We start from the raw sequence: 45,233 nt of genomic DNA, 5'->3' as shown, positions 1-45,233 counted from the left end.
AGCAAAAGAGGCGCCGTCGGGGTAGCTCCCCGGCGGCGCCTCACCTTGCCCTCTTGACAAACTTCTCTACATATCAGGTGTACCGGGTCATGAGGTTGGTAGCAGGCGTGTTGGCTTGATGTGGGGAGAACCTCCGGGTGAGGTGTGGCTTGTCTAGGTCCACCACCGTCCGGAGGTTCTCGTGTCCCACCGTAATGCCCGTACGACGTTCCATGGCCGACTGCTGATCGTGCAGCGGTTTCAGGCCGGCTGGGCTAAAGCCCATATTGCCAAGGCGATGGGAGTGTCGCGGAAGTGCGTACACACCTGGATCGATCGCTACGAAACCGAGGGCGAGGCGGGCCTGCTTGATCGATCCTCGCGTCCGCACACGACGCCCACCCGGATCGCCGGCAGCTTGGAGAATCAGATCGTGGCCTGGCGGCGGCGTCACCGCTGCGGACCTGACGAGATCAGCGCGAAGCTGGGGGTATGTGCCCGCACGGTGTCGCGGGTGCTGCGTAGACGCGGCGTGCCCTATCTGCGTGACTGCGACCCGATGACCGGTCAGCTGATCCGCTCGTCCAAAGCCACTGCTGTCCGTTACGAACGATCCCGGCCCGGAGAACTAGTGCATATGGATGTTAAGAAGCTGGGCCGGATCCCCGACGGAGGCGGTTGGCGCGCGCACGGCCGGGGGAACACCGGCTTAGACGTCAACCGGCGCAATGGGTTCGACTACATCCACTCACTCGTCGACGACTACAGCCGACTGGCCTACAGCGAGATCCTCGCCGATGAGAAAGGCTCCAGCTGCGCAGGATTCCTACGCCGCGCCGCAGCCTACTTCGACGCCCACGGCATCCCCGCCATCGAAGAAATCATGACCGACAATGCCTGGGCCTACCGATACTCACTCCGCGACGTCAGCGCCGAACTCGGCGCCCGCCAGATCTTCATCAAACCGCACTGCCCCTGGCAGAACGGCAAGGTCGAACGCCTCAACCGCACGCTGCAAACCGAATGGGCCTACAAACGCGTCTTCACCTCCAATAGCCAGCGCGCCGCAGCCCTTGCCCCCTGGCTCCACTACTACAACACTCAACGACGTCACAGCGCACTCGGCGGCCTCCCACCGATAAGCCGACTGACACCAACCTCATGACCCGGTACAGCTAGGCTCCGTCGCCCGCAAGCCGAGCGCGAGCACCAGCCGGTCGTCTGGATCGTTCAGCGACGTCGACAACAACTTCTCGATGCGACGGATGCGGTAGCGCACCGTGTTCGGATGCACGTGTAACCGCTGAGCGACCGCGGTGATGTCGCCGAACGCGTCAAGATAGGCCCCGAGCGTTTCTGCGAGCACCGGATCCTGTTCTCGCAGTTGACGTATCCGCGGGTCGACGAGCCGCTGACCGACCCGCGACACGATCTCATCGAGCAGCACGGTGGTACGCGCGTCGTCGAGCGACGCGACGTGGCCGATCGCGCCGGGGTGACGCTGTGCGCTGTCGAAGACCCGGTCCACCTCGGCGCGGGCGTTCGCGGCGGCGGCAAGCCCGGCGAGCGGGGCGGCGACGACCGCGCGCAGCGAGAGTCCCAGTTCCCGGTCGAGCGTCGCGACCACACCGCGCGCCCAGGACATCACCGCTGACGGCCCGCCGATCTTCGGCAGCAGCACATAGACCCGCCCACTGCTCGAGGCGATCTGCGCATCGGGTCGAAAGGCACTGGCGCTCAGAGCGATAACGCTCGCCGGTGTGGTGCCGTCGGCGTCGACGAACCCGACGAGTGCACCTCGACCCCCGACTTGGATACCGAGTTCCCGTCCGACGGCGTCGACGTCGACCACGTCACCGGACAGCCCGAGCAGCTCTCGCACCTGGCTGGTGTGTGTGGACGGCGAGGCCGACAGCCGCGACAGAATTCGTGCCGCAAGGACAGCGCCGCCGCGCAGCACCTCCTCGACATCGTCGGCCAGCGGTGCCGAACCCTGTTGCAGCCAAATGGTTCCGGCGAACCGGCCGGCTTTCGCATCGGGAACGTGGATGCCGACCGCCAGGCGCGGTCGCAGCCCCAACTCCGGTCGTTCGGCGACGCGCACAACGTCGGTGCTCGAACGCAGGGCGTCGAAGATGCCCCACCGCGCGAGCCAGGCCAGGTGCTCGGGCGGGCCGGCGCGGCCGAGGATGGTCAGCCGACGTAGCTCGTCGGCCTCGTCGCTGGACGCCGAATACGCCAGCACGTGGGAATTCTCGTCCTCGATGCTGATCATGCCGCGAGTGCGATCGGCCATCGACTGGGCCAAGCCGAACAGGTCGGTGCCCGGATCGTGGTGCGGATCGCCATGGTCGCCGTGATGTTCGAACGCGTGGTTCACCAGTTTGTACAGCGACTCCCAGCGGGCCCGCGGTTCGACGGCCACCACCGCAGTGCCCAGCGCGACGGCCTGCTCGACCGCGACAGGAGACGGTTCCTTGACGAAGATCGCCGCGGGCACGCGGCCGGTGCCTGCGAACTGCCGCTCGAGCCAGCGCACCGCGTCCACGTCGTCGACACCGAGCAGAAAGAACAGGTCCGCCGAGCCGGATCCGACGGCCAGACCCAGCCGGACATCGTCGGCGTCGACCAGGGCGACCGATGCGACCGGCATGTCCAGGCCGCGCGGCGCTTCGACCAGCGTCACCATGGTCCGGTCCAACGCCAGCAGCAGTCGGCCGAGGCCGAGACCGGCGGTTGGTGGCTCCATCACACGCCCCTTTGTCTGATCCGACTATAGATCGTCGGTGGCGTTGTCGGATCGACCATCGGATCGGGTGTCGTGGCCGAGCATCATTTCGTCATGGATGCCATCACCGACGTTCCCCCTCCGGCGAACGAGCCGGTCCACGATTACGCGCCGGGCTCGGGTGAACGCGCCCGGCTCATCGAGGCGCTGACCTCCGTCGCCGCCCACCCCGTCGACCTGCCGCACGTCATCGGCGGCCAACACCGGATGGGCGACGGCGACCGCATCGACGTGGTGCAGCCACACCGTCACACCGACCCTTCCGGACGGCTGGGCACCCTCACCAACGCCACTCACTCCGACGCGGCCGCGGCCATCGAGGCCGCGATGGCCGCCAAAGCGCAATGGGAGGCCACTCCGTTCGACAACCGGGCCGCGGTGTTTCTGCGGGCGGCCGACCTCCTCGCCGGCCCGTGGCGCGAAATGCTCTGCGCCGCCACCATGCTCGGGCAGTCCAAGTCGGCGTATCAAGCCGAGATCGACGCGGCCTGTGAGCTCATCGACTTCTGGCGGTTCAACGTCTCGTTCGCCCGAAAGATCCTCGAGCAACAACCGATCAGCGTGCGCGGGATCTGGAACCGCACCGACTACCGACCGCTCGACGGATTCATCTACGCGATCACGCCGTTCAACTTCACCGCGATCGCGGGCAACCTGCCCACCGCGCCTGCGCTGATGGGCAACACCGTGATCTGGAAGCCCTCGCCCACCCAGACATTTGCCGCCTATCTCACGATGCAGTTGCTGGAGCAGGCCGGTCTGCCGCCCGGCGTCATCAACCTGCTCACCGGGGACGGCGTGGAGGTTTCCGAGGTGGCGCTGTCCGATCCGCGGCTGGCAGGCATCCACTTCACCGGGTCGACCACGACGTTCCAGCATCTGTGGCGCGAGGTGGGCAACAACATCGACCGCTACCACGGCTACCCGCGCCTGGTGGGCGAGACGGGCGGCAAGGACTTCGTCGTCGCCCATGCCAGCGCGCAGCCCGACGTGCTGCGCACGGCGCTGATCCGCGGCGCGTTCGACTATCAGGGCCAGAAGTGCTCGGCGGCGTCGCGGGCGTTCATCGCGCGCTCGGTGTGGCAGCAGATGGGCGACGACTTCCTCTCGGCGACAGAGGAACTGCGCTACGGCGACGTGACCGACCTGACCAACTTCGGCGGTGCGCTGATCGACGCACGGGCGTTCGCCAAGAACGTCAAGGCGATCGAGCGCGCGAAGACCGCCCATGTGACCATCGCCGTCGGCGGCGAATACGACGACACAGAAGGCTATTTCGTCCGACCGACCGTGCTGTTGTCCGACGACCCGACCGACGAATCGTTTAAAACCGAGTATTTCGGGCCGATCCTGGCGGTTCACGTCTACCCCGACGACGGATACGACCGCATCCTCGACGTCGTCGACACCGGGGCGAAGTACGCACTGACCGGTGCGGTGATCGCCGACGACCGCTCGGCGGTGCTGGAGGCCGAACGGCGATTGCGCCACGCCGCAGGCAACTTCTACATCAACGACAAGCCGACCGGTGCAGTCGTCGGACAACAACCCTTCGGCGGGTCGCGGGCATCGGGTACCAACGACAAGGCGGGTTCGGCGCTGAACCTGCTGCGGTGGACATCGGCGCGCTCGATCAAGGAGACCCTCGTCCCGCCGACCGACCACAACTATCCGCACATGGAGCAGTGATGGGATTCTTCCAACGCGTTGCGCGGCCGGCGATCATGGCCGCCGGCCGACGGGACTCCCTGCGAAGAACCGCCGAGCGGCTTCCGGTGACACGCGATGTCGTGCACCGATTCGTGCCGGGGGAGACGGTGGACGATGCGCTCGACGCCGTTGTCCAATTGCGTGATTCGGGTCGCCTCGTGTCGATCGACCACCTCGGCGAGGACGTGACCGACGCGGACACCGCGACCGAGAACGTGCACGCGTACCTGACGCTGCTGGACGGACTCGCGCGGCGTGAAGAGGGACCGGCCGAAGTGCGGCCACTCGAGGTCTCGTTGAAGCTGTCGGCGTTGGGGCAGGCATTGGCACGCGACGGTGAGAAGATCGCGCTGGAGAACGCCCACACCATCTGCGAACGGGCGCAGCGCATCGGGGTGTGGGTGACGGTGGACGCCGAGGACCACACCACCACCGATTCGACCCTGTCGATCGTGCGCGATCTGCGCACCGAGTTCGGCTGGCTGGGAACGGCTCTGCAGGCGTATCTCAAGCGCACCCATGCCGACTGCCGGGATTTCGCCGCCCCTGCATTCTCTTCGCGCAAGCGCTCATCGGCCGCTGCGCGAATCCGGTTGTGCAAGGGTGCCTACGACGAACCGTCGTCGGTGGCCTACCGTGACCGCGACGACATCACCGACTCCTACCTGCGCTGCCTTCGGGTGCTGATGGCGGGAAACGCTTACCCGATGGTGGCCTCGCACGACCCGACCGTCATCGCGACGGCACCCGCGCTGGCCGCCGAGAACAACCGGGGCCGAGACGATTTCGAGTACCAGATGCTATACGGCATCCGCGATGCCGAGCAGCGCAGGCTGGCCGATGCGGGCAACCATGTGCGGGTGTACGTGCCGTTCGGCGCCCAGTGGTACGGGTACTTCGTGCGCAGGCTCGCGGAGCGGCCCGCCAACCTGATGTTCTTCCTGCGGGCGCTGGCCGAACGCCGCGGCGCTTAGAGTGCCACGCCGACGGGGATACCGGGCGAGCTGACGGGGCGGGCGGCGACAGGCATCACGACCGTCCCGCGGCATGCTCCGCCCAGGATTTCGGTCTGCCAGGTACCGAACAGCTGTCCGTCGATGTCGGGGGCGTAGAACACGCGCGACCGCGCCGGTGCGTACTCGCTGGGAACCCCGTCGCCGCGGAAGCACTCCCACTGCCAGTTGTAGGCGTACTGCCAGCGCGCCCCGTCCCAGGTGTAGCGGACCGGTTGCGGGATGGTGGGATTGCTCGGCGCGGGACCCGACACGACGGTGGCGACACACAGCCCCGCCGAGCAGTCGGTCGCCAGCACGTACTGCGCGCTGAAATCGGGTTCGGGTTGAGCGGCGGCGATGCTGGTGCCCATCTTGTCCGACGCGTAGGTGACGATCTCGTAGCGCCCGTTCCACACCGGATTCGCTGCGGCGGCCGTCGGCAGCAGCGAAACACTCGTGGCCACAGCACATGTCAGCCCCAACAGCGCACTGGTCAGGGCACGGGCGGACATATCGTGAACACTACTGAGCCGACTTCCGCCAACCCTTCGCGACACGGTTTGCCGAAGGCTACGACACCGTCACGGATTGGTCTCGATGTGCCGGTGGTCGCGGGGTCTCGCCGCAGCCGGCGGAGGACACGAGGAAGTATCCGGCGCCGCCGAACACCAGCGGCATCATCGCCATCATCCCGTAGATCGCGGTCATCGTGTCACCTCCTCCGATCGCTCTTACTTGGTATACGAAGCAGGGCGGCTCGCGGTTCGAAGCGGTCGGCGACGGGCCGGTTACGGTCGAGGCGAGAAGATGCGGAACGTGTTGTCCTCGGGATCGCGGAAGACGACCCAATACAGACCGTCCTCCTGGCGATCACTGACGCGCACCGCGCCCAACGATTCGACCCGGTCGGCGTGCTCCGACCACGCGGGTCCGCCGTTGAAGTCGATCATCAGCCGATTTTGTCCCGAGGGCAGGTCCGCGGCCGGGCGGCCCTGGAACATCCAGGTCACCCCGCCGTCGTCGAGGCCGACGGTCGCGAACTCCGCGGTCGCGTGCTCGTCGACCGGCCGGTTGAGCACCCTGGACCAGAAGCGCGCCAGCGCGGCGGCGTCGCGGCAGTCGAACGAATACATGCCGATCGGCATGGTGTCTGAAGTCGCCATGTCAGTCTCCTGTGGTCGCCTTTCTGCGTCACTGTGAAGACTCGGCACCGCGACCAAACTCATCGCATCCGTCAGCGCCCCGACAGCACCAGCAGGGCCCACGCCGCGATCGACTGCGCGTCGGTGATCACCCCGGCGCGCATCATCTGCTCGATTTCGGCACGGGTGAACCATTCGCTGTGCATGTCCTGTTCCTCGTGCTCGCGGTCGTGCTCGCCCTCGGTGATGCCGGTGGCCAGGAACACCCAGCCGCGCTGGCTGCTCATTCCGGGCGCCACGTCGAGCAGTCCCAGGCACACCAGCTCCGACGCACGCAGACCCGTCTCCTCACGCAGTTCGCGCGCCGCGAGGTCGGCGGGCGCCAGGTCCTTCTGGTCCGGCGCGGTGCCCTGCGGAAACTCCCAGCGCCGCAGACCCAGCGGATAGCGGAACTGCTCGACCAGCCGGAACCGGTCGCCATCGCGCGCGATCACCAACGCATAGGTCGGCTTGTCCACGACCGCGTAGATGCCGTCGCTGCCGTCTGGTCGGCGGATGTCGTCCTCGCGCAGCACCATCCAGTTGTTCCGGTAGACCTCGCGCGATGCCAGCCGCTCAATGTGAGTCACGCGCCCAGTATCGCCGAGCCGATATGGGTAACCTCGCTGCTTATGCTGCTGGCTTCGCTCAACCCCGCCGCGGTCGCGGGTGGCGCTGACATCGGGGACGCGGTCCGTATCGGCGGGGCGCAGTTGTCGCGCAGTGATCTGGTGGGGGCCGCGACGTCGGTGGCCGAACGCGTCGCGGGTGCGCAGCGGGTCGCGGTGCTGGCCACCCCGACCGTGGAGACCGTTTTGGCGGTGACCGGCTGCCTGATCGCCGGTGTGCCCGTCGTCCCGGTGCCCGCCGACGTCGGCGCTGCCGAGCGCAGACACATCCTGGGCGACTCGGCCGCGCAGGCGTGGTTGGGGGAGAAGCCTGCGGAGACCGAGGGTCTGCAGCACGTGCCGGTGCGGCTGCACGCCCGCTCGTGGCACCGTTACGCCGAACCGCCCGCCGAGACGCCCGCGCTGATCGTGTACACCTCCGGCACGACCGGCCCGCCCAAGGGTGTCGTCGTCAGCCGCCGCGCGATCGCCGCCGACATCGACGCGCTCGCCGAAGCGTGGCAGTGGACGCCCGACGACATCCTGGTGCACGGCTTGCCGCTGTATCACGTGCACGGGTTGATCCTCGGGCTGCTCGGATCGCTGCGAATCGGAAACCGGTTCGTGCACACCGGAAAACCGAGTCCGCAGAACTATGCGGCGGCAGGTGGGACGTTGTACTTCGGGGTGCCGACGGTATGGTCGCGGGTGGCCGACGACGCGGACGCGGCAGCGGCTCTGGCGTCGGCGCGGCTGCTGGTATCGGGCAGCGCCCCGCTGCCGGTGCCGGTGTTCGACAAGTTGGTCGAAAGGACAGGGCACCGGCCCGTCGAACGCTACGGATCGACGGAGTCGTTGATCACGATCAGCACCCGCGCCGACGGTGAGCGCAGACCCGGCTGGGTGGGCCTGCCGCTGACCGGTATCGAGACCCGCCTGGTCGACGAGCACGGTGGCGCGGCGCCACACGACGGGGAAACCCTTGGGCAGCTTCATGTTCGGGGCGCGACGTTGTTCGACGGCTACCTCAACCGCCCCGATGCGACCGCCGAGGTGCTCGACGCCGACGGCTGGTATCGCACGGGCGACGTCGCGGTGATCGACGCCGACGGTATGCACAGGATCGTCGGACGCGAATCCGTCGACCTGATCAAGACCGGAGGTTTCCGCGTGGGCGCCGGCGAGATCGAGGCTGCACTGCTCGGACATCCCGGTGTGCAGGAAGTGGCGGTCGTCGGTGTGCCCGACGAGGACCTCGGCCAGCGCATCGTCGCGTTCGTCGTCGGTGAGGCCACGCCCGACGACCTGATCGAGTATGTGGCCCAACAGCTCTCGATACACAAGCGACCTCGTGAGGTGCGGCTGGTGGACTCGCTGCCGCGCAATGCGATGGGCAAAGTGCTCAAGAAGGAGCTGGCACGGTGACGCTGAAGTTCGACGAGATCTGCATCGACGCCCACGACGCCTCGGCGTTGGGCCGGTGGTGGTCGCAGGTGCTGGGCTGGCCCCACGACGTCGACGACGACGGTGACGTCGTGCTGCACGCACCGCCCGGCGCCGGCCCCGACTGGCTCTTTCTCGCGGTGCCCGACGACAAGGTCGTCAAGAATCGCATCCACTTCGACTTCCGGCCCGACGATCAGCAGGCCGAAGTCGAGCGGGTGGTCGACCTCGGCGCGCGCCGGGTTGACATCGGGCAGGGCGATGAAAGCTGGGTTGTGCTGGCCGATCCGGAGGGCAACGAATTCTGCATCCTGGCCGCCGAAGATTGACCGCCCCGTCCCTATTGGCGCGAGCGTGCGGGTCTGTATACGACACGCCGCGAAATCTCAGCATCTTGCGCACGCTCGCGGCGGCTTCAGTGTGCGCAATCGCCGCATGTGGCACACCTCCGCCGCCGTCGTCCCCGGCGCCCGTTGTCGGCCAGGAGCCGTTGCGTATCGGACCTGCCGCGCAGGACACCGTCGGCGGGTGGCTGCCCGACGGCCGGACGGTCAGCCCGTTCAACGCCGAGCACCCGATCGTGAAGTGGCTCGACCCCGCGCTTCGCGAGGCGGTGCAGAAAGCGGCGCGTAGCGCCGAAGACGACGGCATAAAGATGCGCATCACATCCGGCTGGCGATCGAAGGGGTTTCAGGAGCGGCTCTTCGACGACGGCGTCGTCCGGTACGGAAGTGTCCAAGCGGCACGAGAATTCGTCGCCTCACCGGAGAAGTCGAAGCACGTGACCGGCGAAGCCGTCGACATCGGGCCTGTCGAGGCGGACAAGTGGCTCATCACCAACGGCCGCCGCTTCGGTCTGTGTCAGATCTACGCCAACGAGATCTGGCACTTCGAGTGGGCCGTCGTCGACGGGCGCTGTCCGCCGCTCAAGCCGAACGCCGCAGCGGAATGACGGCTCACCGCGACATCGAGGGGCGCTCGTCACGCCGCGAGCGACCGCGAAATGACCGTCCACGCCGGCGTGTTGCGGTACGAACACGGACGCTCGCACAACATGAAAAGAGGGCGGTGCTCAACCTCAGTTCTGGTGGAGCGCTTCGTTCAGCGTGATACCGGTGCCGTCGCGGTTGACCACCTCGACGGCGCCTGAGAGCGAATTACGCCGGAACAGCAGGTTGTCGGCGCCGGACAGTTCGCGCGCCTTGACGGTCTGACCGTCGGCGGTCTGCACCTTCGTGCCCGCCGTGACGTACAGACCGGCCTCGACCACGCAGTCGTCGCCCAGCGAGATCCCGATACCGGCATTGGCGCCCAACAGACACCGCTTGCCCACCGAGATCACTTCCTTGCCGCCGCCCGACAGCGTCCCCATGATCGACGCGCCGCCGCCGAGATCCGTCCCGTCGTCGATGACGACACCGGCCGAGATGCGGCCCTCGACCATCGAACTGCCCAGCGTGCCCGCGTTGAAGTTGACGAAACCCTCATGCATGACGGTCGTGCCCTCGGCCAGGTGCGCACCGAGTCGGACTCGATCCGCGTCGGCGATACGCACGCCGGTCGGCAGCACGTAGTCGACCATTCGGGGGAACTTGTCGACGCCGTAGACCGCCACCGGCCCGCGCGCACGCAGGCGCGCCCGCACCGTCTCGAAACCGGCGACCGCGCACGGGCCGTGATTGGTCCACACGACGTTGGTCAGCACACCGAACAATCCGTCGGCGTTCAGGCCGTGCGGCGCGACGAGCCGGTGCGAGAGCAGGTGCAACCGTAGATAGCCGTCATAGGCGTCGGCGGCCTTGTCCTCCAGCGACGAGATGACCGTCCGCACTGCCACGATGTCGACGCCGCGATCCTCATCGCGACCGGTCAGCGCGCCCAACTCTTCGGGCACCTCGGCCACCGACAGGCGCACCGTGCCCGACGGGCCGTCGGCTCCGAGTTCGGGTGCCGGGAACCATGTGTCGAGGACCGATCCGTCGGCGGCGATCGTCGCCAGCCCGATACCTGCAGCAGAAGTCACGCGGGTAAGACTAACGTCAGCCGTGTGAGCCTGGACTTGCACGGTGATCCGATCGCGCTGACCGCCGCGCTGGTGGACATTCCCAGCGAGTCGCGCCACGAGCGGCGCATCGCCGACGAAGTCGAGACCGCGCTCCGCGAACAGACCTCGATGGAGGTGATCCGCAACGCCGACGCCGTGCTGGCCCGCACGAACCTGGGGCTACCGTCGCGGGTGCTGCTCGCCGGCCACCTCGACACCGTGCCCGTCGCCGACAACCTGCCCAGCCGGCTGGTCGACGGGGAACTGCACGGCTGCGGCACGTCGGATATGAAATCGGGCGACGCGGTATTCCTGCACCTGGCCGCCACCGTTGCCGAGCCAACGCACGACATCACGCTGGTCATGTACGACTGCGAGGAGATCGAGGCGTCGGCCAACGGACTGAACCGCATCCAATCCGAGCTGCCCGACTGGCTGCGGGCCGACGTCGCGATCCTCGGTGAACCCTCCGACGGGTATATCGAGGCCGGCTGCCAGGGCACGCTGCGCGTCGTCATCAGCGCGAGCGGTACCCGCGCCCACTCTGCCCGGTCGTGGTTGGGCGACAACGCGATTCACAAACTCGGCCCCGTGCTCGACCGGCTGTCGTCGTACCGGGCCCGCAACGTGGAGATCGACGGCTGCACCTACCGCGAAGGCCTGTCCGCGGTGCGCATCGACGGCGGTATCGCCGGCAACGTCATCCCCGATGCGGCCTCGGTGTCGGTGAACTTCCGGTTCGCTCCCGACCGCAGCACCGACGAGGCGCTGCACCACGTGCGCGACGTGTTCGACGGCCTCGACGTCGAGATCGAACTCACCGACTCGGCGGCCGGTGCGCTGCCCGGGCTGACCAAGCCGGCCGCGGCCGCGCTGGTACAGGCCGCAGGCGGACAGGTCCGGGCCAAGTACGGATGGACCGACGTGTCGCGATTCGCCGCGCTCGGGGTTCCCGCGGTCAACTACGGCCCCGGTGATCCGAACCTCGCCCACCGTGTCGACGAGCGCGTCGAGGTCGCGAAGATCACCGCCGCGACCGACGTGTTGCGCCGGTATTTAACCGCTTGACCGCGCACCTACGCTGAATGCATGTGAGTTGACGACGTCTCCGGGTGCCGCCCGGATCCGACCGTCCCCCATTTCCGTGCGAGACACGAAGCGATCACTCACATGTCTTCCATCGTCTGTTCTGAGTTGTCATTTGTATGGCCCGACGACACACCGCTGTTCGACGAGCTGTCCTTTTCCGTCGGCGACGGCCGGACCGGTCTGGTCGCCCCGAACGGCGCCGGAAAGAGCGCGCTGCTCAAGCTGATCGCCGGTGAGCTGTCGCCGACGTCGGGTTCGGTCACCGTCGACGGCACGCTCGGGTACCTGCCGCAGACGCTGCCCTACATCGCACATCACACCGTCGCAGAACTGCTCGGCGTCGCGCCCGTCATCGCAGCGCTCGACGCGCTGGCCGACGGGAACCCCGGTGCCGACGTCTTCACCACGATCGGCGACGACTGGGACGTCGAGGAGCGCACGCGGGCACAGCTGGATCGGCTTGAACTGAGCCACATCGCGCTCGACCGTCGACTCGACACGCTGTCGGGCGGCGAGATCATCAGCATCGGCATCGCCGGTCAGCTGCTGAATCGGCCCGACGTGTTGCTGCTAGACGAACCGACGAACAACCTCGACGTCGACGCCCGCCACCGACTCTACGACGCGCTCGACGACTTCACGGGCTGCCTGCTGGTTGTCAGCCACGATCGGCTGCTGCTCGACCGCATGGATCGGATCGCTGAACTGCACCAGGGTGAAATCCGCTCCTACGGTGGCAATTTCACGCTGTACACGGAGGCGGTGAGCCACGAGCAGCGCGTCGCCGAGAACAATGTCCGCAGCGCTCACCAGCTGCTCAAGCGCGAGAAGCGCGAGATGCAGCAGGCGCGTGAGCGTGCGGCGCGGCGGGCGGGCACGGCGACACGCAACCTCAACGACGCCGGGTTACCGAAAATCGTTGCAGGAGCCCGGAAGCGGCGAGCCCAGGAGTCCGCGGGCCGCATCGACGGCGTGCACGCCGCGCGGGTCGACGATGCCAGGGCTCGCCTGGACGACGCCGAGCGGGCGGTCAGGGACGACGACGCGCTCGTACTGGACCTACCCGGCACCGACGTACCCGCCGGCCGGGATGTGCTCACCGCCAAGGGGTTGCGCTTCTCGGCCGGTGAGCTGCTGCTTCTCGACGACGTCGACCTGTCGGTGCGCGGGCCCGAGCGTATCGCGCTGACCGGGCGCAACGGGGTGGGCAAGTCGACGTTGCTGCGCATCGTCGGCGGGGACCTGGCACCGGACTCCGGTTCGGTACAGCGCAGCGGTGCCCGCGTGGCGTATCTGTCGCAGCGGCTCGACCTGCTCGATCCGCGCCTCACCGTCGCCGAGAGCCTCGCCGCGTATGCACCGAGCCTTTCTCACACCCGTCGCATGCACCTTCTGGCGCAGTTCCTCTTCCGAGGCGACCGGATCCATCTGCCGGTGGGCGCGATGTCCGGCGGTGAGCGGTTGCGCGCGACACTCGCGTGCGTGTTGTTCGCCGAACCGGCACCCGAGTTGCTCCTGCTCGACGAGCCCACCAACAACCTCGACCTCGTCAGTGTCGGGCAGCTTCAGGCCGCGCTGAACGCGTACCGGGGCGCATTCGTCGTCGTCAGCCACGACGAGCCCTTCCTCGCCGACATCGGCGTGCAGCGGTGGCTTCGGCTATCCGGCGGCCGTCTCGAGGAGCAGTGGATGCCCTGATCGGGCGTCGCGCCGCATGAAATCGGCGCACGGCCAGCTATCCGGGGCACGGTAAGTTTGAGACCCGTAGCGTGTCGTCAAGGGGGTCGCGCCATGGGCATCGCGCCCGATTCCAGCCCGTACGGCGGTCAGACCGTGACCGGCCCGGGCTGGCCGAACGTCGACGAGGAGACGTTGGCCGCAGCGGCGGCGTCGTACGAGGCGTTGGCGTCCAAGATCAGTGGCAACGTCGTGCCCGAACAGCAGGGTCAGCTGATGCAGCTGTCCGATTCATGGGAGGGCGCGGGCGCGCTCGCCGCCGCGGGGGAGGCCACCAGCATCATCGGCGGGCACGAGGCCAACGCGGCGCAGGCGGCCGCGATCGCGGCGAAATTGCGGGCGATGGAGGCCACGGTCGTGAAGACGAAGATGCTGGCGAACACGATCGCCCAAGAGGTCCAGCATGAGTGTGAAGCCCTCTCGGCGATGCCGTTCAGCAACGCCCAGGAGCTGGTGCAGAGCCGGATCAAGATGGGGCTGTCGCAGAACATCGCCAACATCACCGCCAGCACCACCGAACTCGCGAACACCCTCGGCGTACCGCCGAGCATCCCGCTTTTCGGCGTCCCACCCGTGCCCGGAGCCAAGGAGGCGCAGGACAGCGGGGAGGAAGCCGCGAAGCAGGCCGGTGACGGTTCACAGCAGGCGATGCAGATGGTCGGCCAGATGGGAGCCATGGCCGCGCAGCTGCCGATGCAGATCGGCCAGACGCTGATGCAGGTGCCACAGCAGCTGGGCCAGCAGCTCTCGCAGCCGCTGCAACAGCTGACGTCGATGTTCGGCCAGGGCGGGAAGGCCGACTCCCTCGGCGCCGCGGGGCTGCCCTTCTCGTCGTTCTCCAACCATCCGCTCGCCGGCGGCTCGGGCGCCGGTGGCGGTTCCGGCATGGTCCGGGCGGCGTCGCTGCCGGGCTCCGGCGGTGCGCCACTGCAAACCCCGCAGATGGCCAACCTCGTCGGCAGCAAGGCGGTCAGCACCGCACCCGCGCCCGACGGCGCGACCGCGGGGGCCGCCGCGGTCGGCGGGGCGGCCCCGATGGCCGCGGGCGGCGGTATGGGCGGGATGGCCCCGATGATGGGTCAGCGCGGCGTCAGCGGGGGCACCGCACCAGGATTGGCCGTGCCCGCGCCGCTGGAGCACGATCTCGACGACGACGACGATGACGACTGGTGACGAGGAGCGCACATGGGTAGCCCACTGAGAAAGCCCGACGGCATCAGCTGGAACGCGGCGGCGGTCGAACTGCCCGAGATACCGATGATCCCGGCGGGACAAGACGCGATGAGCGCCACCATTTCGGCGGTACTGCCGACGCTGGCCGCCCAGCTGACTACCAACGTCGCCGCGCTGTCGGCCAAGGAGAACACGTTCTCGGGCAAGGTGGGCGTCGCGCAAGCCGCCTACGAGAACTCCGACGACGCGGGCTCTCAGTCGGTTGGCCAGATCGTCGGGATGCTCGGCCAGGTGGGGCAGCAGGCCGGTCAGATGGGGCAGATGGCGGGGGCGCCTGCTCAGACCCTCGGTGGGCAGACCGGAATGTTCGGCTCCCTCATGCAGCAGGCCATGCAGGGTGCCCAGTCGCCGGGCGGCTCGTCGGCCACCGGTGGGGGTGCGCCACCGAGCGGTGCCGCACCGACAGCCGCGGCGGGAGCGCAGAGCCCGGGTGCGGGCGCACCGGCGCAGCAGCCTCGCGACGACGCCGGGCTGCAGACCGGTGAATCCGACGATCGTGAGGACCACCGGCCGTTGAACCGCGGCGATGACCGCCCGTGGGACGGCGCCGCCGGACCACAGGGCAGTGAATCGGGTGCGGGCGCTGCCCCCGTCACCCCTCCGAAGTCTGGGGACGACGACGTCGCCCGCAACCTGTAGCGGTTACCCCACCTGGGGACGCGTCTGCGCGGGTCGCGGGCCCTCCGCGGCGACCGGCGCCTCCGGTGGGCGACCCACTACTGCCGAATCACTAGGTGCGGCTTGGTATTCCGGTTCGGCACGGCGCGTCGGCTCGGATGGTTTTTCGGCTGGGTCCTCGTCGGAGCGTGCGCCGGTGCCGTCATCGTTGACGCGACTGTCGTCGCGCTCGGGTGTCTCCTCGCCTCGCGCGGCCTGCTGTACACCTTGCGCGATCATCTGCGGAACCTGTTGCAGCCCTTGCGCAAGACCCAGCAGCGGCGCCGCCATCGACCCGACCAGCTGTCCGACCTGCTGTCCGACCTGACCGAGCATCTGGCCGACCATCTGATCGCCACCGGGCGGGCCCACGCCGTTCGCGGGGGAGCCTGGGACGCCCCCTGTTGTCGATGTGCTTTCGCTCACTTCCGTATCCCGTTGACCGTCAAGCGCGTCGGCGGCCGCGCGCAACTTCTCGGCTCCTTCGTGGTCGCCCTGCTCGTACATCTGGGCGGCCTTTTGCAGCAGGTCAGAGATCGTCGCACCCGCGTCGGCGGTGGAGTGCACGGTGCCAAGCCGAGCGTCGAGCGCGCTCGACAACGCGGCGCCCACTCCGGCCGCGATTTGGCCGTGGCTGTTCTGCACGCCGGTTGCCTCCGGTACGCCGGCGAGCACGTGCGACAGGTCCGTCACGACGCGGTCGTGGATCGAGGCGGAGGACCGCAACCCGTTTGTCTGCGCGAACAACTGACTCATGACAGTCAAGCCTAGGGCCGCGACAAGACCCGTCCTGACACGAATTTCAGCGGTGCGCTTCGCCTTGGGCTGCGGCGTCCGCGGCGGCGCCGTGCCACCCGCACGCCGCGTAACCCTGGGACACCTCGGCCAGCGCGGCGGCATCCCGCGCGATGAGTGCTCGGCTGTGAACCAGCGCCAACCGCCCAGTCGCGCAGTCACATTCGGTGCTCACCCGTTCGATCGCGTCCGCGGCCCGCATGTCGCCGAGCCGTACCGCGTCCACCAGCGAGCGCAGCGCGACGGCCGTCTGTCCTCCACGCTCGGCACTGCGCACCGCCTCACGGGCCGCGGCGACGGCGCCGTGCTCGTCGCGGCGCGCCCACATCGTCCATGCCCGTGCGAGTGCCAACTCTGGAGCGAACAGCATCGACTTCAATCCGTGCCGAGACTCGGCGCGCGCCAATGCCTTCCCCGCCTCGACACCCGCACCGAGCTGGCCGAGCGCCTGGGCCAGCAGCATCCACGCCAACGGACCCCACGAGTAGCCGGTGGGGGCCAGCGCCGCGGCCGCACGACGCAGCAGGCGTACCGCCTCCTCGAGCTCACCCTTGGCGATCAGCACGTCGGACACCAGCACCTCACCGATCGCGCGCCCTGGTTGTTGCAACTGTGCGAAGTCGGTGAGCCGCTGGGCAAGCTGCTGAGCCCGGTCCAGTTCACCTGCCATCAGCAACGCCGTCGTCTGCCCGAATCCGCTGGTGAACCGCAGAAGCCCCGGATGCCCGGCGGTCATCGCCCGCTCGGCCAACGCGTCGACATCGGCGAACCGGCCCGTCCGCGCCGAGCTCAACGCCGCTGCCGCCGCCGCCCAGCCGATCGCGGTGTCGTCGGCGTCCGGCGACGCCAACACGCCGGTGGCCACCTCCATCGCCCGCGACACGCTCCCGGCGTTCATCGCAAACGTCGCCGACAACGCGTCGAGGGTGATGCGTGCGGCCGGCGACGACACCCGGTTGCGTGTCGCACGCAGGAACGCCGTGGCGCGCTCGGGCTCGGACAGCATCCAGAACTGGTTGGCGGCCCGCGGCAGCGCCCACGCCATCAGCTCGGTCTCCGACAGCGCGGCACCGTTCACGCCGTCGAGCACCGCGTCCGCGTCGCGGCCTCGGCCCTGCCACGCCAGCGCGTACGCGAGCGTCAGCCGGGTGGGGAGGTCATCGGGTGCGCCCTGGAGCGCGGCGCGGCCGAGCCGTTCGCTGAGCACCAGATCGCCGAGGCGCAACGCCTCCGCGGCCGCCGAGGACTGCTCCGATGGCCCCTGCGGACTGTCGCTGTCGAGCGCCAGCACCGCGCGGCGCAACCTGTCGACGGCGCCGTGACCGGGCCGCCCGGCCAGCCGGTCGACGACTTCACCCCGCAGCCTGCGCAGCTCCGGGCCGCCCAACGCTTCGCGCACCGAGTCGGCGAACAGCGGATGCGCCGGGTGCACCCAACCGTCGTCGACCACGACGGCACCCGATGCCGCTGCGGCCTCGACCGACTCCGGGTCCACCAAGGCTTCGAGCTCGTCGAGCGCCAGCGGGTCGTCGACGGCCAGGTACTCCAGGACGCCATAGGCGGCGTCCGGAAGGGCGGCGACGAATTCGTCGACCGACGCGGCCACCCGACGGTCGTCCTGACCCGGCGGCTCGAGGTCAATGCGCTCGACGAGGCCGTCGTCCCACAACGCCGAGACACCGTCGGCCATCACCCCCGACGGCGCTACCGTCACGATCAGCGCGGCGGTGCCGCTGACCGCGAGCTGGTAGATCAGCGCCGCCGACAACGGATCCAGCAGATGAGCGTCGTCCACCACCAGCAGGCGCCCGTCGCCCAGAGTGTCGCGGGCGCTGCGCAGAACGTCTGTGGTCTTGCCGGTGTCGGCGACGTCGATGAGGCGGCTGACCGCCGCGAAAGGGACCGCGGCCATCGGCGCGGTGGCGGTGACCCAGTCGACGCGGTGGTAGGCCCCTGCGAGCCGCTCTGCGGCCGCTCGCGCCAGCGTCGTCTTACCCACGCCGGCGGGACCGATCAGGACGGCGCCGGAACGCTTCTGCAGACCGGCTTCGATCGAATCGAGTGCCGGTCCGGGCGGCGAGGTGACCCACTCAATCGGCACCGCCGGAGTCTATGGCTAAATCGATCGCCGCACTCCTCAACGCGGCCGGGGGCCGCTTGATCGTCGTGCGGCTGAATTCGATGGCCGCACTCCTCAACGCGGCCGGGGGCCGCTTGATCGTCGTGCGGCTAGGTTGTGCTCGTGTCCGCAGAACCCCACGCTCGCGAGTCCCGTCGTCAGTGGGCGGTGTGTGTCTACTGCGCGTCGGGTCCGATGCACCCCGAGCTCATCGGGCTGGCCGAGGAGGTCGGGGTGGCGATCGCCGAGCGGGGTTGGAGCCTGGTCTCCGGCGGCGGAAACGTTTCTGCGATGGGTGCGTTGGCGACGGCGGCCAGGTCCCGCGGGGGCCACACCGTCGGTGTCATCCCGAAGGCGCTGGTGCATCGCGAGGTCGCCGATGTCGACGCCGACGAACTCGTGGTCACCGACACGATGCGTCAACGCAAGGAGGTCATGGAGGGGCGGGCGGACGCGTTCATCGCGCTGCCCGGAGGCATCGGCACGCTCGAGGAGTTCTTCGAAGCCTGGACAGCGGGTTATTTGGGTATGCATGACAAACCGGTCGTGCTGCTCGACCCCATCGGGCACTACGACGGGCTGTTGGCTTGGCTGCACGATCTGCGCGACAGCGGGTACGTCGCGCAGGGGGCACTGGACCGATTGGTCGTCACCGTCGACGTCGAGTCGGCCATGACGGCGTGTGCGCCACAGCCATGAACACGGTCACTAGGGTGTGCGACAAACGAACAGGGAGGGACGAACGCGCATGACCGAGAAGTCGGGGATTCGCCGCAGCGTCGGTCTATTGGACATCGCCGCCCGCGCGCCGGGCCTGATCGCGGACCTGCCGACGATCCTGCGCGGCGTCGTCACCGGTTTCGGTGCCCGGCCCTCGGCCAAGACCTCGATCGGCAAGGTTTTCCAGGACCGCGCCGCACGCTACGGCGACAAGGTGTTCCTCCGGTTCGGTGACGAGCAGATCACCTATCGCGAGGCCAACGAGACCGTCAACCGCTACGCCGCGATCCTGGCTGCCCGCGGCGTGGGCCACGGCGATGTCGTCGCCATCATGCTGCGCAACTCCGCGGAGCCCGTGCTGCTGATGCTGGCGTCGGTCAAGTGCGGCGCGATCGCCGGCATGCTCAACTACAACCAGCGAGGCGATGTGCTCAAGCACAGCCTCGGGCTGCTGGAGGCCAAGGCCATTGTCGCCGATACCGACTTCGTCGAGCCGATCACCGAGTCCGGTGCCGACACCGACGGGCTGCTCACCATCGACGACCTCAAGCGCCTGGCCTCGTCTGCGCCCACCAGCAACCCCCCGACCACCGCGGCGGTGCTCGCCAAGGACAACGCGTTCTACATCTTCACCTCGGGCACCACCGGCATGCCGAAGGCCAGCGTGATGACGCATTACCGCTGGCTGCGGGCGCTGGCCGGGTTCGGCGGCCTCGGAATGCGGCTGACCAGCAAGGACACCCTCTACTGCTGTCTGCCGCTGTATCACAACAACGCGTTGACGGTCGCGCTGTCGTCGGTGCTGAACTCGGGCGCGACGCTGGCGATCGGCAAGCAGTTCTCGGCGTCGAAGTTCTGGGACGAGGTGATCCGCCACGACGCGACCGCGTTCGTCTACATCGGCGAGATCTGCTCGTATCTGCTCAGCCAGCCTCCCAAGGACACCGACCGCAAGCACAAGGTGCGGGTCATCTGTGGCAACGGGCTGCGCCCGGCGATCTGGAACGACTTCACCGAACGATTCGGCATCGACCGGGTGTGTGAGTTCTACGGCGCCAGCGAGGGCAACACCGCGTTCGTAAACGTGTTCAACATTCCGCAGTCCACCGGTATCTGCCCGTCGCCGGTGGCCTTCGTCGAGTACGACCCGGAGACCGGCGATCCGCTGCGCGACGACAAAGGCCGCGTCAAGAAGGTGTCCACCGGTGAGCCGGGCCTGTTGCTGTCCAAGGTCAGCAACTTCCAGCCCTTCGACGGCTACACCGATCGCGAAGAGACCGAAAAGAAGTTGGTGCGCAACGCTTTCCGCGATGGTGACGTGTGGTTCAACACCGGCGACCTCATGCGCTCGCAGGGGTTCGGGCACGCGTCGTTCACCGACCGGCTCGGCGACACCTTCCGGTGGAAGGGCGAGAACGTCGCCACCACCGAGGTGGAGACGGCCATCTCCGCCGCTCCGCAGGTCGAGGAGTGCACGGTCTTTGGCGTCGAGGTCGAGGGCGCAGGCGGACGCGCGGGCATGGCCGCGATCCAGCTCAATGAGGGCGAGAAGTTCGACGGCAAGGCGCTGGCCAAAGCCGCATACGACAAGTTGCCCAATTACGCGGTGCCGCTGTTCGTGCGGGTGGTCGAGGAGTTGGCGTACACGTCGACGTTCAAGAGCCAGAAGGTCGACCTTCGAAAGGAGGGCTTCAACGTAGAGGAGATCGACGATCCGATCTACGTGCTCTCCGGTCGCGACGAGGGTTACGTCGAGTTCTACGACGACTACCCCAAAGAGGTCGCCGACGGAAAGAAGCCCAAGAATTAGCGATCGTGAGTGGAAACGTTCGCCGCCGAACGAAATCACGCACAAATCGCGCCGCCGTAGCCTGGAAGGGTGAACACGCACTCGGGCCGCTTCCTGGGCCGGCCCGTCGCCGCCGATCGAGCGCTGATCATGGCGATCGTGAACCGGACTCCGGACTCGTTCTACGACCGCGGCGCCGCATTCACCGACGAGGCGGCCAAGACGGCCGCGCACCGGGTCATCGAGGACGGCGCCGACGTCGTCGACGTGGGCGGGGTCAAGGCGGGCCCGGGTAACACCGTCGACACCGACGAGGAGATCGCGCGCGTCGTTCCGTTCATCGAATGGCTGCGCAGCACCTATCCCGATCAGCTGATCAGCGTCGACACCTGGCGCTCGGCGGTCGCCAAACAGGCGTGCGCGGCCGGAGCCGACCTGATCAACGACACCTGGGCCGGCCACGATCCGGCGCTGCCGGAGGTGGCCGCGGAGTTCGGTGCAGGCCTGGTGTGCTCGCACACCGGCGGCGCACAACCGCGCACTAGGCCGGCCCGGGTCAACTACGGAATCACCGAACGCGGCGTCGTCGACGACGTGATCGCGGAGGTAACCGCGGCGGCCGAACGCGCGGTCGCGGCGGGGGTGGCGCGCGACGCCGTGCTGATCGACCCGACGCATGATTTCGGCAAGAACACTCATCACGGTCTTAGTTTGTTGCGCCATGTGAAAGAGCTTGTAAACACTGGATGGCCCGTCCTGATGGCGCTGAGCAACAAGGATTTCGTCGGGGAGACTCTGGGTGTGGGTTTGACCGAACGCCTGGAGGGCACCCTTGCAGCCACCGCCCTGGCGGCCGCAGACGGAGCCGCGATGTTCCGGGTGCACGAGGTCGGACCGACTCGGCGTGTACTGGAGATGGTCGCGTCGATCCAGGGCGGACGGCCGCCGACGCGCACGGTGAGGGGACTGGCATGACACTCACACCCGAACTTCCCGCTACTGACGTCGTCATCGCACGCTGGCTCAGCGACCACAGCTGGAGCCGGCCGACGTGGACGGTCTCAGAACTCGAAGCCGCCAAACGGGGCCGCACCATCTCGGTGGTGCTGCCCGCCCTCAACGAGGAAGAGACGGTCGGCAGCGTCGTCGAGACCATCACCCCGCTGCTCGGTGGGCTGGTCGACGAGCTGATCGTGCTGGATTCCGGCTCGACCGACGACACCGAGATCCGCGCCCTGGCCGCCGGTGCCCGGGTGATCAGCCGTGAGGCGGCGCTGCCGGAGGTGGCTCCGCAACCCGGCAAGGGCGAGGTGCTGTGGCGCTCGCTGGCCGCCACGACCGGTGACGTCGTGGTGTTCGTCGACTCGGACCTGATCGACCCCGACCCGATGTTCGTGCCCAAGCTGGTGGGTCCGCTGCTCACCACCGACGGTGTGCACCTAGTCAAGGGCTTCTACCGCAGGCCGCTGAAGGTCAGCGGCAGCGAGGACGCCAACGGCGGCGGGCGGGTGACCGAGCTGGTGGCCCGGCCGCTGCTGGCCTCCCTGCGGCCCGAGCTCAGCTGCATCCTGCAACCGCTGGGCGGTGAATACGCGGGCACCCGTGAGCTGTTGACGTCCGTACCGTTCGCGCCGGGCTACGGGGTCGAGATCGGTCTGCTGATCGACGCCTACGACCGGCTCGGCCTCGACGGGATCGCCCAGGTCAACCTCGGTGTTCGCACCCACCGCAACCGGCCGCTGACCGAGCTGGCCAGCATGAGCCGCCAGGTGATCGCGACGCTGCTGTCGCGCTGCGGGGTGCCGGACTCCGGTGTGGGGCTGACGCAGTTCTTCGCCGACGGTCAGGACTACACGCCGCGGACATCGTCGGTGTCGCTGGCCGACCGCCCCCCGATGGTGACCCTGCGCCCACGCTGAGTCATCTCGCCGCTTGATCGTCGTCCGCCGGGCTGAATTGGCGGACTCCTCAGCGCGGCTCGTCCCTCGCCGCTTGATCGTCGTCCGCCGGGTTGAATTGGCGGACTCCTCAGCGCGGCTCGTCCCTCGCCGCTTGATCGTCGTCCGCCGGATGTCGGCGCGCTGAGGCAGTATCGAAACCGTGAGCCTGGTTCTGCTGTATCTGGTCGTACTGGTCCTGATTGCCGTGGTGCTGTTCGCCGTCGGCAGCGTCGTGTTCGGGCGCGGTGAACCGCTGCCCCCGTTGCCGCGGGAGACCACCGCTACGGTGCTGCCCGCCTCCGGCGTGACGAGCGCCGACGTCGACGCCGTCAAGTTCGCCCAGACGCTGCGCGGCTACAAGACCAGCGAAGTCGACTGGGTGCTCGACCGGCTGGGCCAGGAACTCGACCTGCTGCACGGTCAGCTGGCCACCCTGCGGGCCACCCACGGCATCGAAGACGACGAGCCCATCGAGGGTGGCGCGCACGCATTGCAATCCGAGGAGGAGTCGTGACCGCAGCCACCCCGGAGACCTCCGAAGAACCCTCCTTCCAACCCGACGGCCGTGTCCGGTGCGCGTGGATCGACGAATCACGTTTGGCCCCAGCTGATTTCATTCTCTACCGCGACTATCACGACACCGAGTGGGGGCGGCCGCTGCGCGACTCGGTCGCCCTTTTCGAGCGGGTGAGCCTCGAAGCGTTCCAGAGCGGGCTTTCGTGGCTCGTGATCCTGCGCAAGCGGGAGAACTTCCGCCGAGCGTTCCACAATTTCGACATCGACCGGGTCGCGCGCTACACCGAGCGCGACATCACGCGGTTGATGGGCGATGCCGGGATCGTGCGCAACCGCGCGAAGATCGAGGCCACCATCGCCAACGCGCAAGCGGCGGCCGACCTGCGTGACGCGGGAACCGACCTGGCCGAGCTGTTGTGGTCGTTCGCACCGCCGCCCCGGCCGCGGCCCGCCAGCTTCGCCGAGGTTCCGGCCGTCACCCCAGAGTCGACCGCGATGGCCAAGGAATTGAAGCGCCGCGGCTTCCGCTTCGTGGGACCCACGACCGCCTACGCGTTGATGCAGGCGACCGGAATGGTCGACGATCACACCGCCGACTGCTCGGTACCGGCGACTTCAGCGGCACCCGGTAAGCGGCCTTAGCCGGGTCTTTGCACACCGAACGGCGCCGATAGGGAACAATAGAGGCGTTCAGTAGCAGTTTCAGTGCCGGGAATGTCAACGAGTGGGCAGTCTCGGCCCCGACCGAGCCCGCGGGCGGGCCGGCTCATCTGGAGGGAGCACTCGATGGCGGCGATGAAGCCCCGGACCGGCGACGGTCCACTGGAAGCAACCAAGGAGGGGCGCGGCATCGTGATGCGGGTACCACTGGAAGGCGGCGGGAGACTCGTCGTCGAGCTGACCCCTGATGAGGCCGCCGCGCTCGGGGACGAACTGAAGAACGTCACGAGCTGACGGTTCCGCTGTGACCGGCTACGCCGGATTGCCCACTTTCTGGTAGATCTCCAAGGTCTGCTCGGCGATGTGGGCCCAGGAGAACTCCTGAATGCAGCGCTGCCGCCCGGCCTCGCCGTATTGGCGCGCCCTCTCGGGGTCGGCGATCAGCTCGTTGACCGTCGCGGCCAACCGGCTCTCGTAAGCCGGCGCGTCCTGCGGGTCGTAGTGCACCAACCGCCCGGTGTGTCCGTCGGCCACCACCTCCGGAATGCCGCCGACGTCGGAGGCCACGACCGCCGTCGCGCATGCCATCGCCTCCAGGTTCACGATGCCCAGCGGCTCGTACACTGAGGGGCATACGAAAACAGTTGCAGCGGATAGAATTTCGCGAATCTTGACGATGGGGAGCATCTCGCGCACCCAGAAGATCCCGGTGCGGGCGTGCGACAGGTGCTGAACCGCCTCGGTCACTTCGGCGGCGATGTCGGGGGTGTCGGGCGCTCCTGCGCACAGCACCAGCTGCACATCGGGGGCGAAATCGTGGGCCGCGGCGATCAGATGGGCAACGCCCTTCTGCCGCGTGATCCGACCGACGAACGCCACCATGGGCCGCGACGGGTCGACGCCGAGTTCGGCCAACACCGATTCGCCCGGCTCCGGGTGAGCCGGATACCAGACCTCGGTGTCGATCCCGTTGCGCACCACGTGGACCCGATTCGGGTCCAACGCGGGATAGGTGCGCAGGACGTCCTCGCGCATACCGGAGCTGACCGCGATCACCGCGTCGGCGCCCTCCACCGCCGTCTTCTCCACCCACGACGAGACCCGGTAGCCGCCGCCGAGCTGTTCGGCCTTCCACGGGCGCATCGGCTCCAGCGAGTGTGCGGTCAGCACGTGCGGCACCCCGTAGAGCAGTGCGGCGAGGTGGCCGGCCAGGCCGGTGTACCAGGTGTGCGAGTGCACCACGTCCGCGTGTGCGGCGGCATTGACCATGTTGAGGTCGGCCGACAGCATCGACAGCGCGGCGTTGGCGCCGATCAGCGCGGGGTCGGGTTGCGCGACGATCGCGTCCGCACGCGGGGCGCCCATGCAGTGCACGTCGACCTCGCAGAGGCGGCGCAGCTGAGCGACCAACTCGGTGACGTGAACCCCCGCCCCGCCGTAGACCTCGGGTGGATATTCCCGAGTCATCATCGCCACCCGCATGAATTCGACCCTAGTTACGGGCGCAAGCCGCCGCTGGAGTGATCGTGTCGGAACCGCCGGATCTGCGTCGAAGACGTTGACTCGTCGTGGAATGGGTAGCCCAGGACAGAAGCGGCCGATAGGTTTGAAGCATGAGGGAACTGCCACACGTGCTGGGCATCGTCCTGGCCGGCGGGGAGGGCAAGCGGCTCTACCCGTTGACCGCGGATCGAGCCAAGCCCGCCGTTCCCTTCGGCGGCGCCTACCGCTTGATCGACTTCGTGCTGTCGAATCTGGTCAATGCGCGGTATCTCCGGATTTGCGTGCTGACGCAATACAAGTCGCACTCACTTGACCGTCACATCTCCCAGAACTGGCGATTGTCGGGCCTTGCGGGTGAGTACATCACGCCCGTCCCGGCCCAGCAGCGGCTCGGTCCACGGTGGTACACCGGTTCCGCGGACGCGATCTACCAGTCGCTGAACCTCATCTACGACGAAGATCCGGACTACATCGTCGTGTTCGGCGCCGACCACGTCTACCGCATGGACCCCGAACAGATGGTCCAGTTCCACATCGAAAGCGGCGCGGGTGCGACGGTCGCGGGTATCCGGGTACCGCGCCAGGAGGCCACCGCGTTCGGGGTCATCGACGCCGACGAGTCCGGCCGCATCCGCAGCTTCATCGAGAAGCCCCCCGACCCGCCGGGCACGCCGGACAATCCCGACGAGGCGTTCGTGTCGATGGGCAACTACATCTTCACCACCAAGGTGTTGATCGACGCGATCCGCGCCGACGCCGACGACGACCACTCCGACCACGACATGGGCGGCGACATCATCCCCCGTCTGGTCGACGACGGCATGGCGGCGGTGTACGACTTCAGCAACAACGAAGTGCCCGGTGCGACCGAACGCGATCACGGTTACTGGCGCGACGTGGGAACCCTCGATGCGTTCTACGACGCGCACATGGACCTGGTCTCGGTGCACCCGGTGTTCAACCTCTACAACAAGCGTTGGCCGATCCGCGGCGAGTCGGAGATGCTCGCGCCGGCGAAGTTCGTCAACGGCGGTTCGGCCCAAGAGTCGGTCGTCGGCGCCGGCAGCATCATCTCGGCTGCGTCCGTGCGGAATTCGGTGCTGTCGTCCAACGTCGTCGTCGACGACGGGGCGATCGTCGAGGGCAGCGTGATCATGCCCGGGGCCCGCATCGGGCGCGGGGCGGTGGTGCGCCACGCGATCTTGGACAAGAACGTGGTCGTCGGTCCGGGCGAGATGGTCGGGGTGGACCTCGACAAGGACCGCGAACGGTTCGCGATCAGCGCCGGAGGAGTGGTCGCGGTCGGCAAGGGCGTCTGGATCTAACCCCTAACCCCCTAACGCGGACCGTCCGCCAGACCCAGGGGCGCACTCGACGAGTTTCGGCATCGCCCTCCTTATGCGTTGTGCCCTGGTGTTTCACGCTGGCTCCTGTCAAACGGCCCGCGAGGCCACGAGCACAGGAGACAACGATGAAACGCAACACCATCACGGCCGCCGTCGCCGCCGGCGCGATCGCCGTCGGCGCCCTGATGACCACGACCGCGCCGGCCGCACACGCTGAGAAGCTCTCGGAGAAGACGATCAAAAGCGAATGCAAAGCCGCCGGCGGGACCTACACCAACAAGGGCTCGGTGTCGACCTGCGGCTACAAGGACATCAGCGGCAACAGGTACATCGACGTCTTATCCGGCGGCCATTACGTCACGACGCTGACGTGAGCGGGACCTGGAGTCAGCTCGCTGCGGCGTTGCGGCGCCGTCGCCTCAGAATCCAGACCGCCAGCCACGCCAGGACCACGACGGCCACCAACACGAGCACGGGCACCAGGATCGCGGCGAGGACCAGTCCGACACTGACCCCGTCCTCGACCGTGCTCAGCACCGGTGCGGCCACCCCGGCGGTGGCGACGTTGGCCGCCGGACGAACGGTCGACTTGGTCAGCGACACCACCAGCGCGACCACGACACCGATCACCACCGGAATCCACTGCCCGGACTGAGCGAACGCGCCGGGGTCGGTGACCGCCGACGTCTGCGCCGCGGTGCCGGAACCGAAAACGATGCCGCCCGCGGTCGGCCGGACGAACGTCTGGACGGCATCGTTGACGCTGTCGAGCGCCGGGACCTTGTCGGCCACGATCTCGACGACCAGAAGTGTCGCGACGATCGCCATCACCCAGCCGTTCTCTAGCCAGGCCCAGCCGGCGGGCAGGGCGACCAGGTTGGTGAACCGCGACAGCAGACCAAGCGCCAACAGGGGGATATAGGCGTTGAGCCCCGCCGCGGTCGCCAGGCCGAGGCCGGTCAGCAGTTCCATCTCCGCATTATGAGCCGCAAGCCGCGATCGCATCGCCGATAGAGTGGCGCACTGTGGGCGGCCGACGTCGATCCGTAAAGCTGCACAAGGGGCGACGAATACCTCAACATCCGCGCCGGCGAATACCGTGTCGGGACCGTGGGGTGCGCCGTCTGTATACGGCGAATCGTAGAGCCGTACCGGCTCCATGACACCGTTGGCAGCAGCCAGGACTGACAAGCGATGAACAACCCCGAATCAGGCAGCGTCGCGCCAGGCGATTTCGTCGGCGAAGGCGATTTCGACCTTGCTTGCCGGCGAGGGCGGCCGGCCGGGCAGCGGTGGCGCTTTAGATCGGTGGCGGGCACCGGTCGGCGTAGTGACCTCGGCGCTGTGGGTGCTCTCCCCGTCACGTCGGGTGGTGACCCGCCATCCCGGAGCTTCTTTGGCGTAATTGCAGGCTTCGCAGTTGCCGACGCCGTTGAGCTCGCTGGTCTCCCCGCCCACGCCGTGCGGAGTGGCATGGTCGGTATGCCGGATGGGGGCATCGCAGTATGGCGTGCGACATGTGTCATCTCGGAAGGCGATGAACTGCGCGAGGACTTTCGGGAACAAACGAGCTCGCGACTCCATGGCGACCAACGCGCCGGATGACGGATGACGGTACAGCCGACGCAGCGTGGCTTTCGAACGCTCGTCGGTGACGGCTCGGCTCGCCAATCGGCACGCGACCGAGGCAGGAATCGGTCCGTAACCCGGAACGCGTGCGGGAGTCGTGTCACCGCCGAGTAGCGTCTCGTCGGTGATGATTAGGTCGACGGCGACCGGCACCGAAACGTCTGCAGGCTGGCCGGTGATGCGTTCGAAGAGGGTGTCGGCCATGATCTGGCCCCGGCTGCGATCGTCGAAGGTGGTGTCGGCGGCGCGTTTGAGGGCCGCGTAGACGGACACACCCTGGGGCATGGGCAGCAGCGCGGTCACATAGGCCATGGTGTCGGGGGCTGGACGGATCGTCACAGTACGCTCGCGCACGGCGCGTACGGCGCGGTCGACGATCGCTTGTGGATCGAGTTCATAGGCAATGGCTTTGGCGTCGGCGGCGATGCGCTTGTCGCCTTTGCCTTCGAGTTCGGATTGATCCGCGCACATCCGGACATCGAGTTTTCCGCGGTCTTCCAGGGTTAAACAGGCGGATTCGCGGACGATCAGGGTGGCACGCCACTCGGAGAGCGCGCCGGCCTCCAGGGCGGCCAGCGTGTGGGGCATCTCATGCACCAAGGCTCGCGCGAAACCGAGATGACGGCCGCCGCGGTTAGGGGAATCGTTTCGGGCCAGCGCGATTTCGTTGGCCAAGCCGCGACCACGCTTGGCTGCGGGCACGCCCTCCGCGGCCTCGCGGGCGCGGCGCTTTTGGTCCAGTGCCGCGGTCAACCGGGCCTGTCTAGCAGCGGCGACAGACTTGAAGTGCTCGAGTTCGGCGATGCAGTCAACCAGCGTCGCCTCATCGCCATCGGTGTCGATGACTGCCAGTGGTTCGAACATATGTGCGAGTCTAGCTGATGCGGGGGACAAATCTCATCACCAGCTCATCTCCATCGGGATGTCGTCGATCATGTCCACAACGCGCGACAGCATGGCCAAGTTCGGGATGGTGGAGCAGGCATCCTTCACGTGCTCGGAGCACGTCGACCGTCACCGCCCAATCCGCGCAGGAACGGAAGCATCTTCTGGCCAACGCTGTCGAACATGATGGCCGTTCGCAGTCCTTGAGGTTCTTCCGGCGCAAGCCTGCTGATCGGCACCGAAGAGGATCACCTCATTGGGCCCGTCCACACGCCTCTTCTTCTCCGCCAACGTGTTGACGTCGTCGAGGCGCCCGATGAACAGCAGATAAGTCAGCTGCTCGATGACCTCGATCGGTGTGAAAAACCCCCACCAGAAGGCATCCCATACGCGGTGGACCTTGCTTTTCAGATCTCCGGTGATCACCAGTCAGTACTCATTGCGCGGACCGGAACCAACTTTATAAATTGAGGCACTGGCATTCCGTCACATCGCTGTCGTCGAGCGCTTCCCGAAGCTCAACGCGGGCTGCACAGCCAGACGGCTCGACCGGCGCATCCCATCCGCGCTTCTCTGCGACTAAGAACTTCCGCCGGATGCGATGGCTCGACAAAGGTTCCCGTCACCACACTCCAGGTATCAGCCGATACCGAACCTGGTCGAGGTATGCGCTGTAACCGGCCAATTGCTGCCGCAGCATCTTCTCCTCGTCGTCGATGCGCGCGACGAGCAGCAGCAGGACGGGCAGGATGGCGGCCAGTCCCCAGTACGAGTCCAGTGCGAGCGGGGTACCGAGCAACATGGTCAGCGTGCCGGCGTACATCGGGTGTCGCACGACGCCGTACAGTCCGGTCGAGACCAGCGACTGACCCGACTCCACGGTGATCGTGGCTGCGGCATAATCGTTTTGGATGATGACGAGCTGAGAAAGCGTCAGACCCGTCCACACCAGCACATTGCCGAGCACCACCACCGCCGTCGGCACTGTCGACCATCCAAAGCGATGGTCCAGTGCGCTGACCACCAGCACGACGACCACCATCAAGACGATCCCCGCGATGAGGACCCTCTGTACCGGTCGGGTTTCTGCGAACGGGCCCGCCCTCATACGCCTGCGCAACGCGTCGGGACGCTTGATGACGAGATAGATGGTTGGTCCCATCGTGCCGACGATGAACACCGCGATGAAAACCCAAGCGTGCCAATAGTCGAACGTCCCGGCCGGCCAGAACAGCGCCGCGGCGAAGAACGCGAATCCGAACGCGGCCGACGCTAATACCTGCAGAGCGGTCTTCATGTCTGCTCCTTTCAGACCACGTCGCGGTGCCGGTACAGCGCACCGGCCACCCACGTCAGGGCGGCGGCGAGTACCGCCAGAAGGACGAGCGTGGCCACCGAATAGTCGATCGGCGCGGTCGTGCGTCCGATCGGAGAGAGGTCGATCAGCCACTGCGGCAACCGCAACAACGGGCCGAGGTACAGCGCGGTGACGACGAACGCTACCGCCAGCCAACCCAGCACGGGCCGCTGCATCGCGACGGCCACCGCCGCCACGGACGCCATCACCCCCAGTGCGGGAACGAAGGCCAGGCCGGCGAGCGTCAGGCGCAGCACCGTGTTTGGTTCGCCGACCGTGAGTCCCGCGCCCAACCCGTTGCCGAGTCCGGCGGCGAACATCAGCACCACCGAACCGAGCACCGCCGATACGACGGCCGTCGTCAGCCAGCGCCATCGCGACACCGCTCCGGCCAGCACGGCTTCCCCCAGGCCGTTGCCCTCGTCGGTGTGAACCCGCAGCGCGGCGGCGACGACGTACGCGCTCGCCGCGGCCGCGAGGAACTGGGTCATCGTGGTGTACACGCCGTCGGTGCCCTGCTGGGCCATCATCAGCCGGATCACGTCGTTGGTCTCGGCCGCGTCGAGCAGGGATTTGGTCATCGACCCGAATGCCAGGCCGCCGAGGAACAATCCGATGGTCCAGCCGACGGTCTGACCTCGCTGCAGCGTCAGGTGCAGACCCAGCACACCCCTGATGGGGCGGGCGTCGGGATGCTCACCGGTGGACGGAATGACACCGGCGTCGTACTGGCGCCTGCCCTCCAGCGCCGCAGCCAGTGCGATGAGGGCGACGGTGAGCGCGATCAGCAGCGCCAACGGCCACCACCGCAGATCGACGAACGCGCGCATCTGTTGGGCCCACGCGATCGGGGAGAACCAACTCAGCGCACTGCCGGAATTGTCGATCACATCGCCGATTCCACGGACCACCGCAGCGACCGCCAGCACGGCCATGGCCGCGCCGGACGCCGTACGCGACTGGCGCCACAACTGCGCGGTCACCGCGGCCACGGAGCCGAAAAGCATGGCCACCCCGGTCACGCCGAGACACATCGCCGCAGTGTCGATGAGCGAGAAGCCGCTCGCGGCCATCGCCAGCGTCATCGTCACGGTGAGCATCACGTTGACCACGCCGACCAGGATCAGTGCCGCTGCGGTTCGCGCATAGCGGCCCACGACCGATGACAGCACCAACTCGGCTGCGCCGCTTTCCTCTTCGGCCCGGGTATGGCGAATCACCGTGAGGATCGCGAGAATCGACGTGGCGACGATCAGCGTCAGCATCATCTCGTTCGCGATCATCGCGCCGAGGTCGGTCTCGTTGCGCCCGAACATGGGTCCGCCCATCATCATTCCCGCGGGCGTCCTCAGCAGATCCACGCGCGTGAGCCGCTGCGCCTCTTCGGGATAGGCCAGCTCCATCGCGGCGGGCGCATAGGCCATCAGCATCGTCAGGACGGCGACCCAGACGCTGAGCCGGAGCCGGTCCCGGCGCAGAGCCAGGCGCAGCAGGTCTGCGGTGCCCGTCCAGGCGTTCGAACGGCCATGCCGTTGCGTGCGCGGCGCGGACACCGTCATCGTCGTCATCGCGCGACCCCCCGATACTCGCGCAGGAACATGTCTTCCAGAGACGCCGGTGTGACGGTCAGGTCGAGGATCCCGAGCTCGGTCAGAATGCCCATCGCGCGGTCAAGATCGTTGCGGTCGACCGAGAAGACGTAGTGCCCGTCGGTGACCGCGAAGTCGTGGACGAACGGCTCGCCCCGAAGGCGCTGGCCGTCGTTGCGGGTGCGTGCGGTCACGGTCGTGCGCATCAGGTGCCGCAGCTCCGCGAGGGTGCCGGCGCGCACGGTGCGACCGGCGCGGATGATCGTGACGCTGTCACACAGCTTTTCGACCTCGGCCAGGATGTGGCTCGACAACAGCACCGCAGCGCCGCGCTGGACGACTTCACCCACGCACTCCTGAAAAGCCTTCTCCATCAACGGATCCAGGCCAGACGTCGGCTCATCGAGGATGTAGAGCTCGGCGGCGGTGGAAAACGCGGCGATGATGGCGACCTTCTGCCGGTTGCCCTTGGAGTAGGTACGGGCCTTCTTGTGCGGGTCGAGTTCGAAGCGCTCGATCAGCTGATCCCGCCGGGCCGTGTCCACGCCGTTGCCGCGCAGCCGGGCCAGGAAGTCGATCGCCTGCAGCCCGGTTAAGTTGGGCCACAACGTCACATCGCCCGGCACATAGGCGATCCGGCGGTGCAGTGCCACCGCATCATGCCAGGGATCGCCGCCGAGCAGCCGCACCGTGCCGCTGTCCGCCCGCAACAGGCCGAGCAACACGCGGATTGTGGTCGACTTGCCCGCGCCGTTCGGGCCGAGAAAGCCGGTGATCTGTCCCGGCGCCACCGTCAAATCCAGTCCGTCGAGCGCCTTGGTCCGTCCGAAAGCCTTTGTCAGTCCGCGAACTTCGACGGCAGGTCCGTTGAAGTCAGCCTGCCGCCGATGGTGCGCTGTCTGAGCCGTCATCGCGATCTCCTTCTTCCCCGGTGGTGAACGGGATGCCTTTCTCGCGCTGGGCGAGGAACGCGTCGTACATGGTCGAGTCGGCCATCAGCCCTTCGGTGTAGAGCTCGAGGGCGGGCAACACCATGTCCTCGCTGTAATCACGCAACACGGCCCGCAGATCGGTGGGATTGTCGTGCAGCTGCAGATACAGCAAGAAGCCGCCTCCGCCGATCATCCCGAGGTACCGGGCCCTTGCGCGGGGGTCACGGCTCGGCTTGAGTACACCCGATCGAACGCCTTCGTCGGTGTACTGCTCGACCTGGTCGATCATGCGACGCCAGAACGACTTCGCCAGCTCGCTGCCGGACTGCATGCTGCGAACCAGGTACGCCATCAACGGCGCATAGGACTCGATCTCGGCCATCTGGGCGAGCCAGGTCGCCGGATCGCTGGTTTGCATCGACTCGGTCTTGGCTTGGCGGATCTCGTCGGCGATGAAGTCGTCGCACGCCTTGCGCAGTCCGTCCTTGGAGCCGAAGTGGTGAATGACCAGCGCGGCCGACACCCCCGCCGCCTCGGCGATGGTTCGGAGGCCGACGTTGAACCCGTGCTGGCCCCACTGGTCGATCGCGGCATCGCGAATCCGGGCGACGGCCGTGAGATCGTTCGAAGCTGAACGCACGTTCAGTAGACTAAACGCACGTTCAGTCGGTGGTCAAGATGCATGAAAGAGCACGCCGAGATCTGCATGAGGGTCGCGATCGCGCGGCGAGCGCGACCACTGTGCAGAACTCGGCGACCGCAGAACTCGGCGACCGCAGAACTCGGCGACCCGAGGGAACAGCGGAGAGATTTCAGTCGCGCGCGGCGGCGAGCAGGCCGTCGCCCAGCGGGATCAACACCGGGGTGAGCCGGTCGTCCTCGGCGATCAGCCGGGTGGCCTCGCGCACGGCCGCCACCTCGGCGTCGTTGGCGGTGGCGTCGCCGGCCCGGCCCCCGAGCGCCGCGCGGTGCAGCACGATCGCCCCGCCCGGGCGCAGCAACCGGACGGCTTCGGCGACGAACTGCGGCTGATCCAGCGGATCGGCGTCGACGAACACCAGGTCGTACGACTCGTCGGCGAGGCGGGTCAGCACTTCTTGGGCGCGCCCGCTGATCAGACGGCTGCGCCCGGGTCCGATCCCGGCCTCGGTGAACGCCTGCTTGGCGATGCGCTGATGCTCGGGTTCGACGTCGATCGTGGTCAGTACGCCGTCTTCGCGCATACCCGACAGCAGCCACAGTCCGCTGACCCCGGCGCCGGTCCCGACCTCCACGACGGCCTTGGCGGAGGTCAGCTTGGCGAACACGCACAGCAGCGCGCCGACCGCGGGGGTGACGGCGCCTGCGCCGATGTCGAGGGCGCGTTCGCGCGCCGCGGCGACGATGGCGTCCTCGGAGATCGACTGCTCGGCGTGCGAGACGATGGAGTCGGCACGGCTGTGCGGTCCGATGACGTCGTCGGTGCCGGCCATGCCCGCAGCGTAGCCAACCGGTGCGGGCCAGCATCGCGACACGCCCGTTCGCGACGACCCGATCATGCGAATTTTCAGCGGGTTCGCGCAGGTCAAAAATGGGTAGGAAAGCTTTCTCAGGAAATGTTCAGTTTGCTCATATGCCAGGCACGGAACGGTCGGAGACGGTATGTCCCATGGAAAACGGCGGACGCTGGCATCCAGGGGACCAACCAGGGAATACCTATGCGGATCTCCGCGTTGCGGGCAGTAACGAACCGCCGCACCGTGATGGCGGCTGTGACCAGGAGGATCTGACGACCACCATCAAGATGGCGCCGACTTCGATGTCCCACCTCGAACAGTTCGCGGATGGGGAATGGGTCGAGCCTTCCGACGAAATGACCGGCACCGCGGTGTTCGACGCCACGGGCGACAAATCGACCATGCCCTCATGGGACGAGCTGGTACGCCAGCACGCCGACCGGGTGTACCGGCTGGCCTACCGTCTGTCGGGTAATCAGCACGACGCCGAGGACCTCACCCAGGAGACGTTCATCCGGGTGTTCCGCTCGCTGCAGAACTATCAGCCCGGCACGTTCGAGGGCTGGCTGCACCGCATCACCACCAACTTGTTCCTCGACATGGTGCGTAGACGCGGCCGCATCCGTATGGAGGCGCTTCCCGAGGACTACGACCGCGTTCCGGCCGACGATCCCAACCCCGAGCAGATCTACCACGACTCGCGGCTCGGTCCTGACCTGCAAGCCGCGCTGGATTCGTTGCCGCCGGAGTTTCGCGCCGCCGTGGTGCTGTGCGACATCGAGGGACTGTCCTACGAGGAGATCGGCGCGACGCTCGACGTCAAGTTGGGCACCGTGCGCAGCCGCATCCACCGCGGGCGGCAGGCGCTTCGCGACTACCTGGCCAACCACGGCGAGACCGGGGTTGGCAACGGCGACGCGGCCAAAACGGCCTGACGTTCGCGGGCATCCGCACAGCCCGCCGCGCTACATTCGAATGGACGCCGTGACACGCAGCGAGAGGAGCGGGGCGATGGTCGACCCGGGACACGTGTTCCGCCGGGCCTTCTCGTGGTTGCCCTCTCAGTTCGCCTCCCAGAGCGACGCGCCCGTCGGGCCGCGAGAGTTCGGCTCCACTGAGCACCTCTCGACCGAGGCCGTCGCCGCCTTCGTCGACGGTGAACTGAGGCTGACCCCGCATCTGCGCGCCGCCCACCACTTATCGCTGTGCCCGCAGTGCGCCGCCGAGGTCGAGGCCCAGCGCCAAGCGCGCGCGGCGTTGCGGGAGTGCCGGCCGGTCGCCATGCCGAGCTCGCTGCTGGGCCTGTTGTCCGAGATCCCGCACCATGCTCCACCGGAGCCGCCCGTCGAGACGCAGCAGTCCCAGTTTGCTGACAGCACACAGCGTTCTCGGCGCAAGCGCCGGTAGGGTAAGTGCGAAGACCAGCAGCGATCCGCGCCGGCATTCGCAGGCGCTTTCACAGAGGGTGATGACCGGGTGACCAATCTCGACCAGACCGGGCGTGAACGCCTGGAACCGCGCCCTGTCTCGCGGCCGCCCGTCGATCCGGCGGCGCAGCGCGCATTCGGCAGGCCCGACGGTGTCGAGGGTTCGTTCGTGGGCCTCGACAAATATCGCGACCAAGGCGAGTTCACGCCGACCAACCAGCCGCCCGACCCGGTGCTGGCCGAGGCGTTCGGCAAGCCCCATCCCGGCGGCGACTCGCTGCAGCGCCATCCCGCCGACGCGGGCGCGCTCGAAGCCGAGCGGGATCAGGACACCGACTTGGCAGCCGACCCGTGGCGGGATCCGTCGGCGCCGGCCGCTCTTGGCGCCCCCGCGGTCCACGAGCCGCCGCGACCCCCGGCGAATGTCCCCACGGGCAAGTTGGGCGTGCGCGACGTGCTGTTCGGCGGCCGGGTGTCCTACGTCGCGCTGGCGATGTTGGCCATCATCGCGTTGGTGATCGGCTTCGCAGGCGGCTGGGTCGGCCGCAAGACCGCCGAGGTGGTCGAGGCGTTCACCACGTCGAAGGTCACGCTCGACACCACCGACAGCGGTCCGCCGCCCGAAGGTCATATCGCCAAAGTCGCTGCCGCCGTAGCTGATTCGGTGGTCACGGTGGAGGCGACCAGCGATCAGGAAGGTTCGCAGGGCTCCGGCGTCGTCATCGACGGACGCGGGTACATCGTCACCAACAACCACGTCATCTCCGAGGCCGCCAACAACCCGAGCAAGTACAAGATGAAGATCGTCTTCAACGACGGCAAAGAGGTGCCCGCCAACCTCGTTGGCCGCGATCCCAAGACCGATCTGGCCGTGCTGAAGGTCGACAACGTCGACAACCTGACCGTGGCGCAGATGGGCGACTCGGACAAGCTACGCGTCGGCGACGAGGTGATCGCCGCGGGCGCCCCGCTGGGTCTGCGCAGCACCGTCACCGCTGGAATCATCAGCGCGCTGCACCGCCCGGTGCCGCTGTCGGGCGACGGTTCCGACACCGACACCGTCATCGACGGTCTGCAGACCGATGCGCCGATCAACCACGGCAACTCCGGCGGCCCCCTGATCGACATGAACGGCAACGTGATCGGCATCAACACCGCCGGTAAGTCGCTGTCGGACAGCGCCAGCGGGCTAGGGTTCGCGATCCCGATCAACGAGGTCAAGACGGTCGTCGACTCGCTCATCCGCGAGGGCAAGATCGCCCACCCGACGCTGGGCCTGACCGCCCGCTCGGTCAGCAACGACATCGCCTCCGGCGCCCAGGTGGCCAACGTGAAGGCCGGCAGCCCCGCGGAAAAGGCGGGAATCCTGGAGAACGACGTCGTGGTCAAGGTCGGGGACCGCACCGTGGCCGACGCCGACGAGTTCGTCGTCGCCGTGCGTCAGCTCAAGATCGGCCAGGACGCACCGATCGAGGTGATGCGCGACGGCCGGCGGGTCACGCTGACCGTCAACCCGGGTCCCGACACCACATAGCCGATGTTCGCCAATATCGGCTGGGGCGAGATGCTGATCCTGGTGATCGCCGGTCTGGTGATCCTGGGACCCGAGCGGCTACCCGGCGCAATCCGGTGGACGACGGGCGCGCTGCGGCAGGCCCGCGACTACATCAGCGGCGCCACCAGTCAACTGCGGGAAGACCTCGGACCGGAGTTCGACGACCTGCGCGAGCCGCTCAGCGAGCTCAACAAGTTGCGCGGTATGACGCCGCGCGCCGCGCTCACCAAACATCTGCTCGACGGCGACGACTCGATCTTCACCGGCAACTTCGACCGCAAGCAGGCCGATAAGCCGATCTCCTCGACGGAGCCGCCTGCGCAGACGGCTCCGCCCGCAGCACCGCAAGCGCCCGCGACGACACCGTTCGACACCGACGCCACATAAAGCGGCGAGAGCTCAGATGAAATAGTCCTCGTCGCCGGTCGGGTATCCGCCGCCGTTGGTGGCGATGTGGACATGGTCGAAGTGGTTGGCGGTTTCGTTGCCGTAGTCGGCCGTCCAACTGGGTGCCCCGACGCCCGGGTAGAAGCCCTGCCGCCAGATCACATGGATCACACCCCAGCGCTCCGCGTTCGCCAACGCGATCCCGGCGATCTGGTTACCGAGCGCGATGCCCGCTTCGCTGCCGTGGTTCGGGATCATCACGTCGATCGCCAGGCCGTTCGGGTGCCACCGCAGCGGGTCTTGGCGGTATCCGCCGATCGTCTTGACTTCGGGGAACAACACGCTGATCGCGCGGGCCACCCGAATCGTGTTGACCTGCAACCCGTTTTCGGGCGTGATACCGGCGGGCAACGCGAACGGGGTCGCTGCCGTGGCGACGGGCGCGCTGGCCGCGAGCAACTCCGCTTCGGTGGGTGTGTTGACCCTGGGGGCGGCCGCAGGCGCATCCTGATGCCCGGCCGCGGGCGGGGCGGAATGCTGTGCCGCGGGTTCGGCGGTCTGAGCGTAGAACAGGGCGACGGACAGCGTGATGGACGCAACGAGCGCCAGCAACTTGCCGCGCCCGTTGGCTAACATCGCCCTACCCACGAACAGCACTGTAACGCCTTGTCGGACAGGGTGTGACGGAGTTCGGGCTCGGACACGCGAGGTGTTATCGACCGGCCGGGTCCAAACCCAGCGACATGCCCGCCAGTCCGCGTTTGCGGCTCGACAGGGCATCGGCGACGCTGCGCAACTCCTTACCGGCCGCCGAGTCCGGTGCGGAGAGCACCAGCGGGACGCCGGAGTCGCCTGCCGTCACCAGTTCGGGGTCCAGCGGCACCTGGCCCAGCAACGGCACGTCGGCGCCGATCGCGCGCGACAGCCGCTCGGCGACCTGTTTGCCGCCGCCTTCGCCGAAGATCTGCATGGTGGTGCCGTCGGGCAACGTCAGCCCGGCCATGTTCTCCACCACGCCGACGATGCGCTGACGGGTCTGCAGCGCGATCGCTCCTGCCCGCTCGGCCACCTCGGCGGCGGCCAGTTGGGGCGTCGTGACCACCAGGATCTCCGCGCCCGGAATCAGCTGGGCCACCGAGATCGCGACGTCGCCGGTGCCCGGCGGCAGGTCGAGCAGCAGCACGTCGAGGTCACCCCAGTAGACGTCGGCGAGGAACTGCTGCAGCGCACGGTGCAGCATCGGGCCGCGCCAGACCACCGGGGTGTTGCCCTGGGTGAACATCGCGATGGAGATGACCCGGACGTCGTGGGCGACCGGCGGAACGATCATCGACTCGACCTGGGTGGGCCGGTCCGTGATGCCCATCATGCGGGGAACGGAGTGCCCGTAGATGTCGGCGTCGAGCACTCCGACCGACACGCCACGCGCGGCCATGGCCGCGGCGAGGTTCACCGTGACGCTGGACTTGCCGACGCCACCCTTACCGGAGGCCACCGCGTAGACGCGGGTCAGCGAACCGGGCTGGGCGAACGGGATGACGGGCTCGCGCGAATCACCACGCAGTTGTTTGCGCAGTTCGGTGCGTTGTTCGTCGTTCATCACGTCGAGGCTGACCCGCACGGCACCGGTTCCCGGGACGTCGGCGACGGCCCGGCTGACCTGTTCGGAGATCTCGGTCTTCTTCGGGCACGCGGCGGTGGTCAGGTAGATCTCCACATGGACCGCCCCGTCACGTTCGACGGTGACGTTCTTGACCATGCCGAGCTCGGTGATCGGCCGCCGCAGCTCGGGGTCGATCACCTTGGCCAGCGCGCGACGGATCGCGGTTTCCAGGTCAGCGGGTGAATGAGACATCACCGTCGAGTCTAGGCCGACTCGACGGCGGCGCTTAACCGACGGGTCCCGGCGCCGGACCCGGCTGGGAAGCCGGGCCAGGGGCGGGTGCCGCCGGACCGGGTGCGGATGCTTGAGCCGGGCCTGGCGCGGGTGCCCCGACGGGAGCCGGACCGGGTGCGCCGATGGGAGCCGGTGCGCCGATCGGCGCGGGCCCAGGCTGCGGAGCACCCAGTGGTGCGGGCGGCCCCAACGGCGCCGGTGCGGGCGGAAGCATCGGGTTGGCTATCGGAGGCCCACCGAGTGCCGGCTGCAGCGGTGGCGCCGGGTTGTCCTCGATGCAGAACACCGCGCACTCGGGCCGTTGTGGCTGCATCCACGGCGGTGTCCACGGCGGCGGTTGCGCGGGGGCCTGTGGCGTCGCCGGTGCTTGCGGTGCCGGCCCTGGCAGGGGACCGAGCCGCTGACCAGGAACGAAGCCCGGCATATTGCCCATCCGGCTGGCTACCGAGTCGCGCTCGAGCAACGGCATCAACGCCAACGGATCGCCTTCTGGCAGTCCCAGAGCGTTGAGGGGCAGACCCGGCCCGAGGCCCTGGTACTCCTTCAGATCGGTGAGGTGCACGTTGGCGGGGGTGTCTTCCAACGTCGGGACCGATCCGGTGATCGGAGGCAGATCCATCGGCACGACGCCCGTCGCGTACGCCGCGGCCCAGCCCAGCACATTGCGCGCGTAGGCCACCGAGTTGTTGTAACGCAGGATCGCCGACATGACGTGGTTCGGGTCTCGCAGGTTCAGGTTGCCGCTGCACAGATAGCGGGCGGCGGCCAGTGACGAGTCGAACAGGTTCTGCACTTCGGCCTTGCCGTCGCCGTCGCCGTCGGAGGCGTACCGCGACCAGGTGCCCGGCAGGAACTGCATCGGTCCCATTGCGCGGGCGTAGGTGACGCGGTCGGCCACGCGGCTCTGCACGATGATCTCGTTGCCGGGCAGAGTGCCGTCGAGCGTGGGCCCGAAGATGGGGCGGATGGCGGTGCCACGGGCGTCGGTCGCGCCTCCGTTGGCGTGCATCGACTCGATGCGCCCGATACCGGCCAACAGGTTCCAGCTCAGGCCGCAGCCGGGGTAAGCGGACGCCATGATGCGCTCGGCGTTCCGGTACGCCGACAAGGCCATACCGGGAATGCCCAGTGCGCCAGGCGAATTGACCACTGCGGCGGGCGGGGGAGCCGACACCGTCGAGGCGGCGATGTGGAAGGCCATCGGTTCCTTGGCGACGGCGACCACCGATGCGCCCGACCGGGCGCCCGGAGACGGTTCGACAGCGGCCAGTGGCGTCACCGCGGCATCCGAGGTCGGGGTCTGCGGGGACGGCGCCGAGGCGCCGACGCTGCCGGCCAGGATGATCGGGGTGATGATGGCCACGCCGAGGCCGGCGCGCATGCGGTTGGCGGATGCCAGCTTCTGCACGTGAGGGCCCGGGATTCGCCGCAGACGCCCCGTTTGGCGCCGCACGGCCTTGAGGGCGGCGGCTCCTCCCCTTATGTGCACTCAACCGTCCTATGTTTGCGATCGCTTGTGAACCAAGTCACCATACCTACTAGATAACCGCCGCGTTACAGCAATTCGTTAGCCACCTGCACTCGACTTTTTCGGCCGGCGCTCACCCGGGTCGCTCCGGCCAGCTTCGTCGTCGTCCGATCCGCCAGCCGGGTGCTGCAGGGAGGCCAGCATTTCGCGCATCTCGTCGAGTTCTCTGCGCAGGTAGTCGCGGGTGACCACCTCGCCGATCGCCAACCGCAGCGCGGCCAGTTCGCGAGCCAGGTATTCGGTGTCGGCCTTGGTCTGCAGGGCGCGGCGACGGTCTTCGTCCAGTGACACGCGGTCGCGGTTTTCCTGACGGTTCTGCGCCAGCAGGATCAGCGGCGCCGCGTAGGCCGCCTGGGTGGAGAACGCCAGGTTGAGCAGGATGAACGGATACGGGTCCCAGCGCAGCCCGACCGCGAACAGGTTCAACGTGATCCAGACGATCACGAGGATGGTCTGCCAGGCCAAGTAGCGCCCGGTGCCCAGGAACCGGGCGATGTTCTCGCTGACGTTCCCGACCGCCTCGGGATCGACGTTGAACGAGAACCGCCGCCGCGTGGCCAGCGGCGTATCGAGCCGGCTGCGGTCGCTCATGAGGTGCCTTCGGCGCCGGTGAGCTCGGGTTCGGTGGTCTCGCGCCAGTCGTGGGGCAGCAGATGGTCGAGCACGTCGTCGACCGACACGGCGCCCAGCAGGTGGCTCTCCTCGTCGACGACCGGCCCACACAACAGGTTGTAGGCGGCGAAGTAGCGCGTCACCGCGCCCAGTGAGTCGTCGGGGGACAGGTTGGGCAGATCGGTGTCCACGATGCCGCTGACCAGATCGGCAGGCGGCTCGCGCAGCAGGCGCTGCAGGTGCACACAACCCAGGTAGTGACCGGTGGGCGTGGCGGTCGGGGGGCGGGTGACGAACACCAACGAGGCCAACGCCGGGGTGAGGTCCGGATCGCGGACCCGCGCGAGTGCTTCGGCGACGGTGGTGTCCGGGGCCAGCACGACGGGCTCGGATGTCATCAACCCGCCCGCGGTGTCGGGAGAGTGCGCCAGCAGGCGACGGACATCCTCGGAATCCTCGGGGTCCATGCGACGAAGGAACTGCTCGGCGTCGGTCGGCGTCATCGACCCGAGCAGGTCGGCGGCGTCGTCGGGGTCCATCGCCTCGAGGACGTCGGTGGCGCGGTCGGCCGGTAGCCTCCTGAGCACGTCGAGTTGGTCGTCTTCGGGCAACTCCTGCAGCACGTCGGCCAGCCGCTCGTCGTCGAAGGCGTTGACCAGTTCGTAGCGCCGCTTGGCAGGCAGCTCCCGGATCGCCTCGGCCACCTCGACGGCGCGCTGCCCCTCGAACTGGTCGAGTAGTTGCGCGACGCCCTGGCCGGGCATCGCCAGACCCGACGGTGTCAGGCCCTGAACGTCCTGCCAGTCCACCACGTGCACATTGGCGCGCCTGCCCAAGCGCCGGTGTGGGCGGACTGCGACCTTGGTGACCATCCAGTCGCGGGTGCGCGTCTGCTCGATGCCGAGATCGACGACGATCACATCGACGTTGGCCAGCTGCGGCAGGTCCGGATCGTCGACTCGGACGCGGGTTTCGATCACCTGCCCGAGCACGAGCACCTCACCGGGACGCTGGGCGAACCGGCGCAACGACACACTGCCGGTGGCAAGCGTCACCGCGCCGGGATCGATGGACGTCACCCGCAGAATCGGTACGAAAATCCTTCGCCGCGTGAGCATCTCGACAACCAAGCCGAGTACGCGGGGTTGCTGGCGCACCAGGCTGATGCTGACCACCACATCACGGACACGGCCGATGGATTCGCCGTCGGGGCCCAAGACCACCATCCCCGCGAGACGAGCCGCATAGACCCTGTTGACCGCCGCCATGCATCAAAGGGTAGAGAGTGTGGTTGTGGAAAACCGGTATCGACCCCGCCGAACGGTCCTTTCCGTTCCCGGGAGCAGCGCGAAAATGGTCGAGAAGGCGAAAACCCTGACCGCTGACGAGGTGTTCCTCGATCTCGAGGACGCCGTCGCGCCCGAGGCCAAAGCCGAGGCTCGTACCCGGGTGGCGACCGCTCTGGCGGAGCCGGGGTGGGCCGGTCAGCTGCGCGGTGTGCGGATCAACGACTGGACGACGCCGTGGACCTACGCCGACATCATCGAGGTGGTGGCGACCGCCGGTGCCGCACTCGACATCGTGGTCCTGCCCAAGGTCAGCGACGCCTCCCACATCCAGGCGCTGCACTTGTTGCTGAGCCAACTCGAGGCCACCCACGACCTCCCGGTCGGCCGCATCGGTATCGAGGCGCAGATCGAGAATGCGCAGGGCCTCACCAACATTGACGCGATCGCGGCCGCACCCCGGGTGCAGGCGCTGGTGCTGGGACCCGCCGACATGGCGGCCAGCTTGAACATGCGCACGCTCGAGGTCGGCGAGCAGCCGGAGGGCTACGACGTCGGCGATGCGCACCATCACGTGCTGATGCGCATTCTCGTGGCGGCGCGGACGCACGGCGTGCTCGCGATCGACGGTCCCTATCTGAAGATTCGCGACGTCGACGGCTTCCGCCGCGTCGCCGGCCGTTCCGCGGCGCTCGGATACGACGGCAAATGGGTGCTGCACCCCGACCAGATCGTCGCGGGCAACGAGATTTTCAGTCCCCGGCAGAAGGATTACGACCACGCCGAACTGATTCTCGAGGCCTACGAGTGGCACACCTCGCGCGCAGGCGGGGCAAGGGGCGCGGCCATGTTGGGCGACGAGATGATCGACGAGGCGAGTCGGAAGATGGCCCTGGTGATCGCCGGAAAGGGCCGCGCCGCAGGCATGCAGCGCCAAGGCGAGCCATTCCGTCCGCCGCAGTGACGCTCAGGCCCACAACCCTCCGGTGGCGAGCAGGCTCAGGTAAAGCAGTATGTAGACGACGAAGCCTGCGACCGCCAGCCCGCCGATGATCGTGCCCGCCAACGCAATTCCGAATCCGTCCTGTCCGGTGCGTTTGGTTTCGCGCATCGCCATGACACCGAGGATCACCCCGACGATGCACGTCACGCCGCAGCAGAACACCCCGACGAGCGAGCACACCAACGCGCCGATCGCCATCCCGTTCGTGCCCGCAGGACGGATCGGCCGGTAGGGGTCGTATCCGTAACTGCCGAGCGGGTAGTAGCCCTGATAAGGGTTAGGAGGAGAAGCCGGATAGGGCGGCGGATAACCCGGTGAGGGCGGCGTATCGAGCGGCGGCGGCAGCCCCGCATCGGTGGGGTAATCCACCGGTGCGAACGGGTCGGGCCTGCCGGTGTTCCCGACCCCGTCCTGGTCGCCGCCGCTCACTGGGTCAGGTGCTCAGCATGGCGATGCCGAAGACGATGTTGAGCAGCAGCGTCGCCGCGCCGACGGCAATGCCGGCGATCGCCAATCCGCGGCCGCCCTCGCCTGAGTTCTTGACCTGGTTCAGCGCCACGATGCCCAGCACGATGCCGATCAGCGAGCCGACACCACAGAGGACGCCGATCGCCGAGGCCACCAGCGAGCCGATCGCCAGACCGTTGGTCTTGTCCTGCGGCATGCCGTAACCGTCGGCATACCCGGGTGCGCCGTATCCCGCGTACGAGGGCGGAGCGCCGTAAGGGGAGGGCGCGCCATAGGGCGGCGGCGGTGGATAACCCTGGCCGGTGTTGGCGGGCACGATCATCGGCGGGC

48 protein-coding genes are annotated in these 45,233 nt (G+C 67.8%); 24 read left to right on the top strand and 24 right to left on the bottom strand.

Going from position 1 to position 45,233, the window contains the following annotated elements:
- The first annotated feature begins 181 nt into the window (after window positions 1-181).
- Window positions 182-1,144: an IS481 family transposase gene (locus tag AU192_RS12970; RefSeq protein WP_064396711.1), complete on the top strand. Its 963-nt coding sequence runs from the start codon at window positions 182-184 to the stop codon at window positions 1,142-1,144.
- Here AU192_RS12970 and AU192_RS12965 read toward each other — a convergent pair.
- Window positions 1,139-2,728: a PucR family transcriptional regulator gene (locus tag AU192_RS12965; protein WP_064396710.1), complete on the bottom strand. Its 1,590-nt coding sequence runs from the start codon at window positions 2,726-2,728 to the stop codon at window positions 1,139-1,141. The two genes, AU192_RS12970 and AU192_RS12965, sit on opposite strands and share 6 nt — an antisense overlap.
- Window positions 2,729-2,821: 93 nt before the next feature.
- On the opposite strand from AU192_RS12965, the gene pruA reads away from it, so the two are divergent.
- On the top strand, window positions 2,822-4,456 hold the full coding sequence (gene pruA / locus AU192_RS12960; RefSeq protein ID WP_064396731.1) for an L-glutamate gamma-semialdehyde dehydrogenase: 1,635 nt from the start codon (window positions 2,822-2,824) through the stop codon (window positions 4,454-4,456).
- Window positions 4,456-5,451: a proline dehydrogenase family protein gene (locus tag AU192_RS12955; RefSeq protein ID WP_064396709.1), complete on the top strand. Its 996-nt coding sequence runs from the start codon at window positions 4,456-4,458 to the stop codon at window positions 5,449-5,451. Before pruA ends, AU192_RS12955 begins: the two co-directional genes overlap by 1 nt.
- Here AU192_RS12955 and AU192_RS12950 read toward each other — a convergent pair.
- The 4 genes from AU192_RS12950 to AU192_RS12940 all read right to left on the bottom strand — a co-directional run bounded on the left by AU192_RS12950 (window position 5,448) and on the right by AU192_RS12940 (window position 7,243).
- Entirely contained in the window at window positions 5,448-5,984 is a 537-nt protein-coding gene (locus AU192_RS12950) for an Rv2253 family sensor-like surface protein (RefSeq protein ID WP_064396707.1), read from the bottom strand. The two genes, AU192_RS12955 and AU192_RS12950, sit on opposite strands and share 4 nt — an antisense overlap.
- Before the next feature lie 58 nt (window positions 5,985-6,042).
- Window positions 6,043-6,180 carry a hypothetical protein gene (locus AU192_RS25705; protein WP_156656448.1) on the bottom strand — a complete coding sequence of 46 codons (138 nt, stop codon included), beginning with the start codon at window positions 6,178-6,180 and terminating at the stop codon, window positions 6,043-6,045.
- A gap of 80 nt (window positions 6,181-6,260) precedes the next feature.
- Window positions 6,261-6,635 (bottom strand): VOC family protein, encoded by a 375-nt coding sequence (locus AU192_RS12945; RefSeq protein ID WP_064396705.1) that lies wholly within the window; start codon window positions 6,633-6,635, stop codon window positions 6,261-6,263.
- Between the two features lie 71 nt (window positions 6,636-6,706).
- Window positions 6,707-7,243 (bottom strand): NUDIX domain-containing protein, encoded by a 537-nt coding sequence (locus tag AU192_RS12940; protein WP_082694012.1) that lies wholly within the window; start codon window positions 7,241-7,243, stop codon window positions 6,707-6,709.
- Window positions 7,244-7,285: 42 nt separating this feature from the next.
- Between AU192_RS12940 and AU192_RS12935 the strand changes: the two genes are divergently transcribed.
- The 3 genes from AU192_RS12935 to AU192_RS12925 all read left to right on the top strand — a co-directional run bounded on the left by AU192_RS12935 (window position 7,286) and on the right by AU192_RS12925 (window position 9,656).
- Entirely contained in the window at window positions 7,286-8,686 is a 1,401-nt protein-coding gene (locus AU192_RS12935) for an acyl-CoA synthetase (RefSeq protein WP_064396704.1), read from the top strand.
- Window positions 8,683-9,033: a VOC family protein gene (locus AU192_RS12930; protein WP_064396702.1), complete on the top strand. Its 351-nt coding sequence runs from the start codon at window positions 8,683-8,685 to the stop codon at window positions 9,031-9,033. The genes AU192_RS12935 and AU192_RS12930 overlap by 4 nt, the downstream gene beginning before the upstream one ends.
- 62 nt (window positions 9,034-9,095) lie before the next feature.
- The gene (locus tag AU192_RS12925; protein WP_064396728.1) at window positions 9,096-9,656 is read left to right on the top strand and encodes a M15 family metallopeptidase; all 561 of its coding nucleotides are present in this window, start codon (window positions 9,096-9,098) and stop codon (window positions 9,654-9,656) included.
- A gap of 126 nt (window positions 9,657-9,782) precedes the next feature.
- Here AU192_RS12925 and dapD read toward each other — a convergent pair whose 3' ends face one another.
- Window positions 9,783-10,769, bottom strand: a complete 987-nt coding sequence (gene dapD / locus AU192_RS12920) for a 2,3,4,5-tetrahydropyridine-2,6-dicarboxylate N-succinyltransferase (RefSeq protein ID WP_231987843.1) — start codon at window positions 10,767-10,769, stop codon at window positions 9,783-9,785.
- Between dapD and dapE the strand changes: the two genes are divergently transcribed.
- From dapE to AU192_RS12900, 4 genes are all read left to right on the top strand, one after another.
- Window positions 10,752-11,816 (top strand): succinyl-diaminopimelate desuccinylase, encoded by a 1,065-nt coding sequence (gene dapE, locus AU192_RS12915; protein WP_064396696.1) that lies wholly within the window; start codon window positions 10,752-10,754, stop codon window positions 11,814-11,816. The genes dapD and dapE overlap by 18 nt on opposite strands.
- A 102-nt stretch (window positions 11,817-11,918) precedes the next feature.
- Entirely contained in the window at window positions 11,919-13,535 is a 1,617-nt protein-coding gene (locus AU192_RS12910; protein ID WP_064396694.1) for an ABC-F family ATP-binding cassette domain-containing protein, read from the top strand.
- Window positions 13,536-13,628: 93 nt separating this feature from the next.
- Window positions 13,629-14,747 (top strand): hypothetical protein, encoded by a 1,119-nt coding sequence (locus AU192_RS12905; RefSeq protein ID WP_064396692.1) that lies wholly within the window; start codon window positions 13,629-13,631, stop codon window positions 14,745-14,747.
- 12 nt (window positions 14,748-14,759) lie between these two features.
- Entirely contained in the window at window positions 14,760-15,446 is a 687-nt protein-coding gene (locus tag AU192_RS12900; RefSeq protein ID WP_064396689.1) for a hypothetical protein, read from the top strand.
- A 3-nt stretch (window positions 15,447-15,449) separates the two neighbouring features.
- Here AU192_RS12900 and AU192_RS12895 read toward each other — a convergent pair whose 3' ends face one another.
- Together AU192_RS12895 and AU192_RS12890 are read right to left on the bottom strand one after the other, a co-directional pair.
- Window positions 15,450-16,220 (bottom strand): type VII secretion target, encoded by a 771-nt coding sequence (locus AU192_RS12895; protein ID WP_064396688.1) that lies wholly within the window; start codon window positions 16,218-16,220, stop codon window positions 15,450-15,452.
- Between the two features lie 46 nt (window positions 16,221-16,266).
- Complete coding sequence (locus AU192_RS12890) at window positions 16,267-18,360, bottom strand: AAA family ATPase (protein WP_064396686.1); 2,094 nt, start codon at window positions 18,358-18,360, stop codon at window positions 16,267-16,269.
- 141 nt (window positions 18,361-18,501) lie between these two features.
- Here AU192_RS12890 and AU192_RS12885 point away from each other — a divergent pair, with 141 nt between their 5' ends.
- The 7 genes from AU192_RS12885 (at window position 18,502) to AU192_RS25120 (ending at window position 24,297) form a co-directional block, all read left to right on the top strand.
- Window positions 18,502-19,077: an LOG family protein gene (locus AU192_RS12885; protein WP_064396725.1), complete on the top strand. Its 576-nt coding sequence runs from the start codon at window positions 18,502-18,504 to the stop codon at window positions 19,075-19,077.
- A 49-nt stretch (window positions 19,078-19,126) separates the two neighbouring features.
- Window positions 19,127-20,908 (top strand): long-chain-acyl-CoA synthetase FadD6, encoded by a 1,782-nt coding sequence (gene fadD6, locus AU192_RS12880; RefSeq protein ID WP_064396684.1) that lies wholly within the window; start codon window positions 19,127-19,129, stop codon window positions 20,906-20,908.
- 129 nt (window positions 20,909-21,037) lie between these two features.
- On the top strand, window positions 21,038-21,862 hold the full coding sequence (gene folP / locus AU192_RS12875; protein ID WP_064396724.1) for a dihydropteroate synthase: 825 nt from the start codon (window positions 21,038-21,040) through the stop codon (window positions 21,860-21,862).
- Window positions 21,859-22,806, top strand: a complete 948-nt coding sequence (locus tag AU192_RS12870) for a glucosyl-3-phosphoglycerate synthase (RefSeq protein WP_064396681.1) — start codon at window positions 21,859-21,861, stop codon at window positions 22,804-22,806. The genes folP and AU192_RS12870 overlap by 4 nt, the downstream gene beginning before the upstream one ends.
- A 181-nt stretch (window positions 22,807-22,987) precedes the next feature.
- Complete coding sequence (locus AU192_RS12865) at window positions 22,988-23,341, top strand: DivIVA domain-containing protein (RefSeq protein WP_064396679.1); 354 nt, start codon at window positions 22,988-22,990, stop codon at window positions 23,339-23,341.
- Window positions 23,338-23,985, top strand: coding sequence for a DNA-3-methyladenine glycosylase I (locus tag AU192_RS12860; RefSeq protein WP_064396677.1), 648 nt, complete (start codon window positions 23,338-23,340; stop codon window positions 23,983-23,985). The genes AU192_RS12865 and AU192_RS12860 overlap by 4 nt, the downstream gene beginning before the upstream one ends.
- A gap of 144 nt (window positions 23,986-24,129) precedes the next feature.
- A complete protein-coding gene (locus AU192_RS25120) occupies window positions 24,130-24,297 on the top strand; it encodes a DUF3117 domain-containing protein (protein WP_005059648.1) in 168 nt (55 codons plus the stop codon).
- A gap of 18 nt (window positions 24,298-24,315) precedes the next feature.
- On the opposite strand, the gene glgA is transcribed toward AU192_RS25120, so the two are convergent.
- Window positions 24,316-25,485, bottom strand: coding sequence for a glycogen synthase (glgA, locus tag AU192_RS12855; RefSeq protein WP_064396674.1), 1,170 nt, complete (start codon window positions 25,483-25,485; stop codon window positions 24,316-24,318).
- Between the two features lie 131 nt (window positions 25,486-25,616).
- Between glgA and glgC the strand changes: the two genes are divergently transcribed.
- Window positions 25,617-26,831 carry a glucose-1-phosphate adenylyltransferase gene (glgC, locus tag AU192_RS12850; RefSeq protein ID WP_064396672.1) on the top strand — a complete coding sequence of 405 codons (1,215 nt, stop codon included), beginning with the start codon at window positions 25,617-25,619 and terminating at the stop codon, window positions 26,829-26,831.
- A gap of 146 nt (window positions 26,832-26,977) precedes the next feature.
- Window positions 26,978-27,226 (top strand): hypothetical protein, encoded by a 249-nt coding sequence (locus AU192_RS12845; RefSeq protein WP_064396670.1) that lies wholly within the window; start codon window positions 26,978-26,980, stop codon window positions 27,224-27,226.
- Between the two features lie 13 nt (window positions 27,227-27,239).
- Here AU192_RS12845 and AU192_RS12840 read toward each other — a convergent pair whose 3' ends face one another.
- The 8 genes from AU192_RS12840 to AU192_RS12805 form a co-directional block, all read right to left on the bottom strand.
- Window positions 27,240-27,824: a DUF4126 domain-containing protein gene (locus AU192_RS12840; protein WP_064396669.1), complete on the bottom strand. Its 585-nt coding sequence runs from the start codon at window positions 27,822-27,824 to the stop codon at window positions 27,240-27,242.
- Window positions 27,825-28,061: 237 nt separating this feature from the next.
- A complete protein-coding gene (locus tag AU192_RS12835) occupies window positions 28,062-29,345 on the bottom strand; it encodes an HNH endonuclease (RefSeq protein ID WP_064396667.1) in 1,284 nt (427 codons plus the stop codon).
- Window positions 29,346-29,495: 150 nt separating this feature from the next.
- Window positions 29,496-29,792, bottom strand: coding sequence for a type I restriction-modification system subunit M N-terminal domain-containing protein (locus AU192_RS12830; protein ID WP_064396666.1), 297 nt, complete (start codon window positions 29,790-29,792; stop codon window positions 29,496-29,498).
- A 196-nt stretch (window positions 29,793-29,988) separates the two neighbouring features.
- A complete protein-coding gene (locus AU192_RS12825) occupies window positions 29,989-30,663 on the bottom strand; it encodes a methyltransferase family protein (protein ID WP_064396664.1) in 675 nt (224 codons plus the stop codon).
- Window positions 30,664-30,674: 11 nt separating this feature from the next.
- Window positions 30,675-32,291 (bottom strand): ABC transporter permease, encoded by a 1,617-nt coding sequence (locus AU192_RS12820; protein ID WP_064396663.1) that lies wholly within the window; start codon window positions 32,289-32,291, stop codon window positions 30,675-30,677.
- Window positions 32,288-33,223 (bottom strand): ABC transporter ATP-binding protein, encoded by a 936-nt coding sequence (locus AU192_RS12815; RefSeq protein WP_064396662.1) that lies wholly within the window; start codon window positions 33,221-33,223, stop codon window positions 32,288-32,290. The genes AU192_RS12820 and AU192_RS12815 overlap by 4 nt, the downstream gene beginning before the upstream one ends.
- Window positions 33,186-33,884: a TetR/AcrR family transcriptional regulator gene (locus AU192_RS12810; protein ID WP_064396660.1), complete on the bottom strand. Its 699-nt coding sequence runs from the start codon at window positions 33,882-33,884 to the stop codon at window positions 33,186-33,188. The genes AU192_RS12815 and AU192_RS12810 overlap by 38 nt, the downstream gene beginning before the upstream one ends.
- A gap of 172 nt (window positions 33,885-34,056) precedes the next feature.
- Complete coding sequence (locus AU192_RS12805) at window positions 34,057-34,716, bottom strand: O-methyltransferase (RefSeq protein ID WP_064396721.1); 660 nt, start codon at window positions 34,714-34,716, stop codon at window positions 34,057-34,059.
- Window positions 34,717-34,892: 176 nt separating this feature from the next.
- Here AU192_RS12805 and sigE point away from each other — a divergent pair, with 176 nt between their 5' ends.
- The 4 genes from sigE (at window position 34,893) to tatB (ending at window position 38,109) form a co-directional block, all read left to right on the top strand.
- Window positions 34,893-35,675, top strand: coding sequence for an RNA polymerase sigma factor SigE (gene sigE, locus AU192_RS12800; protein WP_064396658.1), 783 nt, complete (start codon window positions 34,893-34,895; stop codon window positions 35,673-35,675).
- Between the two features lie 76 nt (window positions 35,676-35,751).
- Window positions 35,752-36,147, top strand: coding sequence for an anti-sigma E factor RseA (gene rseA, locus AU192_RS12795; RefSeq protein WP_064396719.1), 396 nt, complete (start codon window positions 35,752-35,754; stop codon window positions 36,145-36,147).
- Window positions 36,148-36,216: 69 nt separating this feature from the next.
- Complete coding sequence (htrA, locus tag AU192_RS12790; RefSeq protein WP_064396657.1) at window positions 36,217-37,701, top strand: serine protease HtrA; 1,485 nt, start codon at window positions 36,217-36,219, stop codon at window positions 37,699-37,701.
- Between the two features lie 3 nt (window positions 37,702-37,704).
- Entirely contained in the window at window positions 37,705-38,109 is a 405-nt protein-coding gene (tatB, locus tag AU192_RS12785) for a Sec-independent protein translocase protein TatB (RefSeq protein WP_064396655.1), read from the top strand.
- A 12-nt stretch (window positions 38,110-38,121) separates the two neighbouring features.
- Here the strand turns inward: tatB and AU192_RS12780 are convergent, their stop codons facing one another.
- From AU192_RS12780 to AU192_RS12760, 5 genes are all read right to left on the bottom strand, one after another.
- A complete protein-coding gene (locus AU192_RS12780) occupies window positions 38,122-38,745 on the bottom strand; it encodes a VldE C-terminal domain-containing protein (protein ID WP_094289142.1) in 624 nt (207 codons plus the stop codon).
- Window positions 38,746-38,821: 76 nt separating this feature from the next.
- Window positions 38,822-39,964, bottom strand: coding sequence for an Mrp/NBP35 family ATP-binding protein (locus AU192_RS12775; RefSeq protein ID WP_064396652.1), 1,143 nt, complete (start codon window positions 39,962-39,964; stop codon window positions 38,822-38,824).
- A gap of 34 nt (window positions 39,965-39,998) precedes the next feature.
- The gene (locus AU192_RS12770) at window positions 39,999-41,387 is read right to left on the bottom strand and encodes a lytic transglycosylase domain-containing protein (RefSeq protein WP_064396715.1); all 1,389 of its coding nucleotides are present in this window, start codon (window positions 41,385-41,387) and stop codon (window positions 39,999-40,001) included.
- 186 nt (window positions 41,388-41,573) lie between these two features.
- On the bottom strand, window positions 41,574-42,125 hold the full coding sequence (locus AU192_RS12765) for a DUF1003 domain-containing protein (protein WP_064396651.1): 552 nt from the start codon (window positions 42,123-42,125) through the stop codon (window positions 41,574-41,576).
- Window positions 42,122-43,414 carry a magnesium transporter MgtE N-terminal domain-containing protein gene (locus AU192_RS12760; RefSeq protein ID WP_064396649.1) on the bottom strand — a complete coding sequence of 431 codons (1,293 nt, stop codon included), beginning with the start codon at window positions 43,412-43,414 and terminating at the stop codon, window positions 42,122-42,124. The genes AU192_RS12765 and AU192_RS12760 overlap by 4 nt, the downstream gene beginning before the upstream one ends.
- Window positions 43,415-43,439: 25 nt before the next feature.
- Between AU192_RS12760 and AU192_RS12755 the strand changes: the two genes are divergently transcribed.
- Complete coding sequence (locus tag AU192_RS12755) at window positions 43,440-44,396, top strand: HpcH/HpaI aldolase/citrate lyase family protein (RefSeq protein WP_094289138.1); 957 nt, start codon at window positions 43,440-43,442, stop codon at window positions 44,394-44,396.
- Between the two features lie 3 nt (window positions 44,397-44,399).
- Here the strand turns inward: AU192_RS12755 and AU192_RS12750 are convergent, their stop codons facing one another.
- Window positions 44,400-44,864 carry a DUF4190 domain-containing protein gene (locus tag AU192_RS12750; protein ID WP_082694006.1) on the bottom strand — a complete coding sequence of 155 codons (465 nt, stop codon included), beginning with the start codon at window positions 44,862-44,864 and terminating at the stop codon, window positions 44,400-44,402.
- Between the two features lie 4 nt (window positions 44,865-44,868).
- A partial coding sequence (locus tag AU192_RS12745) for a DUF4190 domain-containing protein (RefSeq protein WP_133148029.1) occupies window positions 44,869-45,233 on the bottom strand: 365 nt, incomplete at its 5' end.

This window comes from Mycobacterium lehmannii, from assembly GCF_001499925.1.
GTDB classification, from domain to species: domain Bacteria; phylum Actinomycetota; class Actinomycetes; order Mycobacteriales; family Mycobacteriaceae; genus Mycobacterium; species Mycobacterium lehmannii.
Note: the sequence above shows the minus strand (reverse complement) of the source record. Positions and strands in the feature narration are given on the sequence as shown.

Bases quoted from the DNA above. Each gene is read 5' to 3' on its own strand.
- AU192_RS12965 (WP_064396710.1), bottom strand. From the start codon at position 2,728: ATGGAGCCACCAACCGCCGGTCTCGGCCTCGGCCGACTGCTGCTGGCG.
- pruA (WP_064396731.1), top strand. From the start codon at position 2,822: ATGGATGCCATCACCGACGTTCCCCCTCCGGCGAACGAGCCGGTCCAC.
- AU192_RS12955 (WP_064396709.1), top strand. From the start codon at position 4,456: ATGGGATTCTTCCAACGCGTTGCGCGGCCGGCGATCATGGCCGCCGGC.
- AU192_RS12950 (WP_064396707.1), bottom strand. From the start codon at position 5,984: ATGTCCGCCCGTGCCCTGACCAGTGCGCTGTTGGGGCTGACATGTGCT.
- AU192_RS25705 (WP_156656448.1), bottom strand. From the start codon at position 6,180: ATGACCGCGATCTACGGGATGATGGCGATGATGCCGCTGGTGTTCGGC.
- AU192_RS12945 (WP_064396705.1), bottom strand. From the start codon at position 6,635: ATGGCGACTTCAGACACCATGCCGATCGGCATGTATTCGTTCGACTGC.
- AU192_RS12935 (WP_064396704.1), top strand. From the start codon at position 7,286: ATGCTGCTGGCTTCGCTCAACCCCGCCGCGGTCGCGGGTGGCGCTGAC.
- AU192_RS12910 (WP_064396694.1), top strand. From the start codon at position 11,919: ATGTCTTCCATCGTCTGTTCTGAGTTGTCATTTGTATGGCCCGACGAC.
- AU192_RS12905 (WP_064396692.1), top strand. From the start codon at position 13,629: ATGGGCATCGCGCCCGATTCCAGCCCGTACGGCGGTCAGACCGTGACC.
- AU192_RS12900 (WP_064396689.1), top strand. From the start codon at position 14,760: ATGGGTAGCCCACTGAGAAAGCCCGACGGCATCAGCTGGAACGCGGCG.
- AU192_RS12895 (WP_064396688.1), bottom strand. From the start codon at position 16,220: ATGAGTCAGTTGTTCGCGCAGACAAACGGGTTGCGGTCCTCCGCCTCG.
- fadD6 (WP_064396684.1), top strand. From the start codon at position 19,127: ATGACCGAGAAGTCGGGGATTCGCCGCAGCGTCGGTCTATTGGACATC.
- folP (WP_064396724.1), top strand. From the start codon at position 21,038: ATGGCGATCGTGAACCGGACTCCGGACTCGTTCTACGACCGCGGCGCC.
- AU192_RS12870 (WP_064396681.1), top strand. From the start codon at position 21,859: ATGACACTCACACCCGAACTTCCCGCTACTGACGTCGTCATCGCACGC.
- AU192_RS25120 (WP_005059648.1), top strand. From the start codon at position 24,130: ATGGCGGCGATGAAGCCCCGGACCGGCGACGGTCCACTGGAAGCAACC.
- glgA (WP_064396674.1), bottom strand. From the start codon at position 25,485: ATGCGGGTGGCGATGATGACTCGGGAATATCCACCCGAGGTCTACGGC.
- glgC (WP_064396672.1), top strand. From the start codon at position 25,617: ATGAGGGAACTGCCACACGTGCTGGGCATCGTCCTGGCCGGCGGGGAG.
- AU192_RS12845 (WP_064396670.1), top strand. From the start codon at position 26,978: ATGAAACGCAACACCATCACGGCCGCCGTCGCCGCCGGCGCGATCGCC.
- AU192_RS12840 (WP_064396669.1), bottom strand. From the start codon at position 27,824: ATGGAACTGCTGACCGGCCTCGGCCTGGCGACCGCGGCGGGGCTCAAC.
- AU192_RS12835 (WP_064396667.1), bottom strand. From the start codon at position 29,345: ATGTTCGAACCACTGGCAGTCATCGACACCGATGGCGATGAGGCGACG.
- AU192_RS12825 (WP_064396664.1), bottom strand. From the start codon at position 30,663: ATGAAGACCGCTCTGCAGGTATTAGCGTCGGCCGCGTTCGGATTCGCG.
- AU192_RS12820 (WP_064396663.1), bottom strand. From the start codon at position 32,291: ATGACGACGATGACGGTGTCCGCGCCGCGCACGCAACGGCATGGCCGT.
- AU192_RS12815 (WP_064396662.1), bottom strand. From the start codon at position 33,223: ATGACGGCTCAGACAGCGCACCATCGGCGGCAGGCTGACTTCAACGGA.
- AU192_RS12805 (WP_064396721.1), bottom strand. From the start codon at position 34,716: ATGGCCGGCACCGACGACGTCATCGGACCGCACAGCCGTGCCGACTCC.
- sigE (WP_064396658.1), top strand. From the start codon at position 34,893: ATGGAAAACGGCGGACGCTGGCATCCAGGGGACCAACCAGGGAATACC.
- rseA (WP_064396719.1), top strand. From the start codon at position 35,752: ATGGTCGACCCGGGACACGTGTTCCGCCGGGCCTTCTCGTGGTTGCCC.
- tatB (WP_064396655.1), top strand. From the start codon at position 37,705: ATGTTCGCCAATATCGGCTGGGGCGAGATGCTGATCCTGGTGATCGCC.
- AU192_RS12780 (WP_094289142.1), bottom strand. From the start codon at position 38,745: ATGTTAGCCAACGGGCGCGGCAAGTTGCTGGCGCTCGTTGCGTCCATC.
- AU192_RS12775 (WP_064396652.1), bottom strand. From the start codon at position 39,964: ATGTCTCATTCACCCGCTGACCTGGAAACCGCGATCCGTCGCGCGCTG.
- AU192_RS12770 (WP_064396715.1), bottom strand. From the start codon at position 41,387: ATGCGCGCCGGCCTCGGCGTGGCCATCATCACCCCGATCATCCTGGCC.
- AU192_RS12765 (WP_064396651.1), bottom strand. From the start codon at position 42,125: ATGAGCGACCGCAGCCGGCTCGATACGCCGCTGGCCACGCGGCGGCGG.
- AU192_RS12760 (WP_064396649.1), bottom strand. From the start codon at position 43,414: ATGGCGGCGGTCAACAGGGTCTATGCGGCTCGTCTCGCGGGGATGGTG.